46 protein-coding genes and 1 pseudogene (2 of these 47 cut by a window edge) are annotated in these 57,671 nt (G+C 73.1%); 25 read left to right on the top strand and 22 right to left on the bottom strand.

Annotated elements, in window-relative coordinates:
• A protein-coding gene (locus tag OG440_RS00455) for a lactonase family protein (RefSeq protein ID WP_406004807.1) crosses the window boundary here: on the bottom strand, positions 1-504 show its 5' portion. The gene continues 756 nt to the left of window position 1, outside the view; the window shows 504 of its 1,260 coding nt (coding positions 1-504); its start codon is at positions 502-504; the stop codon falls past the left edge of the window.
• A gap of 273 nt (positions 505-777) precedes the next feature.
• On the opposite strand from OG440_RS00455, the gene OG440_RS00450 reads away from it, so the two are divergent.
• On the top strand, positions 778-1,008 hold the full coding sequence (locus tag OG440_RS00450; protein WP_406004806.1) for a DUF6480 family protein: 231 nt from the start codon (positions 778-780) through the stop codon (positions 1,006-1,008).
• Between the two features lie 235 nt (positions 1,009-1,243).
• On the opposite strand, the gene OG440_RS00445 is transcribed toward OG440_RS00450, so the two are convergent.
• From OG440_RS00445 to OG440_RS00435, 3 genes are all read right to left on the bottom strand, one after another.
• Positions 1,244-1,408, bottom strand: a complete 165-nt coding sequence (locus OG440_RS00445) for a hypothetical protein (protein WP_406004805.1) — start codon at positions 1,406-1,408, stop codon at positions 1,244-1,246.
• Positions 1,409-1,421: 13 nt separating this feature from the next.
• On the bottom strand, positions 1,422-2,171 hold the full coding sequence (locus OG440_RS00440; protein WP_331739441.1) for a transposase family protein: 750 nt from the start codon (positions 2,169-2,171) through the stop codon (positions 1,422-1,424).
• A gap of 125 nt (positions 2,172-2,296) precedes the next feature.
• Positions 2,297-2,548 (bottom strand): hypothetical protein, encoded by a 252-nt coding sequence (locus tag OG440_RS00435; protein ID WP_406004804.1) that lies wholly within the window; start codon positions 2,546-2,548, stop codon positions 2,297-2,299.
• A gap of 377 nt (positions 2,549-2,925) precedes the next feature.
• Between OG440_RS00435 and OG440_RS00430 the strand changes: the two genes are divergently transcribed.
• The 4 genes from OG440_RS00430 to OG440_RS00415 all read left to right on the top strand — a co-directional run bounded on the left by OG440_RS00430 (position 2,926) and on the right by OG440_RS00415 (position 6,978).
• Positions 2,926-3,711: a DUF5937 family protein gene (locus OG440_RS00430; RefSeq protein ID WP_406004803.1), complete on the top strand. Its 786-nt coding sequence runs from the start codon at positions 2,926-2,928 to the stop codon at positions 3,709-3,711.
• A gap of 72 nt (positions 3,712-3,783) precedes the next feature.
• On the top strand, positions 3,784-4,449 hold the full coding sequence (locus tag OG440_RS00425; protein ID WP_406004802.1) for a hypothetical protein: 666 nt from the start codon (positions 3,784-3,786) through the stop codon (positions 4,447-4,449).
• Positions 4,450-4,570: 121 nt separating this feature from the next.
• Positions 4,571-6,217 (top strand): serine/threonine-protein kinase, encoded by a 1,647-nt coding sequence (locus OG440_RS00420; RefSeq protein WP_406004801.1) that lies wholly within the window; start codon positions 4,571-4,573, stop codon positions 6,215-6,217.
• Complete coding sequence (locus tag OG440_RS00415; protein WP_406004800.1) at positions 6,214-6,978, top strand: hypothetical protein; 765 nt, start codon at positions 6,214-6,216, stop codon at positions 6,976-6,978. Before OG440_RS00420 ends, OG440_RS00415 begins: the two co-directional genes overlap by 4 nt.
• Positions 6,979-7,699: 721 nt before the next feature.
• On the opposite strand, the gene OG440_RS00410 is transcribed toward OG440_RS00415, so the two are convergent.
• The gene (locus OG440_RS00410; RefSeq protein ID WP_406011206.1) at positions 7,700-10,999 is read right to left on the bottom strand and encodes an RHS repeat-associated core domain-containing protein; all 3,300 of its coding nucleotides are present in this window, start codon (positions 10,997-10,999) and stop codon (positions 7,700-7,702) included.
• Between the two features lie 855 nt (positions 11,000-11,854).
• On the opposite strand from OG440_RS00410, the gene OG440_RS00405 reads away from it, so the two are divergent.
• Positions 11,855-12,838 (top strand): BTAD domain-containing putative transcriptional regulator, encoded by a 984-nt coding sequence (locus tag OG440_RS00405; protein ID WP_406011205.1) that lies wholly within the window; start codon positions 11,855-11,857, stop codon positions 12,836-12,838.
• Between the two features lie 1,588 nt (positions 12,839-14,426).
• Here the strand turns inward: OG440_RS00405 and OG440_RS00400 are convergent.
• A complete protein-coding gene (locus OG440_RS00400; protein WP_406004799.1) occupies positions 14,427-14,681 on the bottom strand; it encodes a hypothetical protein in 255 nt (84 codons plus the stop codon).
• Between the two features lie 2,183 nt (positions 14,682-16,864).
• Here OG440_RS00400 and OG440_RS00395 point away from each other — a divergent pair.
• Positions 16,865-19,120: an FAD/NAD(P)-binding protein gene (locus tag OG440_RS00395; protein ID WP_406004798.1), complete on the top strand. Its 2,256-nt coding sequence runs from the start codon at positions 16,865-16,867 to the stop codon at positions 19,118-19,120.
• Here the strand turns inward: OG440_RS00395 and OG440_RS00390 are convergent.
• Together OG440_RS00390 and OG440_RS00385 are read right to left on the bottom strand one after the other, a co-directional pair.
• The gene (locus tag OG440_RS00390) at positions 19,104-19,634 is read right to left on the bottom strand and encodes an SDR family NAD(P)-dependent oxidoreductase (protein ID WP_406004797.1); all 531 of its coding nucleotides are present in this window, start codon (positions 19,632-19,634) and stop codon (positions 19,104-19,106) included. The genes OG440_RS00395 and OG440_RS00390 overlap by 17 nt on opposite strands.
• A gap of 284 nt (positions 19,635-19,918) precedes the next feature.
• Complete coding sequence (locus OG440_RS00385) at positions 19,919-20,755, bottom strand: NAD-dependent epimerase/dehydratase family protein (protein WP_406004796.1); 837 nt, start codon at positions 20,753-20,755, stop codon at positions 19,919-19,921.
• A gap of 579 nt (positions 20,756-21,334) precedes the next feature.
• Here OG440_RS00385 and OG440_RS00380 point away from each other — a divergent pair.
• A complete protein-coding gene (locus tag OG440_RS00380; RefSeq protein WP_406004795.1) occupies positions 21,335-22,984 on the top strand; it encodes an FAD-dependent oxidoreductase in 1,650 nt (549 codons plus the stop codon).
• Between the two features lie 104 nt (positions 22,985-23,088).
• On the opposite strand, the gene OG440_RS00375 is transcribed toward OG440_RS00380, so the two are convergent.
• Positions 23,089-23,568: a hypothetical protein gene (locus tag OG440_RS00375; protein WP_406004794.1), complete on the bottom strand. Its 480-nt coding sequence runs from the start codon at positions 23,566-23,568 to the stop codon at positions 23,089-23,091.
• Positions 23,569-24,018: 450 nt separating this feature from the next.
• Here OG440_RS00375 and OG440_RS00370 point away from each other — a divergent pair, with 450 nt between their 5' ends.
• The 6 genes from OG440_RS00370 to OG440_RS00345 all read left to right on the top strand — a co-directional run bounded on the left by OG440_RS00370 (position 24,019) and on the right by OG440_RS00345 (position 29,013).
• Positions 24,019-24,252: an acyl-CoA carboxylase subunit epsilon gene (locus OG440_RS00370; RefSeq protein ID WP_406004793.1), complete on the top strand. Its 234-nt coding sequence runs from the start codon at positions 24,019-24,021 to the stop codon at positions 24,250-24,252.
• An 806-nt stretch (positions 24,253-25,058) separates the two neighbouring features.
• On the top strand, positions 25,059-25,895 hold the full coding sequence (locus OG440_RS00365; protein ID WP_406004792.1) for a BTAD domain-containing putative transcriptional regulator: 837 nt from the start codon (positions 25,059-25,061) through the stop codon (positions 25,893-25,895).
• 353 nt (positions 25,896-26,248) lie between these two features.
• Positions 26,249-27,070, top strand: coding sequence for a BTAD domain-containing putative transcriptional regulator (locus OG440_RS00360; protein WP_406004791.1), 822 nt, complete (start codon positions 26,249-26,251; stop codon positions 27,068-27,070).
• Positions 27,071-27,640: 570 nt separating this feature from the next.
• Positions 27,641-27,937: a hypothetical protein gene (locus OG440_RS00355; protein WP_406004790.1), complete on the top strand. Its 297-nt coding sequence runs from the start codon at positions 27,641-27,643 to the stop codon at positions 27,935-27,937.
• A complete protein-coding gene (gene metF, locus OG440_RS00350) occupies positions 27,934-28,857 on the top strand; it encodes a methylenetetrahydrofolate reductase [NAD(P)H] (RefSeq protein ID WP_406004789.1) in 924 nt (307 codons plus the stop codon). Before OG440_RS00355 ends, metF begins: the two co-directional genes overlap by 4 nt.
• A 15-nt stretch (positions 28,858-28,872) precedes the next feature.
• A complete protein-coding gene (locus OG440_RS00345) occupies positions 28,873-29,013 on the top strand; it encodes a hypothetical protein (protein WP_406004788.1) in 141 nt (46 codons plus the stop codon).
• Positions 29,014-29,191: 178 nt separating this feature from the next.
• On the opposite strand, the gene OG440_RS00340 is transcribed toward OG440_RS00345, so the two are convergent.
• Positions 29,192-29,956 carry a sigma factor-like helix-turn-helix DNA-binding protein gene (locus OG440_RS00340; protein WP_406004787.1) on the bottom strand — a complete coding sequence of 255 codons (765 nt, stop codon included), beginning with the start codon at positions 29,954-29,956 and terminating at the stop codon, positions 29,192-29,194.
• A gap of 712 nt (positions 29,957-30,668) precedes the next feature.
• On the opposite strand from OG440_RS00340, the gene OG440_RS00335 reads away from it, so the two are divergent.
• From OG440_RS00335 to OG440_RS00300, 8 genes are all read left to right on the top strand, one after another.
• Complete coding sequence (locus tag OG440_RS00335) at positions 30,669-31,760, top strand: polyprenyl synthetase family protein (RefSeq protein ID WP_406004786.1); 1,092 nt, start codon at positions 30,669-30,671, stop codon at positions 31,758-31,760.
• A 498-nt stretch (positions 31,761-32,258) separates the two neighbouring features.
• The gene (locus OG440_RS00330) at positions 32,259-32,747 is read left to right on the top strand and encodes a PhzA/PhzB family protein (RefSeq protein ID WP_406004785.1); all 489 of its coding nucleotides are present in this window, start codon (positions 32,259-32,261) and stop codon (positions 32,745-32,747) included.
• A 46-nt stretch (positions 32,748-32,793) separates the two neighbouring features.
• Positions 32,794-33,969 (top strand): 3-deoxy-7-phosphoheptulonate synthase, encoded by a 1,176-nt coding sequence (locus OG440_RS00325; protein WP_406004784.1) that lies wholly within the window; start codon positions 32,794-32,796, stop codon positions 33,967-33,969.
• Positions 33,970-34,005: 36 nt separating this feature from the next.
• Positions 34,006-34,629 (top strand): isochorismatase family protein, encoded by a 624-nt coding sequence (locus tag OG440_RS00320; protein WP_406004783.1) that lies wholly within the window; start codon positions 34,006-34,008, stop codon positions 34,627-34,629.
• Positions 34,626-36,545: an anthranilate synthase family protein gene (locus OG440_RS00315; RefSeq protein WP_406004782.1), complete on the top strand. Its 1,920-nt coding sequence runs from the start codon at positions 34,626-34,628 to the stop codon at positions 36,543-36,545. The genes OG440_RS00320 and OG440_RS00315 overlap by 4 nt, the downstream gene beginning before the upstream one ends.
• 107 nt (positions 36,546-36,652) lie before the next feature.
• Positions 36,653-37,492 carry a PhzF family phenazine biosynthesis protein gene (locus OG440_RS00310; RefSeq protein WP_406004781.1) on the top strand — a complete coding sequence of 280 codons (840 nt, stop codon included), beginning with the start codon at positions 36,653-36,655 and terminating at the stop codon, positions 37,490-37,492.
• The gene (gene phzG, locus OG440_RS00305; RefSeq protein ID WP_406004780.1) at positions 37,485-38,237 is read left to right on the top strand and encodes a phenazine biosynthesis FMN-dependent oxidase PhzG; all 753 of its coding nucleotides are present in this window, start codon (positions 37,485-37,487) and stop codon (positions 38,235-38,237) included. The genes OG440_RS00310 and phzG overlap by 8 nt, the downstream gene beginning before the upstream one ends.
• Positions 38,238-38,335: 98 nt before the next feature.
• Positions 38,336-38,815 carry a PhzA/PhzB family protein gene (locus OG440_RS00300; RefSeq protein WP_406004779.1) on the top strand — a complete coding sequence of 160 codons (480 nt, stop codon included), beginning with the start codon at positions 38,336-38,338 and terminating at the stop codon, positions 38,813-38,815.
• A gap of 73 nt (positions 38,816-38,888) precedes the next feature.
• Here the strand turns inward: OG440_RS00300 and OG440_RS00295 are convergent, their stop codons facing one another.
• The 9 genes from OG440_RS00295 to OG440_RS00255 all read right to left on the bottom strand — a co-directional run bounded on the left by OG440_RS00295 (position 38,889) and on the right by OG440_RS00255 (position 47,850).
• The gene (locus OG440_RS00295; RefSeq protein WP_406004778.1) at positions 38,889-39,866 is read right to left on the bottom strand and encodes a 3-oxoacyl-ACP synthase III family protein; all 978 of its coding nucleotides are present in this window, start codon (positions 39,864-39,866) and stop codon (positions 38,889-38,891) included.
• Between the two features lie 116 nt (positions 39,867-39,982).
• Positions 39,983-41,152, bottom strand: a complete 1,170-nt coding sequence (locus tag OG440_RS00290; protein WP_406004777.1) for a hydroxymethylglutaryl-CoA synthase — start codon at positions 41,150-41,152, stop codon at positions 39,983-39,985.
• Positions 41,153-41,155: 3 nt separating this feature from the next.
• Positions 41,156-42,217 (bottom strand): hydroxymethylglutaryl-CoA reductase, encoded by a 1,062-nt coding sequence (locus OG440_RS00285; protein WP_406004776.1) that lies wholly within the window; start codon positions 42,215-42,217, stop codon positions 41,156-41,158.
• A complete protein-coding gene (gene fni, locus OG440_RS00280) occupies positions 42,214-43,344 on the bottom strand; it encodes a type 2 isopentenyl-diphosphate Delta-isomerase (protein ID WP_406004775.1) in 1,131 nt (376 codons plus the stop codon). The genes OG440_RS00285 and fni overlap by 4 nt, the downstream gene beginning before the upstream one ends.
• Positions 43,341-44,456 (bottom strand): phosphomevalonate kinase, encoded by a 1,116-nt coding sequence (locus OG440_RS00275; RefSeq protein WP_406004774.1) that lies wholly within the window; start codon positions 44,454-44,456, stop codon positions 43,341-43,343. The genes fni and OG440_RS00275 overlap by 4 nt, the downstream gene beginning before the upstream one ends.
• Entirely contained in the window at positions 44,453-45,499 is a 1,047-nt protein-coding gene (gene mvaD / locus OG440_RS00270) for a diphosphomevalonate decarboxylase (RefSeq protein ID WP_406004773.1), read from the bottom strand. Before mvaD ends, OG440_RS00275 begins: the two co-directional genes overlap by 4 nt.
• Positions 45,492-46,490, bottom strand: coding sequence for a mevalonate kinase (gene mvk, locus OG440_RS00265; protein ID WP_406011204.1), 999 nt, complete (start codon positions 46,488-46,490; stop codon positions 45,492-45,494). The genes mvaD and mvk overlap by 8 nt, the downstream gene beginning before the upstream one ends.
• A gap of 527 nt (positions 46,491-47,017) precedes the next feature.
• Entirely contained in the window at positions 47,018-47,224 is a 207-nt protein-coding gene (locus OG440_RS00260) for a hypothetical protein (protein WP_406004772.1), read from the bottom strand.
• On the bottom strand, positions 47,221-47,850 hold the full coding sequence (locus tag OG440_RS00255; protein WP_406004771.1) for a hypothetical protein: 630 nt from the start codon (positions 47,848-47,850) through the stop codon (positions 47,221-47,223). The genes OG440_RS00260 and OG440_RS00255 overlap by 4 nt, the downstream gene beginning before the upstream one ends.
• 545 nt (positions 47,851-48,395) lie before the next feature.
• Here OG440_RS00255 and pcaB point away from each other — a divergent pair.
• Complete coding sequence (pcaB, locus tag OG440_RS00250; RefSeq protein ID WP_406004770.1) at positions 48,396-49,841, top strand: 3-carboxy-cis,cis-muconate cycloisomerase; 1,446 nt, start codon at positions 48,396-48,398, stop codon at positions 49,839-49,841.
• Positions 49,842-50,279: 438 nt separating this feature from the next.
• On the opposite strand, the gene OG440_RS00245 is transcribed toward pcaB, so the two are convergent.
• On the bottom strand, positions 50,280-52,055 hold the full coding sequence (locus OG440_RS00245; protein ID WP_406004769.1) for an FAD-dependent monooxygenase: 1,776 nt from the start codon (positions 52,053-52,055) through the stop codon (positions 50,280-50,282).
• Positions 52,056-52,642: 587 nt separating this feature from the next.
• Here OG440_RS00245 and OG440_RS00240 point away from each other — a divergent pair.
• Complete coding sequence (locus tag OG440_RS00240; RefSeq protein WP_406004768.1) at positions 52,643-54,280, top strand: prenyltransferase/squalene oxidase repeat-containing protein; 1,638 nt, start codon at positions 52,643-52,645, stop codon at positions 54,278-54,280.
• Between the two features lie 126 nt (positions 54,281-54,406).
• A complete protein-coding gene (locus tag OG440_RS00235) occupies positions 54,407-55,327 on the top strand; it encodes an aromatic prenyltransferase (protein ID WP_406004767.1) in 921 nt (306 codons plus the stop codon).
• A gap of 85 nt (positions 55,328-55,412) precedes the next feature.
• Here OG440_RS00235 and OG440_RS00230 read toward each other — a convergent pair.
• Positions 55,413-56,233, bottom strand: a pseudogene (locus OG440_RS00230) (histidine phosphatase family protein).
• Between the two features lie 537 nt (positions 56,234-56,770).
• On the bottom strand, positions 56,771-57,671 hold the 3' portion of the coding sequence (locus OG440_RS00225) for an FAD-dependent monooxygenase (protein ID WP_406004766.1). The gene runs 359 nt beyond the window's last position; the window shows 901 of its 1,260 coding nt (coding positions 360-1,260); the start codon falls outside the window, past its right edge; it ends in the stop codon at positions 56,771-56,773.

Below are 57,671 nucleotides of genomic sequence, written 5' to 3'. Positions count from 1 at the left end.
CGCGATGCTCGCGGGGAACTTCCCTCCACTGTGCGTGACATGGGGGTCCATCAGGGTCCGGCCCCGCACCTTGAACGACGTCACGGTGTCGCTTCCCGCGTTGACCGCGAGCAGCGTCCCCGACGCGTCGTCGTAGACGAGGGAACCCTGGGAGGCGAGCGAGTCGGTGGGCGCGTCGACCTGGTCGCCCCCCTTGCCTCCGGTCGGATAGGTCCCGGCCGCCGTCAGCGTGCCGTCGTCGGCACGCTCGAACGCGTGAATGGTGTTGCCGTCCAGTTCGTTGCCCTGCACGAAGACGGCGTGGTCGGCCCCCGTGGCGGAAGGATCCACGCCCTGCGCGTGGAAGGGCCTCGCCGACTGCGGAGGAGGACCCGCCGTCTGGCCCGCCGACGCCATGTTCGCGGCTGTCACCGTCACGGCGGTGACGAGAAGGCCGGCACCCACCAGGGTCAGTACCGTCCTGGGCTTCGCCTTGTGACCGCGAGCCGTGCTGCGCCTGCTCATATCCGCCTCCTTGTGGATCACCGTCCTCGTGAGGACGGTGGCTGTTGTCGCCAGGAGTACGAAGGAGCGGACACCATTTCCCGGGCCGGGTCCCTCATGTCAGCGTCTCGTAAGAATTCGCGGCGAACGGCTCGGCCCGGACCGGTTCCGCCAGCCACGGTCACCGTCCGACCGGCCGCGGGAGGGCAGGAGATGCGACGATGGAACGTGACGGCTCGCATCGACCAGAGCGCGCGGACAATCCCGCTCGACGCTGGTACTGGAGAGATAGCCATGGACAGACAACCGAGAGCACGAACCGGTCAGACCCCGCAGGCCGGGCCCGCTGTACAGCCACTGGTTCCTCCGACGGAGACCCCTCCGGCGGAGGGATCGGTCGCGGAGGCCCACCCTGAGCGACCTGACGGCGGCATGTGGGAGCACCCCCGCGTGTGGCTGACGCTCATCGTCATCGGAGCCGTCATCGTCGCGGGGTACTTCATCGCTCGCATCGTCGGTATGTGATCGTCGGTATGCGGCGGAGGGTGTCGTCGTCCGCGTGGCGGCGTGGGTGGCCGCGTGCGGCGTCAGATATCTGGCGTCTGATCACCACGGCATGACGGGCACCCCGATCACCCGGGGGCACGACGGGACGTCCCGCTGACGGAACGGACGCATGCGACGCACCGCGTCCGAGCGGTGCGTCGCATGCGTGCCCGTGTCGCGGAGGTCGGCCGCCGGGGCCGGAGAACCCCGGTTCCTAGTAGGCCGTACGCCCGCTGCGAGTGCCGCCGCCGTTCGTGGTCACGAAGTAGAACTTGGTGCCGTCCAGCACATCGGTGGCGACCACCTGGTAGCCGGCGTCCTCCGTGACCAGGGTCCAGTGGTCCTGGCAGTAGCCGTGAGCGGCCCAGCACACGGCCACCCACTGAGCGTTTTCAGCGTTGCTTCTCCAGGGTGAGGACGGCCTTGGTGATGACGCTCATGCGGTTGGGGCTGATGCGGGATCTGCGGAAGATCTGCCAGGACTTCAGCCGTGCCATGCCTCGTTCGACAGGTGCCCGGGCCACGGACAGGGCCCGGTTCTCGGTCCGCTCGGTGAGGGTGAGTTCACCGCCTGGCGGGCGGCGCTTGGCGGTGGTGACCCAGTCGCCTGCACCGGTGTAGGCCATGTCGGCGAGGATCGGGACGCCCTGGCGCGCACAGATCCGGAGGATCTTGTGGGTGCGGGCGGCCGTCAGATCGTGGGTCCGGCCCGGCAGTGCCGGCGACAGCCACAGAATCTCACCGGCCGGGTCAGTGACGACCTGCACGTTCACCCCGTGCCGCTTGTGTTTCGAGGAGTAGTCGGCCCTGCCGTCGCCGACGCGGTCGCACTCGGCGAGCGTGCCGTCCAGGAGGACGAAGTCCGGGTCGTGCACGCGCAGCGTCTTCAGCAGGCCGGGGGCCTGCTCGGCGAGCAGACCAGTGACCGCGGTGACATAGGCGTGTGCGGTGCCGACGGATATCCCGAAGGCTCTGGCGATACGGGCGAGGGTGTCATGGCGGCGCAGGTACACGAGTGCGACCAGCGCACGGCGGTGCGGCGGGAGTTTGCACCGCCGGTCACCCTCACGGGTGACGATGAGCATCGTGACCCACTCGACCAAGGCGTGGGGCAGGTCGAGTGCGGCAGGATAGGGAACCAACAGGGCTCCTGTGCTGCTGAGTTGAGACGTCGAACACCTCCCTCAACGGCACGGGAGCCCTGTCCGTTGCGCACCCCGACCTCGCACCGCCCCCGTCACCCGATCAGTGGCCACACTGAAAACGCTCACTGGCTGCCGCCGGAGTCGATCCGCAGGTTGATGTCGTTGCAGCGCGAACTCGTCGTGTACGTACCGCTGTAGCCGTTCGCCGGCAGACTGATCGCGACCGACCCGCCGTAACAGGTGACCGCTGCCTGGTCGGCCCCGTCGGTGGCGGCCGACGCGGTGGCCGGCACCAGGAACGAGAGGAACAGCACGCTCGCGGCCAGGATGCCCAGCCGGCGCGGGCGGAGCCCTCTCTCGCTTATGCGACCCATCATGTGTCCTTTCGGTTTGCGATATCGGACTTGATTTCCCGTCGCGGAGTTCCATTCTTTACAGAACCCGCCTCGGTGTTGTCTTTGTGTCTGGCTTGCAGGCATGTTCCCAACGCCCGGCGCGAACTGTCATGCTCATTCGATTCCAGTGAAGAGGCGCAGGTGTATCTAGGGGGAGACAGCGGATGCTCCGCTTCTATTTCACCGCCGAGGACTTGGCGCGCACACGGGTGGCGGCGACGCCTCACCCGTTGTGGGAGATCGCGGCCAGCCTGCACAGATTCCAGACCCGCAGCGGCAGAGGAAACTACTTGGATTGGTACGGCAGAACGTGCGTAAACCTCCAGGAAACGGGGCTCGCACATCCGGTGAGAACGATGTTGCTGCCGCTGTTCCCGCGCGCCCGCTATTTCGCCGACTTTCTCACGCCGTTCGAAGGCGTCGACGGACTCGAGCCCGCGCTGGAGGCCATACTCGCGACACCCGACGGGCAGGTGAACCATGAAATGGTCAGGGCGGCTCGGGCGAGCCGGGTGCCGTCCTGGACGTTACGCGTCGCCGACAAATCGCTGCGCCGCGACCTCGTGAACCTGCTGCGCGCCTATCACCGGACCGTCATCACTCCGCACGAGGAGAACATCCAGGAGACCTTCCAGGCGGAACGTGCCCGTCATGCCCGGACCCTGCTGGCCGAGGGGACCGCCGGGCTGCTGGCCGACCTCTCGCCGACGGTCCGCTGGCGGCACCCGGTGCTGGAGGTGCCGGACTACCCCGCCGAGAGCGATGTGCAGCTGGGCGGCCGCGGGCTGCTGCTCATCCCGTCCTACTTCTGCTGGAAGTCACCCATAGCCCTGGCGGACCCCGGGCTGCCGCCGGTGCTCGTCTACCCCGTCCACCGGGTACTGACGGCCGCCACGGCCCAGGACGAGGCCGCGCTGCACGTCCTCCTCGGCCGCACCCGCGCGGTCATCCTGCGCGCGGCTGCCACCGGGGTCACGACGAGCGAGGCGGCCCGCCGGGCCGGGGTCTCCACCGGAACCGCCACGCACCACACCAGGGCCCTGCGGGACTCCGGACTCATCACCACCCACCGGCGTGCCAACAACGTCCTGCACACCCTCACCACACTGGGCGCGGCCCTTCTGGGCGCCGAGCGGAGATGATGTCCCGCTCACCGAACTCGTAGGGTGGATCTGCTCGGTAGGAGAAGAGTCTTCACGCAGACGGGGTAACTCATGGGCAGAGCACGCACATTCCTCATATCGGCCGCCGCCGTAGCGGCGCTGATCACCGTGTCGGGATGTTCGGAGGACGAGCCGGCTGCCGAGGCCTCCCCGTCCGAGCTCGCCCACTACACGGCTGCTCCCGGCCCGGACACTCCGGCGCAGAGCCCGACGGCCACGCCCGAGTGCGTGAAGACCGCAGGCATGAGCGTCGCGCAGCTGACGGACTATCTGAAGAATCTGCGCAGCGCCGGCGGCGAATACCGGTCCAGCGGTCTGACCCTGGACTCCTCCGGCCTGAACTTCACTCCGGAAGCGATCCAGAGGCCGTGCACGGCGGTCACGGTGAAGCTCGCCCACTACTGGGTCGATGTCGAGCAGACGAGGGAAGCGACTGCCGTCAACGCGGCCCGCTACGAATACCAGTACACGCTGTTCGAGGCCTCGACCCGTAAGGCGGGCCCGCAGGACGGCAGGGTCCCCGACACCGCCCCGCCGGGGGGCAACGGCTGCCAGGGCACGGTTTCGGTGGTGTACCTCGGCAAGGACATCCCGCTGAGCTCCCTGCCCAACGACCTGGAGCTGACCGGTACGACAGCCCCCGTCCCGGTCGAGGTGGACGGAGACGGGGTGCTGTCCGCGATCTACGTCTCGCCCGTCGACGTGGAGTCCTGTTGACCGGGTGAAGCCGACCGCAACCGCGGTGGCCGAAATCGTGTCTCTCAACGCATGGCCCGGTCGCCCGGGAGCCGGGTGAGGCTGCGGGGGCACGGCGGCAGGGCAGGCTTGGGGGAGTGGAATGAACACGTGGGCAGTGCCCGGATACACCGAGTCACGCGAGCTCGGGTCGGGGGCCAGCGGCCGGGTCGTCCTGGGCGTGCACGAGGAGACCGGCGTTCCGGTCGCGGTGAAGTACCTCAGCGAGTCACTGCGCACCAGGCCAGGCTTCCTGCGGGACTTCCGGGCGGAGGCAAGGCTGCTCGGCGGGCTCCGGAGCCCGTATGTCACCGGGCTGTACGAGTACGTGGAGAGCCCGGACGGCGCCGCCATCGTGATGGAGCTGGTGGACGGCGTCTCGTTGCGGACCCTGCTGAGCAGCCAGGGTCCGCTCGGCCCCGAGGCCGCGCTCGTCATCCTCAAGGGGTCGTTGCTGGGACTGGCCGACGCGCACGGCATCGGCGTCGTCCACCGCGACTACAAGCCCGAGAACGTCCTGGTGGTGCCCGACGGCTCGTCCAAACTCGTCGACTTCGGGATCGCGGTGGACGCGGGCACCAGCGCCGGGGTGGCCGGCACCCCGTCCTACATGGCCCCGGAGCAGTGGACCGGCGCGCCCGCGTCCCCCGCCGCCGACGTGTACGCCGTCACGGCCACCTTCTTCGAGTGCCTGACGGGCCACAAGCCGTACGGGGGCCAGAACCTCGCCGAACTCGCCCTCCAGCACATCGACGCGCCCGTCCCCGCCGAGGAGGCACCGGCGGCGGTACGTGAGCTGGTGCGCCGAGGTCTGGCCAAGGACCCGGAGGAACGGCCCGCACAGGCCGAGGAGTTCGTCACGGAACTGGAGGCGGCCGCCGGCGCCGCCTACGGGCCGGACTGGGAGGAACGCGGTCGCGGCCGACTCGCCGCGCTGGTGGCACTGCTGCCGCTGCTCCTGCCCTCGTACCGCGGGGCTCCCCGGACGGCCACGGACACCGCACGCACGGTACTGCGTCCGGAGCCGGGCCTCGGCAGGGTGCGGTCGTGGCTGCCGGGCCGGGCCGGAATGCTGGTCTCGGGTGCCGCAGTGCTGATCGGCGTCCTCCTGACCTACGGAGTCCAGCACGGCCCGGGGTCGGACCCGCAGCAGGCGGCCCAGGCCCTGGCCACCACCAGTGCGCAGCCCGGCGCGGACCCCGCGTCGCCCACCGCGGCGACCGCCTCGGCCCCGGCCTCCTCATCGCCGACGCCCTCCGCGTCGGCCGACCCGCCGCCCCCGGATCCGGCGGTCACCGGCAGCGGTGACGCCTCGGCCTCCGCCACCGCGGCTCCCGCGCCCTCCACGGAGACGACCACACCCGGCGGGGCGACCGGCACGCCGACGCCGACGACCGTGTCCTCGCCGACACCCGCCGCCCTTACCACCGTCAAGGACGTCACGGTGTCGGCCTTCGCCCAGACGGGTTCCGCGACCGCCACGGCGACCATCGCCATCACCACGGACGGCACCGGGCCGTTCTCCCTCACCGTCTCGTGGTTCACGGGCGACTCCCCGCGCCGGCTCGACACCGCGGACGGAGGGTCCCAGACCTTCGAGCGCAGCGGTGCCACCCGGTACACGGTCACCGTCGACCACACCTTCCAGGGTGCCGGCTGCTACTGGGCGGTCCAGGCCGCGACCAGCCCGGCCGCCGACGGTGGCGGCGCCTCGCAGCAGCTTCTGACCAGGCAGTGTGACGTCCGATGACCGGACAGAACGACCGCGGTCCCCTGTCCGCGGAAGACGGCGAGCCCACCCAGGTGCTCTCGTCCGCCGACGAGGGCACAGCCACCGTCCACCTCGGCCCGGCCGCTCCCGAGGGCGGTATCCCGACATGCCGAGCGGCCTGCGCCGAGGACGAGTACAGCGCCACCGTGCTGGCCAGCCACTGGATCCAGAGACCCGTACCGGACGAGACCCTGGTGGCGGAAACCTCCACGACGATCAGGTCGGCGTCGCCGGATCGCGTCGAAGGCACCGTGCTGCGTTTCGGCCCGGGTGTGACCGGCGCCCCCGCCGTCTCGGACCGCACCCGCCGGACGTCCCCAGTCCTGCCGCCGCCTCCCGCAGCGTCTCGTCGGCGACCGCGCAGACACGCGCTGCCCGCGCTGGTGGTGCTCTGCGTCCTGGCGTTCCTCGCGTGGCAGCGATCCGGCCCGGCCCTCGCGGTGAGCACGGTCGCGGTCACGGCCCGGCCGGCCGTCCTGGGATGCGACGGCACCGCGGACCTCGTCGGCCTCGTCGCCACGAACGGCCGTCCCGGCACCCTGTCCTACCGCTGGATCCGAAGCGACGGCACCGCCTCGGGCATCCTGCGGGAAGAGCTGGTCAGTGGTCAGAGACACGCACGGCTTCACCTGCTGTGGACCTTCCAGGGCGAGGGCCACCGCTCGGCGCGGGCCGAACTGCGCATTCTCTCGCCGGACCAGCGACCGGTCACCGCCACTCTCACGTACGACTGCACCTGACGGGGTGGGCAAGGTGAGCGAGAGGTGTCCCCGCCCGCGCCGGTACTGACACCGGCCCCCGGGCGAACGATCCCGCTCGAAGCCCCAACCCCTGCCGCACGACGGTGAAAAGGCGCCGATCGCCTTCTCATCTTGATGAGAAAGGGCGAGGGCGAAGCAGATGGCGATGAAGCAGATGGCGATGAAGCAGATGACGATGAAGCAGATAACCCAACCCGCTGCCGGTAGGTAGTTGTGACGTCCGGAAGCCCGAGTCAATACTCCATTGCCCATCATCCCTTTACTTCCAAGAAGTCGACTTCATCCAGAATCACTGGCACGGGACGAGGGAGGCCCATTCAGCGGTGACGCGAGTTGTTTGCCCGCTCTATCGTTTCTTCCTGCGGTAGTAGAGACAGATCAACAACACGGCTATGAGAGTACCCAGAACCTCCAGCAGGAAGATGCTGGCGCCGGGCCACACATATCGAGCAGCCACCTGCGAGGCGAGCGGATCCATGCTTTAGCCCGCCTTTCGTTTTGCTGCAACCGTTGCACCTGCGGCGATCCCTACGCCGACTACCACAGGAACCGTGCCTCGCGTCCGACCAGCGGCTAAATCTACGAGACCTATGAAGAAAAGAAGTGCTGCACACACAAATGCAATAAGAACGAAAATTTTCTTCACTCTTGACTCCTATAAGGCGGGCCCCCTCCCAGGGGCCCGCCTCTGGAAAATAATTTACATGTTCTTGTACACGGTTTGCGTAGCAGTACCTGCTATGGCGCCGACTACGGCGCATTTGGGAATGGCGGCGAGGCTGACGCCGGCCGTGGCTTCGCTTCCTGCGACCGCTACGGCTCCACACAGCGCGGTGACACCTATGCCTGTGAGCATGCCGACTTTGTCAGCGAATGCAGCCGACTCGTCTCCAGACAGAGTGTCTCCCACCAGTCCTACCCAGTCGGCGGCATCGAAAATACCGCCCAGTCCGAGCAGTCCGCTGGGGTCGATGCGGTTGACGGGGTCGCCCTCGGCGTACAGGTACGGGTTCTCTTCCTGGCCGGAGGGGTCTGGCTGGGTGAAGCGGCCGATGTTGGCGTCGTAGTAGCGGGCCTTGAGGTGGTAGAGGCCGGTGGGGTCCTGGTAGTTGCCGGCGAAGCGGTAGGGCTGGGGGACCGGTTCGGTGGACTGGGCCAGGATGCGTACGCCGCGGGGGCTGTAGGCGTAGGCGTCGACCTTGGTGCCGCCCTCGTCCGCCAGTGCGACGATGCTGCCGATCGCGTCGGTGAGGTAGTAGTACGCCTTGCCTCCGGTCGTCATGGAGTTCAAGGTGCCCCCGGGTTCCCGGTTGAATCCCATGTCCACGCCCGCGGTGGTCTTGGCGGACAGGCCGAGGGGCCCGTTGTGGAAGAACGTGTCGCCGAGCTTGATCCGCTCGCTCTGGTCGGTGGAACCGTACTGGCCCGCGTACGCCTTGGAGTTGACGGTGATCGACGTCATCTGCGAGTGGTCCGACCACTTCTCGCCGGTGCGGATGTAGTCGTCCGTGGAGGCGGCCGCGGTCTCGTTGCCGATCGCGTCGTAGGACCAAGTCCCGGTCGTCGACGACTTGTTCGTCAGCTGCTGGGCGTCGTTGTAGGTGTAGGTGGTGCCGCGCGGGCAGCCCGGGTCGGTGCCCTGGCTGGTGAGGTTGCCGGCCAGGTCGTAGCAGTACTGCCAGGAGTCGGCGATGCTGCCGTTCTTCTCCTCCTTGGCGTGGGCGAAGCGGCCCGCGCCGTCGTAGCTGTACGTCCGCTTCAAACCGGAGACGGCGTCGGTGCTGGTGCGGATCTTGCTGCCGTCGGTGGCGGCGTCGGTGCCGTAGCCGTAGGTGTAGGCGAGGTTGACCAGGGTGCCCTGCGGTGAGGTGGCTCTGATGGACTCGGGCCGGCTGGACTTGTCCGGCTTGACCTCCTGCACCGTGCCACCGGGGTAGGTGGTCGTGGTGCGGAAGTCGTTGTTGTTGTAGCCGTACGTGGTGATGCGGCCCTGGGGGTCCTTCAGTTCCTTGAGCTTGTTGACGTCGTTCCAGGTGTAGTCGGTCGTGCCGGCGGGGTCCTTGTAGTAGTCGACGTTGCCGGCCGGGGTGTAGGCGAGCAGGGTCTGCGAGCCGTCCTGCAGGGTGCGGATCGTCTCGCGCTGCAACGGGTCGAACTTGTAGGTGATGGTGCCGGTGCCGTCGCTGCGCTGGGTGAGGTTGCCGTCGCCGTCGTACCAGTAGCTGACGGTGTCGTTGGTGGAGGACACCGTCTTGATCCGGTCACGGTTGTCGTAGACATAGACCGTTTTGATGCCGCGGGCGTCCGTCACCGTCTCGGTGCGGCCCAGCGCGTCGTAGGTGAAGGTGGTCTTCCCCAGCGGCGCGGGCGGGGTGACGGTGTCCAGGTTGCCCTTGGCGTCGTAGTGGAAGTCGGTGGTGACCGTCTTCGTCGACGTCATCTTCGTCTTCTCGGTGCAGCGCTGGCCCTCGAAGCCGCCGCAGGTGGGGGAGGAGGGGTTGTAGGTGTAGGAGATGCTGCCGCCACCGGTCCCGGTCTGCGCCACCGACATCGTGTTGCCGGCCGTGTCGTACTTGAACTCCGTCTTCTCCCCGTCGGGATTGGTGGAGTCGGACGGCACGTCACCGGCACCGGCGATGGTCTGCCAGTGGTTGACCGTCGCCCCGCCGGTGGCCAGGGTGGCCGTCTCGAGGTTGTTCCGGGTGTTGAACCCGTACTCGGTGACGTTGCCCGGGGTGGTGCCCGAGCCCATCGCGTCCGTGGCGGAGTCGATGTTGTGGTTCGCGTCGAACTTCGTGGACCGCTTGTGCGTCAGGGCGTCGGTCACCTCGGTGACCTGGCCGTCGACGTCGTGCTTGTACGTCGTCGCGTGCGACTCGGGGTCGGTCACCGTGGTGGTGCCCGCGGCCGTCGGCGAGGTGGTGTCGTAGCTGTAGGTCCAGGTCGGGCCGGTGTGGCCGGAGCCGCCCAGCTCGGTGGCGCGCAGCATCGAGGTGACGCGGTTGGCGTCGTCGTAGGTGAAGACGGTGACGCGCCCCTCGGCGGTGGTGATCTTGTCGACGCGGCCCGAGCCGTCGTAGCGGAAGGTGACCGTCTTGCCCTCGGTGTCGGCGGTGGTGGCGAGGTTGCCCGCCGGGTCGAGGTTGAAGACGGCGGTGCGGCCGGTGTGGTCCTTGGCCTGCCACTGCGAGGCATCGGTCTTGAGCAGGTCGATCCAGCGCCCGGAGCGGGTCTCGGTGATCTTGAAGCCCTTGTGCTCGCTGCCCTCGTCGTGCTGGGTGACGGTGATGGTGACCTTGTTGCGGTCGGTGACCTTCGTCAGGGTTCCATTGGCGTCGTAGGTGTCCTTGGAATGGGACTTCCAGTTGGACAGGGCGTAGGTGCCGTCGCTGTTCTTCTTCAGCTCCTGCGAGTACCCCTTGGGCGTCGTGAACGTGCCGTCGGTGTTCTTCTTGAACCGGAGCGTCGCACCGCTGGCGTCGTAGAAGACGGCCTCGGTGCTCGAGGAGAGCGACAGATAGCGCTCGTACTGCTGCCACCACCGCTGGGAGACCTTGCCCCAGGGGGCGTCGAAGGAGTTGTAGGTCCGCGCCAGCATCAGCTTCTGGCCCGCGCCCGCGACCTCGAAGTCGGTCGCGGCAAGCATCAGGTTGCCGGTCGAGTAGTCGATCCGCGCGGTGAGCGCGTCCGTGATGGCGAACTCACTGACGCGGTGCCAGGGAACATCCCCCTGACCTTCCGGCACCAGGCTCAAAGCGCCGGTATCCCGCGCCGCGGAACGGGAGCCCTTCTGCGCAGGCGCGGCGGGCTTGGTGGCATGCTCCTTCTGCGCCGCGCGCCAGGCCTTGAGCTCCTCCGAAGGAGTCTCCTCCGCCTTCGAGGGGACCGGCTCGTTGGAACCGACCTTCACATCCGGCATGGTGAAACGGGGCGCGTCCTTGCCCCAGGCGGAGACCGGGTTCGGGTCGTCCGCCGCGGTTGCGGCAGCGGCCGGCAGCATCGACAGCGCGAGCGCGCCGGACACCACAACGGACGCTACCGATATGCGGGTTGCTCTCTTACGGGCACGCCGAACGGGCGCGCCGAAGGCACGTGAGTGCACGACTTCCCCCCACGGGAAAATGAGTCCCGGCAACCCCGATAGTCACCAGGAACACGCAACCTGTCACAGGAACCGCATGAAGGTTCGAGTCGTACCCGGAATTTTTTGACGCATGCGGTCCGGAATCAGCCCCGCCGGTTTCCTCAGGGAATCTCAGCAAAAGCCGAAATTCCACACCGTGGCGCCTCGCACCGACTGGTGTAGACGCGTGTGGCGATTCTCTGAAGCGTCTGAAACCTGTCGTACTTCCCGGCCGGACTTGCTTGCCTTCCTGGCGCGAGCAGTAGTCCATCCCGAGGTCGCCGCCGGTGCCGAGGAGGCGACGAAGCAGGGTGAGGAGCTGAACCGGCGCCTCTACTCGTGCGGGGGCTTTCGATGCCCTTGATCAGCGAGAACAGAACTTGATCACTGACGGGCACGGCACCCCGCTCGCGGTCCTGTTGGCCGGTGATAACCGCAACGACGGCACCCGGGGTGGGGGTGGGTTGTTTTTTGGCCGTGTGTTTTCGGTCTTTGGGTGGGTGTTTGTTTTGGCTGTTCTGTGGGGGGTGGGGGGTGGGGGTTGGTGTGGGGTTGGGGGTTTGTCCTGGCGGGGGTGGGGTGGGGTGGGGGGGTGGGGGCGGGCCGGGATTGACAGACCGACTGTGCTGTTTTTTTATCGGGGGGTTCGAGTGACAAACAGAGCACCGGGCGCCTGGGTGGTGGTAGTTGCCCGGGAGTTGCGGTCTGTGGCCTGGACTCATGGGGGAGTTTGTGGACATCGAAGTGCTGGGTGCGTTGTCGGTGTGGGTGGGTGGGGTGTCGGTGGTGCCGACGGCTCCGAAGCCGCGGCAGGTGTTGGCGTTGTTGGCGTTGAATGCCGGTCAGACGGTGCCGGTGGCGGCGTTGGTGGAGGAGTTGTGGGGGGTGGTGCCGCCGCGGAGTGCGCGTACGACGTTGCAGACGTATGTGCTGCAGTTGCGTGAGTTGATCGGGGCGGCGTTGGCGCGGGGCGGGCAGGAGCGGTACACGGCCGGTACGGCCGGTACGGCCGGTACGGCCGGTACGGCCGGCACGGCCGGTACGGCCGGTACGGCCGGTACGGCCGGTATGGCTGGTACGGCGAAGGATGTTCTGGTGACGGTTCCGGGGGGTTACCGGTTGGTGGTGGGGTCGGGGAGGGTGGATTTCCGGGAGTTCGGGCGGCGTGCGGGTGCGGGGTATCGGGCGGTGGACGCGGAGGATTTCGCGGGTGCGGCGCGGTTGCTGGCGGATGCGTTGTCGTTGTGGAAGGGGTCGGCGCTGGCGGATGTGCAGGCGGGTGCGCGTATCGAGATGGAGGTGCGGCGGCTGGAGGAGGCCCGGTTGTGCGCGCTGGACCAGCGGATCGAGGCGGATCTGCGGCTGGGGCGCCATCGTGAGTTGCTGCCGGAGCTGACGGTGATGGTCAACCGGTACCGGATGCATGAGAGTGTGCACGGTCAGTTCATGCTGGCGTTGCACCGCTCGGGGCGGCGCAGTGAGGCGCTGGAGGTGTACCGCAGGCTGCGGACGACGCTGGTGTCGGAGCTGGGTTTGGAGCCGTCGGCGGCGCTGAGCCGTCTTCAGCGTTCGATCCTGATGGCCCGCGCCGAAACACCCCTGCCCACGGCAGCGGCGCCGGCGGCAGCGGGCGCGGGCGCGGGCGCGGGCGCGGGCGCGGGGGTGGCGGGTGTATCCGTCGCGGGTGAGCGCCGGCTGGTCGCCCGCACCCACTGACCCGCCACCCGCCGCCCGCCACCCGCCCGCCGGCCGCCGCCCACTGACCCGCCGCCCGCCCGCCGCCCGCCGGCCGCTGACCCGCCACCCGCCGCCCGCTGACCCGCCGGCCGCTGACCCGCCACCCGCCGCCCGCTGACCCGCCGGCCGTTGGTCCGCCACCTGCCACCTGCCACCTGCCACCTGCCACCCGCCGCCCCGCCGCCCCGCCGCCCCGCCGCCCCGCCGCCCCGCCGCCCGCCGGCCGTTGGCCCGCCGCCCGCTGCCCCGCCGCCCACTGACCCACTGACCCACTGACCCACTGACCCGCCGCCCGCCACCCGCCGCCCGCTGGCCGCCCGCCCGCTGACCCGCCGCCCACCCGCCCGCCCGTCCGCCACCCGCCCGCCACCCGCCCGCCGGCCGCCCGCCCGCCGGCCGCCCGCCCGCCGGCCGCCGCCCGTCGGCCGCCGCCCACTGACCCGCCGCCCGCCACCCGCCCGCCGGCCGGCCGTCGGCCGGCGGCCGTTGGGATCGTGTCCGCGATGTCCCGCCTGGCTCGCGACGCCCGGCACGCGCTCCCCCAGGGGGGTAGCCCAGACCCGCGTTGTCGGGATCACTCGCGGACACCCGGTACGTGGGCGGCCCTGCGCCTTGCGGTCACACGCACCGGACGCCGCGGGCCCTGGCCTCGGGTGGCCGGCGCTGTTTTGCGGACACGCCGTGGTGCCGCGGGCCCTGGCCTCGGGGCGGTCGGCGCTGTTTTGCGGACAGGCCGTGGTGCCGTGAGCGTGGAGGTTCACCGGGGTGGTGGCTTCGGTTTGTTTGCTGAAGGCGGGGGAGTGAGGCGAGCGTGGTGGGTTGGACGGCGTCGGCTGTGGCCGGGCCGTGTAGCAGCACGGCGCCGGTTGCGGCCGGGCCGCGTAGCAGTTCGAGTCAGGTTGTGGGGCTGAGTTTGTCCGGTGGTGGGAGCCGCTGCTGTGATGTGGTCCAGCCGCAAGTCCCGGCCGGCCTGTCGGGTGCGGCACCAGGCGATGAGGTAGCGCTGGCCGTCGGTGTCGAGCGGTGGGGGGCGGTTGTGCCGCGCGGTCGCTTTCGCGTCCTGCCGCGTCGTGATGGGGCAGCCGTAGCACCGTGTGGGTGGTGAGGGTTTGTTCCACTGCGGCGCGGGCCGGGGTGGGGGCCGGCGGGGACAGTGTGACGGTCCGTGGGGCGGGTTTCTGCGCCGCCGCGGTGGCGGGGCCGGTCTTCGAGGCGGTGATCTTCTGGGCTGGCGTGCGGGCCGCGCCGGTGTACGGGGTGCAGGCGGCGGCGGGGGCGGCGGGGGCGGCCGGCGCCGGGGCTTCATCGGCGGTGAAGGTGGATGGGGACAGGGCCGTCTCCGGGTCGATCGAGCAGCCCCCGCTCCGCCCGGGTGGGGTGTGTACCGGGGCGGCGCCATCCTGGCGGTCCGGACCGGGCGGGGGCGCCGGTCTGCATCGGCACCTGGGGGTCGCGCTGCACCGTGCGCGTGCCGACCTCGAATCGCCCGGCCGGCGCCGCGACCGTCAGCCATCGTGGCGCCGGCCGGGCGCAACGTCGGCCAGCGCGTACAGCCGGGCCGTGCGGTTCACGCCGGCGACGCTGCCGTCGCGCGGTGAACGGGGAAGTCCCGCTCGCGCCGCTGTTCGCGCTCGGTGACGGTCGGCGCGGACAGCGTGAAGCCATGCACGGCCCCGGCGGCGACACCGAGCTGAACGGGCGCGTCTGCCGCCTGCCACCGCCCGGCCAGGAACAGGGCGTCGTCCCTCAGCGACACCGCGTGGTCCAGGATCTTGTGCTCCCAGCGGCCCTCGGCGGAAGGCGCGGGCGAAGGCTGCGGCACCGTCGGTGACGTCGATGGACCAGCCGTCGCGGAAGTCCACCGCCTACGGCACCTGGCGGATCCTCGCTCCCCACGACGATCCGGGCCGGCGGGAGACCGGCGAGGCCGGCGAACAGCGGTGAGACCTCACGATCACGGCGCTGCTCCGCCCCTGCCCGGTGTGAACGGCTCATAGGCGTGCCGCGACGAGTCGGTGTTGCTCAAACGAGTCGGTGTTGTTCAGCAGCCGCTTGGAGGCGAACGGTCGCCGGCTCGCCGTCATCGACAGGTCGTAGGGGCCGAAGAGATAGGTGGGCCGTCCGGAACGCGCCGGTTTTGCGGTGCCGGTCGCGCAGGCGCAGCTGCGTCACGGCCCCGAGGTGGGCGCCGGCCGATTCACCGCCGCTCAGCAGCCGTTCGGTGCCGAACCCGGCTGCGGCGTGCGGCACACGGTGCCGCTTCGCGGCACCCCGTGAATACCCTCGGGTGACCTGCGTCACTTCGGGGGGCTCTTGGCGTGGGGTCGCCGCCCGTGTCACTATTCCCGGGCGCTGCCCCTGCCCGAAAGCCGCTCGCGTGCGGCCGGCCGGGTACCGCGTCCGCCGCCTTCTCGCCGGCGAGACCCACTCCAGCACCCCACAGTGCCGCGTTTCCCAATGTTTTCCGCCGCGCCCGCATACCGCCCGGCGGGCACCCGGCCGGCAGACCGGCAGCCGACCTGCGGCGCCGGCCACGACGGGGCGCAACCGGGCCGTGTGGTCGCGGACTTCACGCACACCACCACAACGACGCCCCGCTCCGCCCCGGCACCCGCCCCCGGCCCGCACACCGGCCCGGCACTGTCCGGAGCGTCAACTCCTGTGCCCGGCACCCGCGTTCACCGCGCTTCCGCGCTGCGCACCCCTGCCAAACCCACCGCCCGGAACCCGGACCCCCGGACCCCCGGACCGGACCGGACCCGGACCCCCGGACCCCGGACCGGACCCGGACTCCAGATCCCCGGACCCGGACCGGACCCGGACCCGGACCGGACCCGGACCGGACCCGGACCCGGACCGGACCCGGACCGGACCCGGACCCGGACCGGACCCGGACCGGACCCGGACCCGGACCGGACCCGGACCCGGACCGGACCCGGACCCGGACCGGACCGGACCCGGACCCGGACCGGACCCGGACCCGGACCGGACCGGACCCGGACCCCAGACCCCCGGACCCCGGGCCGGACCCGGACTTCAGATCCCCGGACCCCGGACCGGACCCGGACCCGGACCTCCGGAACTGGACCCGGGCCCCGGACCCGGGCCCCGGACTCCCGGATCTGGACCCCAGGCCCCTGACCCCGGACGGTTGTGGCGCGCAGCCGCCGACCTGCCGCGGCCCGGGCGAGGGCGGCTGGCTGGCGAGGACGGGGCATCCTTCGCGCGGTAGGGCCTGCCCGGATACGAACCGCCGCCGGACCAGTACGAGTTGCACGATCCTGCAGCCCCAAGGCCCCAAGGCCCCAAGGCCCCAAGGCCCCAAGGCCCCAAGGCCCCACGCCCCCAAGGCCCCACGCCCCCAAGGCCCCAAGGCCCCAAGGCCCCAAGGCCCCAAGGCCCCAAGGCCCCAAGGCCCCAAGGCCCCACGCCCCCAAGGCCCCACGCCCCCAAGGCGCCGTGGCCCCGCGGCCTCACGTCTCCGCAGCCCCACGTCTCCGCAGCCCCACGTCTCCGCAGCCCCACGGCCCCGTGGCCTCTCGGCCCCGCAGCCCCATGGCCCCACGGCCTCGCGTCTCCGCAGCTCTGCGCTCCTACGGCCTCGCGGCCCATAGGCCCGCGTCCTCGCGGCCCCACGGTTCCGCGTCCTCGCGGCCTCACGGTTCCGCGGTCTCGCGGCCTCACGGTTCCGCGGTCTCGCGGCCTCACGGTTCCGCGGTCTTGCGGCCTCACGGTCTTGCGGCCTCACGGTCTTGCGGCCTCACGGTCTTGCGGCGTCGCGGTCTCGCGGCCTCGCGGCCCCACGGTTCCGCGTCCTCGCGGCCTCACGATCCCGCAGACCTGCGCCCCCGCAGACCTGCGCCCCCGCAGACCTGCGCCCCCGCGGGCCCGCGGCGTCACGGCCTCACGGCGTCACGGTCTCGCGGTCTTGCGGCGTCACGGCCGCGTGGGTCTGTGGGCTGGCATGCCTCGCTCTGTTGCTCGACCCCGGCAGAAACAGGAAACATGACAACGAGACATCGTTCTGTGTGCGTGATCGGCGCGGGCCCGCGCGGACTGTCGGTTCTCGAGCGGCTGTGCGCCAACGTCCGCTCGCAGCCCGAGGGCAGCACCGTCCATATCCATGTCGTCGACCCCTACCCGCCCGGCGCAGGGAAGGTGTGGCGTACCGACCAGTCCCGTCACCTGCTCATGAATACCGTGGCCGGACAGATATCGGTGTTCACCGACGCCAGCGTGGACCTGCGCGGTCCCCTGGAACCCGGACCGAGCCTGCATCAGTGGGCCCTCGCTCTCCTCGCGGGCGAGTACGGCGACGGTCACCCGGCCGCGACTCTCGCCGAAGCACGCCGGCTGGGCCCCGACACCTACCCCACCCGCGCCTTCTACGGCCACTACCTGCGCTGGGCCTACCGGCGCGTCACCGACGGCGCCCCCGCCGCGGTGACCGTCACCTTCCACCCCCACCTCGCCGTCGCCCTCGACGACGACCCCCACCACCCCACCCCCACCGCCACCCACGGCGCGGCCTCAACCCCCGCCCCCATCCAAGGTGCGGCCTCAACTCCCGCCCCCGGTGCGGCCTCAGGCCTCGCCTCTGCCTCTGGCGCAGGCTCAGATTCCGCCTCCGCGCGCGGTGTGGTGTCTGGTTCGGGTGCCGGCCCGGGCCCGGGGGTGGGCGCGGGGGTGGGGGTTTTGCAGCGGGTGACGCTTGCCGGCGGGGGTGTGCTGGCCGGGCTGGACGCGGTGATCCTGTGTCAGGGACACCTCCCGGTCCGTGGCGAGACCGCCGGAGGTGATGCCACCGCCCGGGCGGCCCGCCGGGGCGCGCCGCGCCATATCGCGCCGGCCAATCCCGCCGACGTCGATCTGGACGTCCTCGCCCCGGGCAGGCCGGTTCTGCTGCGCGGTCTGGGCCTGAACTTCTTCGACTACCTCGCCCAGCTCACCGCCGGCCGCGGCGGCACCTTCTCCCGGGCCGGCAACCGCCTCGTCTACCACCCCTGCGGCCGTGAACCGCGCATCCACGCCGCGTCCCGGCGCGGCGTGCCCTACCAGGCCCGCGGCGAGAACGAGAAAGGCCCCCACGGCCGCCACACCCCGCTGCTGCTCACCGCCGAGCGCGTCACCGGGCTGCGCCGCACCCACGAAAGCAGCGGTCTGGACTTCAAGGAGCAGCTGTGGCCGCTGATCTCCCGCGAGGTCGAGGCCGTCTACTACCGCACCCTGCTCAGCTCCCGCGGCTACGCCCTGCGGGCCCGCCGCTTCCAGGACGACTACCTCGCCGCCCCAGACCGGCCCCAGCACACCGACGCCGTCATCGCCGCCTACGGCATCGGTGAGAAGGACCGCTGGGACTGGGAACTGATCGCCCGCCCCTACCGTGACCGGGAGTTCACCGGCCCCCACGACTTCACCGGCTGGCTCCTGGACCACCTGCGCGAGGACGTCGCCGAAGCCCGCTGCGGCAATGTCAGCGGTCCCCGCAAGGCGGCCCTGGACGTCCTGCGCGACCTGCGCAACGAGATCCGCCTGGCCGTCGACCACGGCGGCCTGCACGGCGACTCCCACCGCACCGACCTGGACCACTGGTACACCCCCCTCAACGCCTACCTGTCCATCGGCCCGCCGGCCCGGCGCGTCGAGGAGATGATCGCGCTGATCGAGGCCGGCGTCCTGCACGTCGTCGGACCGGCCGTCCAGGTCGACGCCACCCCCACCGGATACACCGTCAGCTCACCTCTGGTACCCGGCTCGGCCGTCACCGTGGACGCCCTCGTCGAGGCCCGCCTGCCCGAGATCACCCTCACCCGCACCGCCGACCCGCTCCTGCGCCACCTGCTGGAAACCGGCCAGTGCACCACCTACCGCATCCCCACCCGCCCCACGGGCAGCCACGACACCGACGCACTGGCCGTCACCCCCCGCCCCTTCCACCTGATCGACGCCCTGGGCCGGCCGCACCCGCGCCGGTTCGCCTTCGGGGTGCCCACCGAATCGGTGCACTGGGTGACCGCCGCGGGCATCCGCCCCGGCGTCAACTCCGTCACCCTCACCGACTCCGACGCCATCGCCCGCGCCGCACTGCACACCACCACCCCCACCACCGCCACCGTCCCCGACCCAGACCCAGAGACCGGCGCCACCGTCCCGGGGCAGAGCACCGCCGCCGTCCCGGGGCAGAGCACCGGCGCCGCCGGCCCGGGCACACCCGGCGGCCCGGCCCCCACCCCGCGACAAGGACTCACGCCCGCCCACTGACCCACCCCACCACGCCCCCGCACACGGGCCTGCACACGCACACGGGCACGGGCCTGCACACGCACACGGGCACGGGCCTGCACACGCACACGGGCACGGGCCTGCACACGCACACGGGTACGAGTCCGTGCCCGTGCCGCAGGCACAGGTCCGGGCGGCTACGGACACGCAGGGGGAGGGGGCGCCGGTGGGGGACTGCGCTTGGCCCGCCCTGCTGCGGACCCTGGTCGGTGACGTCCGGGACGACCGCGTGCGCGTCGCGGCCGGCGGCACGCACCGCCGCAGCCGATTCCCCGCCGCGCCGCAGGTCTCTGGCGCCGATCAGGACCGCCCTGCCCAGCGCAGCGAGTTGCTCGGCAACCCCACGACCGGTCCCCTTGTCCGCCCCGGTGATCAGGGCGACCTTCTGATGTGCCGTCCGCTCGCCCGTGACCGGCTCCCTGTTGTCGAGGCGGGTTCTTCTCAGAACCTGTCCTCGCAACCTGAGACGAGACAGCCCAGCCGTCTCTGACATGCGGACACCGTCACCCCCTGCTACGAAGTACCCGGCCCCCGCCTGTTGCCCGGCGTGGAAAATGCCGACGAAGGCGGCGTTCGCGATGCCGGCGAAGTGTGACGGCAACGCCCCGCCGGTGGGTGTTCCGGCGGGGCGGCCGCCGGCAGGGTGTCGTTTTCGTCGGTGAGGCGCCGGTGGTGAGGGCGATCTCTGAGACGATCTCTGACAATCCCCACTCCTCCTCGCCGCTCCTCACGCAAAAGGTGCTGCGAAGTGCGCGTGCTGTGCGATGGCTCTGTGCGTCAGGGCCGAAGGTGCTTGAGGGTGAATTCGGGCTGTGCGTAAGGGCCGGCCTGGGGTGCGGTCGGATCGGCTGGGAGATCTGCCCCAAGAATGTGCGCGGCGTGGAGTTCGGCGTCGTCGACGGGGACGTAGGCCAGTTCCGCCGGGTCGGGGAGTTCCCAGAAGCGGCGGGTGTTGGCGGAGACGGCGTACGTCGTGGCGAAGCGGGTGGAGCGCGGTGCGGCCAGCGCGGCCCGGATGTAGCCGACGGCGTCGCGCGGGCTCAGCCAGGTCGCCAGATGCCGGGGTTCGGCAGGCACCTGCTCGAAACTGCCGATGCGCAGGCAGATCACGGACAGACCGAACTTGTCGGCATACAGCCGCCCGAGGGCCTCCACGGCCACTTTACTCACCCCGTAGAGGCCGTCAGGACGTACCGGATGGTGTGAACCGGTGAGATGTCCGGCGGGGTAGAAGCCCGTCACACGGTTGCTGCTCGCCATCACCACCCGCTCGATTCCCGTGCGCCGCGCCGCTTCCAGGACGTGGTGTGTGCCGAGCACGTTGGCTTCGAGCAGGTCCGGAAGAGGAGCCTCGTCCGGCACGCCACCCAGGTGAAGCACACGGTCGGCTCCCACGAGGGCCGATTCCACGGCGGCGGCGTCCCGCAGATCCACGGTGTGCACCTCCTCGTTCCCGGCCTCCGGGTGGAGCGGCACGCGGTCGAGCAAGATCAAGCGTGCCGCCTCGCGCCGCAGCGCCTTCCGCACCACAGAACCGATATTGCCCGCCGCCCCTGTTACCGCCACGGTTCCCAGACTCACTGCGCCTCCCCGTCGTTTCGACAACCCTCGCATCCTCGCGCCCGCTGTTCCGCTCATCAGGGCGGTGGGGAAATGAGTGAGCGGGACTGTCTTCCTGACGTCTCGTCACGGGCATGGACCCCGCCGAGGCTGTCGGCAACAACCCGCGGAAGACCGCGGAAGACCAGGCAGTTGGTGTGGATCGGCGATCACGGCCAGGCCGGTGACAGCCACCGTCCCTCCGCCCCCCTCCCGCCGTCCGCGTGTCGCCGGCGCGAGGCCGCGTCGTCCTCGACGCCGACGCGAACCCGCGGCCCCTCTCCCCACCCCACGCCCGGCCGCCGTCTGCCGTTGCGGCGTATCCGCGTCGGCCGGCCCCCGCCCGCCCGCTCCATCAGGGGTGCCGCCCGTCCGGATCCGGCCGGGCGTGCCGCTCCCGTGCCGCCCGTCCGCTCCCGTGCCGCCCGTCCGGTTCCGGCCGGGCGTGCCGCTCTCGTGCCGGCGGGCCGCCCCGGTGCGGGAGGGGGGCGGCGCCGGCGTGCTGCGGGGGCCCGCGAGGGCCGGAACGCGCCCTGCCCGTGGACGGCCGCACCCCGCATGATGCACACACAACCCATAAGGGGGGCGGCCGAGTTGAGTCCACACGCGCACCTCGACGCAAGCGGTCACGGCCATGCCGTCGTGATCGGGTCCGGCCTCGCCGGGCTCACCGCGGCACGGGCCCTGGCCAACTTCATGGACCGGGTCACCGTCATCGAACGCGACTGGCTGCCCCGCGGGCCCGGGCGGCGCCGGGGCCTGCCCCAGGCCCGCCACACCCACAGCCTCACCACCACCGCCCAGCAGGGCCTGGAGCAGCTCTTCCCCGGCATCGTCGGCGACCTCACCCGCGCCGGAGCGGTCCGCGTGCGCATCCCCCAGGACATGCTGGTGTACGGCCCCGGCGGCTGGCTGCCCCGCTTCGACTCGGGCCTGTCGATACTCAGCGCCGGCCGCGACCTGACCGACTCGGTCCTACGCGACCGGCTGCGCGCCGACCCCAAGATCGCCTTCCTGCCCGGACACGAGGCCGTCGCCCTGGCCCAGGGCCGCGACGACACCGTCACCGGCGTGTGGGCACGCACCCGGGACCGGCAGGCACCCGGCGGCTGGACAAAGCGGCGCCTGATGGCCGCCGACTTCGTCGTGGACGCCTCCGGACACCCCTCGCACGCCCTGCGCTGGCTGGCCGAACTCGGCTACCCGCCGCCCCCGCACACCCTCGCCGCCGCCCCCGCCTCCTACGCCACCGCCGTGTTCACGCCGCCCGTCGGCCACGTCGCCGACTGGAAGAGCCTGCTGATCATGGCCTCGCCCGGCAACCCCCGCCAAGGCAGCCTCGACCCCCTCGAAGGCGGCCGCTGGACGGTCTCGCTCCGCTGCGCCGACGCCGGCGCGCCGCCCGCCGACCACGCAAGCCTGCTGCACGCCGCGGCCGCCCTGCCCCACCCCCTGCTGCACGACCTCATCGAGGCCGCCACACCCCTCGGCCCGGTCTACGGCTGCGCCCGCACCGGCAACCGCTGGCACCACTACGAGAAACTGCGCCGCTGGCCCGACCAGTTCCTCGTCGTCGGCGACGCCCTCGCCGACCTCACCGCGGCCCGCGGCCACGGCATGACACTCGCCGTGCAGTGCGCCCTCGTCCTGGACCACCTGCTCACCGCCCACGGAACCGCCGTGGGCCTGGGCCACCGGCTGCGCCGGGCCCTCGCCCACCGCATCGCCCCGGCCTGGCAGGCCGGCACCCGCGGCCCGCACCCCACCCAGCCCGGCCCCGCCCGCCCGCCCGGCCTGCGCGCCCGGACCGGCACACGGTACGCGGCCCGGATCGCGGCCGCCGCGACCACCGACCCCCACGCGGCGACACTCCTGCTCCAGCAGCACCAAAACACCACCCCGCCCGCCGCCTGGCACCCCGGCGCCCTGCGCGCCGCCCTACGCACCCCGCGCGAACCCGCCTCGGCCCCGCCCAGCCTCACCCACGGCCCCCGCACGCGACAACGCCGCCCCACCACACCCAACCCACCCGCCACCACACCCGACCCACCGAACCCACCCGCCGCCGCACCCGACCCACCGAACCCACCGGCCGCCGCACCCGACCCACCGAACACACCCGCCACCGCACCCGACCCACCGGCCGCTGCACCGCAGGCACCCGCCGCCGCCCCCGACCCTCCGGCGACCGCTCCTCTCACCGCCGGCCAGGCCGCGGCGCCCACCGCCCGGCGCCGGCGGTGAACACCCCACGCCCGCCCACCCGTTCAGCCGCCCGACCGCCCGACCGCCCGACCGCCCGACTGCCTCGCACCCGGCGTCTGTCCGGCGTCTGTACGGCCCGGCGGTCATTCGATCCCGAGGGGGCCGATGCCCAGATCCTCACGCATACGGCGGCGCATCTCGGCCATGGCCGTGCGGCGCTGCCGGATGAACGCCCTGTCCTCGGCGGAGCCGACCGCGACCCCGCCGGCATAGGCGTCACGCATCCGGCGCAGGCTGTGGAACGCCTCGTTGCCGGCCGCGACGACGAGCGGCGGGCCCACCAGCCAGAGCTGCTCGCCGGCGGTGTGCAGTCCGGTTCCGCGGAAGGCTTCGCGCACCGCCGCATCACGCGCCGACCCCGACAGGTGATCCCCCAGGGCGACGGCCCGTATCTCTTCCCCCGCGTCCTTGAGGGCGCAGGCGTACGCGGTATACACGGCGCGCCGCACTTCCAGGGCGTGTCGCGCCTCCTCGCGCCGCCACCTGCTGCGATCGGCGATGAGGGTGGCAGCGATGCCGATGGCGGCACCTGTCAGCGTGGAGAGCAGAGGCATCCAGTCCATGCGCCGCATGCTGTCCCACCTCCCGCCGCGCCACCAGCGTCCCTCACGTTGCGCCCGCCGTGGTGTTCACGGACCTCTTGCCGAGTGCCACGCCAACAGGGCGCACCGGTGACCGCCGGACGCCCGGCCCACGACGGGCACGGCCGATGATCGTCGTCCTGCCTGTGCCCTGTCGGTGTCCTGTCTGTGCGTGGACACCGCTCGCCTACGGACACAACGCCGCCCGGCAGCACGCTCGTTGATGATCGCCATGCTCGCCCTGTTGTCCCCTGCGCCGGCGGCAGACACACCTCCACGACGGCGGCGCCCCGCGCAAGGTGACACCGGCGCGGACGCCCCCCGCCCCGCCCCGCCCTGCCCCGTTCCGGTCCGGTGGCCGTGCGTCGAGAGGCCCCCGAGCCTTTCTCGAGCCGGATGGCGGACGCTGAAGGGGAGGCCCGGGAGGCGTGGATGAGCGGTACCGAGGATGCGGCCGGCCTGTTCAGGATCGAGCGGGGGCACGCGAGCGCGGAGGAACTCGCCGCGGTGACCGTCACCCTGGTCGCCCTGGCCGCCGAACGCAGGGGCGAACACCCCTCGGACGGCAAGGAACACGACGGCGCGCACCCCGCGCGCCGCGAGCGCGGGCGCTGGGAACGCTGGGAGGCGACCCGCTCCTACCGGTCCCCGCGCAGCTGGAGATAGCGGGGGAGGACCCGCCCGCCCCCCTCTTCCCCTCACCCGCCCGCCCCCTCTTCCCCTCACCTCGAAGGGGCACTTGCCGAAGCGGTTCCGGCGACCGGGCGCCGCGGTGCCGCGGTGCCGTAGAGCATCCACCTGCGCGGCGCGCCCGGCAGCCGCGGCGACGCCCGCCGGCTGCCCGCCCGGCTGTCCGCGCAGAACGTCCGCGCCGATGTCCGCACACAACGTCCCCGCCCCGGAGGGGGCTGCTCCTGCCGACGGCCACGCGCTCGGGTGTTCTCGCAAAAGCCCGGCCGCCGGGCGCAGGCCGCCGGGCGCCGGGCGCAGCCCCGCCCGCTCACCCGCCCGCCTGCTCCGCGCCGGGCCCCGGACCCGGAGGGCTCGGCCCCTGCCCCCTCGCAGCCCCGTCTCACACAGCCCCGTCTCACAGCCCCGTCTCGCGGCTCCGCCGCCTCTCCCCGGCGCCCCCTTTTTTTGCCGCGGCCCGCGCGCCCGCGCCGGCCGCTCTCCCCGCATAGCCGACCACACGGTTTCTTTATCCTCGCTGTTCGGTGGCGGTTTTCCGCTCACCGGACCCCGGGATGTTGCGTGATAAACCTTCCCGGTCCGCCGCGAGCGCACAGGAAAATGCATTTTTGCTGCTCATAAGATTGCGTGTATTAATCAATCAGCGATGGGTACAGGTGTGTGCTTTAATAGCAACAGACCGGTCGCCCTGTTTTTTTGAGGTGTTCGTTTCCCGGGGGTGCCCGTCTGTCGATGCTCGCAAGAAATCCGGAGCACTTGGGCACGAGACTGGGGGAGATCACGTGAACATCCGGCTGATGGGCACCTTCGAGATCACACTGAACGGTGCCGCCGTGATGCCCACCGCACCGAAACCGAGGCAGCTGCTCGCCCTGCTCGCGCTCCACGCCGGGCGGGTGGTGTCCGTCGCGTCACTGACCGAGGAACTGTGGGGCGACCGCCCGCCGCGCACCGCCCGCACCATCCTCCAGACGTACGTACTCCAGCTGCGCGAACTCATCACCGCGGCCCTGGGCAGGGGGCAGGAGGGCGACGCGGCGGGCAGGACCGCCAAGGACGTCCTGGTCACCGCGCCCGGCGGCTATCTGCTCGACAACGCCGGCGCCACCCTCGACGTACAGGAGCTGGAGCGCCTGACCGGCGTCGGCTACCGGGCGATGCACGACGGCGACTTCCAGGGCGCGGCCCGCCACCTGGGCGAGGCGCTGGCCCTGTGGACCGGGCCCGCCTTCGCCGACGTGCAGGCCGGCCCGCAGCTCGAGATGGAGGCCAGGCGCCTGGAGGAGATGCGGCTGTGCGCCCTCGACCAGCGCATCGAGGCGGAACTGCGGCTGGGCCGCCACCGCGACCTGCTCGTCGAACTCACCGTCCTGGTCAACCGCTACCCCACCCACGAGAACCTGCACGGGCAGTACATGCTGGCCCTGCACCGCTCCGGGCGGCGCGGCGAGGCCCTGGAGGCCTACCGGCGCATCCGGGCCACCCTCGTGCGCGAACTGGGACTCGAACCGTCCGCCGGACTGCGCCGCGTACAGCAGATGATCCTCATGGCCGGCCCCGAGACCGGGCCCGCCCGCGCCGCGAACGGCCGCCGCACCCGCCTCGTGCGCAGCAGCTGAACCCGGCGTCCCGCCCCGGCGCGGCGATATGCGGCACCCCCGCATATCGCCGCGTCTCCTTTTGTTCCCGGAATGTTTTCCCGCGCACCGCGTATCGGCGGGACGCGAGCGCTGATCCAGCGCGGGTGAAGCCGTTCTCGAGCCGGGACGAAAAGATTCCGCATCCCCCGCCGGACACCTGCGGATCCACCCCCGCTTTTACTTCACCGCCGCTCTTCTCCACTCATGTCCGCCTCCCCGCTGAGCCCCGCTCGAATACCACTAAAGGAACCTGCACCTCCGCATAAGCGTGGCTAGCGTGCCACTGCCCTGACGATTTCCGCCAACGGGGGCGGCGATGATCGGAGGAAGTCATGGAGATCCAGGTTCTGGGGCCGCTGAGCGCCACAGTGGACGGGCAGACGATCGTCCCGACCGCGGGAAAACCCCGGCAGGTGTTCGCGCTCCTCGCGCTGTACCCCGGCCGCGTCACGCCGGTCTCGACGCTGATGGAAGAGGTGTGGAGGACCGAGCTGCCGCAGAGCGCGATGACCACCCTGCAGACCTACATCATGCAGCTGCGCCGCCGCATCGGCGCCGCGCTGGGCCCCGCCGCGCCGGGCGCGGAGAAGGACGTCCTGGCCACCGGACACGGCGGATACCTGCTCCAGGTCCCCCCGCAGTCCGTGGACGTCAACGTCTACGAGCGGCTCGTCGCCGAAGGACAGCAGGCGTTCGACCGGGGCGAGGACGAACGCGCCGCCCGCTGCTTCCGGCAGGCACTGGCCCTGTGGCGGGGGCCCGCCCTGGTGGACGTGCGACTCGGACCGGTCCTGCAGATAGAGGCCATGCGGCTGCAGGAGTCCCGCCTGGTGACCGTCGAACGGCGCATCGACGCCGATCTGCGGCTCGGCCGGCACACCGAACTCCTCGCCGAACTCACCGACCTGATCGCCCGTCACCCCCACCACGAGGGACTGCACGCACAGGCGATGCTCACCCTGTACCGCTCCGGGCGGCAGGCCTGCGCCCTGGACGTCTACCGCAGGGTGCGCACCCGCCTGGTCGAGGAACTCGGGGTGGAACCCTCGCCCCAACTGCAGCGCATGCACCAGGCGATGCTCGCCGTCGACCCGGCGCTCGACGTGGCGGCAGGCCCCCGCCGCGGCTCCACCTTCGACCGCTACGCCGCCTAGACCCGGCCCGGACCCACCCCAGGCACCGTCTCCGGCCGCACCGGAACGGCCCGGCCCGGCCCGGGACGCCCGCCCGCCGCCGCCGTACGCGGCCGGCGGACGGCGCGTACCGCGTACGGCGGACGGCCGACGGCCCACGCGGCGGCCGACGGCCCACGCGGCGGCCGACGGCCCACGGCGGCGGCGTACGGCCCACGGCGGCGGCGGGCGGCGGGCGGCGGGTGCGGCACCGGCGGGAACCGGGCCGGCGGCGCAACGCACCCCATCCGGCACCCCGCGCGGGCCCGCGGCCTCCTCCGGGCGCTCCAGGACGCGGCCCCCGGCTCCCCGGTCTCCCGTCGCCCCCGAGCCCCCGGTCTCCCGTCGCCCCCAGGCTTCCCGGTCTTCGTCGCGCCCCCGGGCCCCTGGCCTCCGGCGCCCCGGCCCCTGGCCTCCAGGCCCTGGACCCCCGCCGCTCCCGCTTCCGGCCTTCTCGGCCTCGGTCCTTCCGTGCCCGTTCCGGTGCGCTTCGAGCGCGGCTCGTTCGGCGCCGTGCAGGGTGGGGGCGCCCGAGCGACCGAAGGAGTTCCTGTGCGCATCGCGGTGACCGGCTCCACCACCACCGGCCCTTTACCGGTCCTGCCCCGGCGGTACGCCCGGCGCCTGCCGCCCGGCACGCCCGGCCACGTCCCGCCCGCCCTGCTCCCGCCTGCCCTGCTCCCGCCTGCCCTGCTCCCGCCTGCCCTGCTCCCGCCTGCCCTGCTCGCGCCCGGCCTGTTCCCGACCGGCCGGGACGGCTGCCGTGCCCCCGCGGTGGCGGCTGTGGCCGCTCGCCCCGCTCGTGCTGCTCGCGGTGGGGCCGGCGGCGGTGCCGGAGGCCGGCTGTGACGGCGCTGCGTGAGGCTCTCGCCCGGGAGGCCCCCACCTTCTCCTTCGAGTTCTTCCCGCCGAAGACGGACGCCGGGATGCGCAACCTGTGGCAGACGATCCGCCAGGTCGAGCGGCTGGCACCGGACTTCGTCTCGGTCACCTACGGCGCGGGCGGCTCCTCCAGGGAACGCACCGTCGAGGTGACCAAACGGATCGTGGCCGACACGACGCTGCGTCCCGTCGCCCATCTCACCGCGGTCGGCCACTCGGTGGCGCAGCTGCGCCGCATCATCGGCCAGTACGCCGACGCCGGCGTGCGCGACGTCCTCGTCCTGCGCGGCGACCCGCCCGGCGACCCGAACGCGCCGTGGAGCGCGCATCCCGACGGTTTCACCCACGCCCACGAACTGGTCCGCCTGGTGAGGGAGCTGGGCGATTTCAGCATCGGGGTCGCGGCGTTCCCCGAGCGTCATCCGCGCTCGCCGGACTGGGACAGCGACATCAGGCACTTCGTCGCCAAGTGCCGGGCCGGCGCCGACTACGCCATCACCCAGATGTTCTTCGACGCCGAGGACTATCTGCGGCTGCGTGACCGGGTGGCCGCCGCCGGCTGCGACATCCCGATCATCCCGGAGATCATGCCGGCCACCGACGCCCGCCAGATCGGCCGCTTCGCCGAACTCAGCGGCGCCGCCTTCCCCGAGGAACTGGCCCACCGCCTGCACGCCGCCCGCCACGACCCCGCCCAGGGACACCGCATCGGCGTCGAGTACGCCACCGCCATGGCCTGCCGCCTCCTCGGCGAAGGCGCCCCCGGACTGCACTACATCACCCTCAACCGGTCGGCGGCCGCGCCCGAGATCCACCGCGCCGTACGGGACGCGCAACGCCCCCGGCCCGCCCTCGCACCGCACCGCTACACGTCACCGACCCGCTGACAGGGGGAGGACCAGGTGGACGACATCACACAGGAAAACGGCAGACCCGCCCCGAAGCCGACGGACTTCGTCGCGGCCGCCGTCCCGCCGCTGCGCCTCGCCGGCGTCGACGAGGACGACCTCGCCGAGCCCCACGTCGTACGCGGCATCGACTGACACCACCACGGCCCCCACCACCGTGGCCACGGCCCCCACCACCACGGCCACGGCCCCCACCACCACGGCCACGGTCACCGTCCCTTGCGCCTCGCCGCTCCGGGCCGCTCCGGGCCGTCCCGCGGGATGCCGGGGGAGAGGGTGGCGGGATGCCGGGGGAGGGGGCGGCGGGCGAGGGTCAGTAGAGATGGAAGGGGCCGCCGTGCGGGAGGGCGCAGGTCCGGGCCGCCGGATCGCCGTGTGCGGCCGCGCCGGGATGGACGACCAGGTGCAGGCGGTGGATCTGCCCGTCGCGGACGTCGGGGGCCAGGGCATGCAGGATCGCGCCGCCGCGGTCCCGCAGGACCCAGCCGGGCCGGCCGGCGACCTGGCACCGCCCCACCGTGACGCCGACCCGCACCAGCGGCGGGACAATCGCCGCGATCAGCGCGGCGACGTTTCCGGCACCCGACACGCACGTGGGCCAGGGCAGCGGTTCGCGCCCGCCGTCACTGAGCACCGCCACGCCCGCGAGGAGCTGGCGGCACGCCGGCACCGAACAGCCCAGGGCCGCCGCGATCTGCGTGTCGCCGCACCCGAACGCCTCGCGCAGCACGAACGCGGCGCGCTCGAGCGGGGACAGCCGCTCCAGCACCATCAGGGCCGCCAGCGACAGCGCGTCCGCCAGGTCCGCCGGCCGGTCGGCCCCTGCCGGCCCGGTGGCGAGGAGCGGCCCCACACTCTGCCCGCGCGCGAGGCGCGCCGCGTGCAGGGCCCGCAGCGCGATCCGGGCGACCTCGCCCGCCAGATGCCCCTCGGCCGGCGCCGGCCGGGCCGGCGCGGCCATCCACCGCAGCCGGCAGGCCTGTACCGCGTACCGGGCGGCCCGCGTGTCGCCCACGATCCGGTAGGCGATCGCGAACAGCAGGGGCCGCAGCTTGGCGAACTCCTCGGCTCTGCTCACACCGGCTCCTCGGCAGGGGACAGCGAACGGCCGTCACCGGACCCCTCGCCGGCCGGGCGCCCGGCCGGCGAGGGGGATGACGGCGAGCGGCAGCGCCCCGGGGGGCGGCGCCGGCCCACGGCGCATCCTAGGAGCGGCCGGTACCCGACTTCCCGGCCCGCGGCGCGGCTTCGAGTGCCTCTACAGCGCCCCTGCAGCACCGGCGGGCGGCGCGGCCGGCGGGCCGGGGGACTCGACCGGACCTCGAGTCCCCTCGCCGATACTCGGACCCGTACCCGAAGGCCCCTGCACGGCCACCGGCCCTGGCGCAGGCACGGGCACGGACCTGCCGGCCCGGCGGTGGCGGCGTCCCTGCGGTGGCGCTGCCGCCCCTCGCCGGGCCCGGCGAAAGACCGGGAGACTCCCGGCGGACACCCCCCCCCGCGGGGGACGGGCGGGCCGGTCTCCCGCGAACGGCTGGTCCCGCGAACGGCAGGTGCCCTTCGCGGCGCCGGTCCGGCGCCGGCCGGTGAAACGCAGTACAGGCTCCCGTCCCACGGCGGACGGCCGTCCGGACCGCCCGTCAGGGCCGACCGCTCGGGCCGACCGCTCGGGCCGACCGTCCGGGCCGCTCGTTCGGGCCGAACGCCTGGGGCCGAGGGGGCGGATGCCGCTATGCCGCTAGCCGTTATGCCGCTGTCCGACGTCGATGACGACCAGGGAAGTTGACCTCATGACCAGCATCCGCACCCGTACCCGCATCAGTCCCGGGCAGGCCGTCGAGGAGGCGCTGCGCCGCTTCTTCGCCGAGCGCCGCACCGAGGCCGAGGGGATCGGCGCTGCCTGCGCCGACGTGGTCGACGACCTGGAGAACTACGTGCTGCGCGGCGGCAAACGCGTGCGGCCCACCTTCGCCTGGCTGGGCTGGCTCGGCGCCGGCGGCGACGAGGACAGTGCCGTCATGGAAGGGGTGGTGCGCGTCGGTGCCGCACTGGAGCTGTTCCATGCCTCGGCCCTGATCCATGACGATGTCGTCGACGCGTCTCCGACGCGTCGGGGGGCGCCGGCCGCGCATGTGCTGTTCGCCGACCGTCACCGTGAACGGGGCTGGAACGGCGAGCCCGAGCTGTTCGGCACCGGCACCGCGATCCTGGCCGGCGACCTCGCCCAGGGCTGGGCCGACGACCTCGTACGCCGCTGCGGCCTGCCCGCCGCGGCCCACGCCCGCATCACCCCCGTCTGGTCCGCACTGCGCACCGAAGTCCTGTGCGGACAACTCCTCGACATCACCGCCGAAGCCGCCGGCGCCGAAGACCTCGACACCCCCCGACGCGTCAACCGGTACAAGACCGCCTCCTACACCGTCGAGCGGCCCCTGCACCTCGGCGCCGCGATCGCCGGCGCCGACGACAACCTCATCACCGCCTACCGCGCCTTCGGACGCGACATCGGCATCGCCTTCCAACTGCGCGACGACCTCCTCGGCGTCTTCGGCACCCCCGAGGAAACCGGCAAACCCTCCGGCGGCGACCTCGTCCAGGGCAAACGCACCGTCCTGCTCGCCGCCGCCCTCACCCACGCCGACACACACGACCCCCACACCGCCACCCTCCTGCGCGCCGGCATCGGCCACCCCCTCGACGACGACGAACTCACCACCCTGCGCACCCTCATCACCAGCACCGGAGCCGTCGACCACGTCGAAGCCGACATCACCCGCCGCACCCGACGCGCCCTGGCCACCCTGCACGCCAGCACCGCCACCGACCACGCCAAACAACAACTCACCACCATGGCCGTCCACGCCACCCAACGAACCTCATGAACCATGCGGTGCGCCCAACTCCCGCCACACGCACGGCAGTTGGGGTGATGCAGGTCACCTCGGGGGCTGCTGGCCCGCGGGTTTGCCGCGTGTCACTATGGGGGCACGTGTCCCCTGCCCGAAACACGCGTCAGGCTGTGTGTGCGGCAGCGGGCCGACGCCGGGTCCGCCGGCCCGTAGGGGCCGGCCCGCGTCGCCGCCCGCGGGCATCGGCCCCCTCTTCCCTTGCGTCCTGTGTCCTGCGCCATCGCCATCGCCGTCACCGGTGAACCGGCGCGCGCGGCGGCCACGGTGAACCGGCCACCCGCACCCCACGCCCCGCATCCCGCACCCCACGCCCCGCATCCCGTACCCCACGCCCCGTACCCCGCGTCCCGCATTCCGGTCCCGGGTGCCGCCTCCCGTGTCCTGCGGCTTTCGCACCGTCGCGCCCGCGCCCGAGAGGGCCGGGCGAGCCCGCCGTTCCTCCCGTTTCCCGAGAACACCCAGGGGGTCATCGTGTCCGCATCCGTTGAAATTGGCGCATCCGCCGACGACGGGGAACAGCGCCGCGCCAACCGCGCCGTCGTCGAGCAGTACATGAACACCCGCGGCCCGGACCGGCTGCGCCGCCACGAACTGTTCACCGAGGACGGCGTCGGCGGCCTGTGGACCACCGACACCGGCTCCCCGGTCGCCACCCACGGCCGCGACCGGCTCGGCGAGCACGCCGTCTGGTCGCTGAAGTGCTTCCCGGACTGGGAGTGGTACAACGTGCGGATCTTCGCAACGGACGACCCCGACCACTTCTGGGTGGAGTGCGACGGCCGCGGAAAGATCCGCTTCGGGGACTATCCGGAGGGCTACTACGAAAACCACTTCCTGCACTCCTTCGAGTTCGAGAACGGGAAGATCAAACTCCAGCGCGAGTTCATGAATCCGTTCCAGCAGCTGCGGGCCCTGGGCATCGCGGTCCCCGAGATCAAACGCACGGGAATCCCCACCTGACCCGTCGCCGGACACGAGCGACGCCACCGCTGGATCGGAGTACGGCATGAAGGACGTCATCCGCGACATCCGGGTCCGCGGGGCACGGCAACAGCCCGACTGGAGCGATCTTCGCCAGCTGCGGCGGGTGGGCGAGACCCTCGCCGCGCGCCCCGCCCTCGTGCACAGCGACGACGTGGCCACCCTGCGGACCCTGCTGGGCACCGTGGCCGACGGCCGCGCCCTGGTGGTGCAGGCCGGGGACTGCGCCGAGCACCCCGGCCAATGCCGCGCCCACGACGTCGCCCGCAAGACGGCGGTGCTCGACCTGCTCGCCGGGACCCTCGGCCTGATCACCGGCAAGCCCGTCCTGCGCGCCGGACGTATCGCGGGACAGTTCGCCAAGCCCCGCTCCCGGCCCACCGAAATCGTCGGCGGCCTCGAACTGCCCGTCTTCCGCGGACACATGGTCAACGGCCCCGAACCCGACGCCGACAGCCGCCGGGCCGACCCGCTGCGCCTGCTGACCGCCTACATGGCCGCCGACGACGTCATCGGCCACCTGGGCTGGCGCGAACGCGCCGCCGGCCGCGACGTGGTGAACCCCCCGGTGTGGACCAGCCACGAGGCGCTGCTGCTGGACTACGAGGTGCCCATGCTGCGCACCGACGAACAGGGACGGCTGTATCTGGGCTCGGCCCACTGGCCGTGGATCGGCGAACGCACCCGCCACGTCGACGGCGCCCACGTCGCCCTGCTCGCCCAGGTGGCCAACCCGGTGGCGTGCAAGGTCGGACCCACCATGGAACCCGACGAGCTGCTGGCCCTGTGCGAACGCCTCGACCCGTGGCGCGACCCGGGCAAACTCACCCTCATCGCGCGGATGGGAGCCGACGCCGTCGCCGGCCGCCTGCCGCGCCTGGTCGAGGCCCTGCGCACCGCGGGCCACCCGGCGATCTGGCTCACCGACCCCCTGCACGGCAACACCGTCACCGCGCCGAGCGGCCACAAGAGCCGCCTCGTGCACAGCGCCGCGCTGGAGGTCGCCCGCTTCGTGCGCGCCGTCACCGACGCCGGCGGCGTCCCCGGCGGCCTGCACCTGGAGACCACACCCGACGACGTCACCGAGTGCGCCGACACCGAGGCCGACCTCGCCCGGGTCGGCGAGCGCTACACCTCCCTGTGCGACCCCCGCCTCACCCCGCGGCAGGCCATGTCCGTGATCTCGTCCTGGAGCGCCTGAGCGCCCCCGCATCGAGCAGGAACAGGAACCGAAGCCATGACCGGCATCCCCGCCATCTCCGCCTACCCGCTTCCCGCCGAGGGCGACCTGCCGCCGGCCGCCGTGTCCTGGACGGCCGACGCCGACCGCTCGGTCCTCCTCGTCCACGACATGCAGCGCTACTTCCTCGAGCCGCTCGCCGACACCCTGCGCCACGACCTGGTCCGCAACACCGCCCAGCTGCGCGAACGCTGCGCCCGCGCCGGCGTCCCCGTCGCCTACACCGCCCAGCCCGGCGGCATGGACGACCGCCGGCGCGGCCTGCTCAAGGACTTCTGGGGCCCCGGCATGCGCACCTCGCCCCAGGACCGCACCATCGTCGACGCCCTCGCACCGGCCGCCCACGACTGGCTGCTCACCAAATGGCGCTACAGCGCCTTCTTCCGCACCGACCTGCTCGAACGGATGCGGGCCGCGGGCCGCGACCAGCTCGTCCTGTGCGGCGTCTACGCCCACATCGGCGTCCTGGCCACCGCCGTCGACGCCTTCAGCCACGACATCCAGCCCTTCCTCGTCGCGGACGCCACCGCCGACTTCTCCCGCGCCTACCACTGCTCGGCCCTCACCTACGCCGCCGAGCGCTGCGCCCGCGTCGTCACGGCCAAGGAGGTCCTCGCATGACGCACACCCCGCCCCCCGGCGCCGGCGACCTCCTCGCACAGGCACTGAACGGCCCCGTGCACCAGCCCTACGCGCTGCTGCACCGGCCCTCCACGCCCGGCCCGCCCGGCGTGGAGGTGCTGACCGGCCAGGTCAGCCTGCCCGCCACCCTGGCCGGCATCGAACTGCCCGCCGGCCCCGCCCACCCCGGCGGCGCCCACCACGAGATGCTCGTCGTCGTGCCCTACCGGCAGCTGCGCGAACGGGGCTTCGCCTGCACCGACGACGCCACCGCGCTGGTGGCGATGACCGTCACCGGCCAGCAGCGGCTGCCGCTGCACGAGGCCCTGGCCCGCATCCCCGACGTGCCCACCCCGCTGACCGGCGCCGGCTTCGACGTCGACGACACGGCCTACGAGGACGTGGTGCGCCGCATCGTCAAGGAGATGATCGGCACCGGGGAGGGCGCGAACTTCGTCATCAGGCGCACCTTCGTCGCCGACATCACCGACTACGGGCCGCGCAGCGCCCCCGCCCTGTTCCGCCGGCTCGTGCAGAGCGAGTCCGGCGCCCACTGGACGTTCCTCATCCACACCGGCACCCGCACCCTGGTCGGCGCCTCACCCGAGCGGCACGTCAGCTACCAGGACGGCACGGCGGTCATGAACCCCATCAGCGGCACCTACCGCTACCCCGCCCGCGGCCCCGCCCTCGCCGGCGTCCTGGAGTTCCTCGACGACCGCAAGGAGACCGACGAGCTGTACATGGTCCTCGACGAGGAACTCAAGATGATGGCCCGCATCTGCCCCGACGGCGGCCGCGTCGTGGGCCCCTACCTGAAGGAAATGGCCAAGGTCGCCCACACCGAGTACTTCATCGAGGGACGCACCGACCGCGACGTACGCGACATCCTGCGCGAGACGATGTTCGCGCCCACGGTCACCGGCAGCCCGCTGGAAAGCGCCTGCCGCATCATCAGCCGGTACGAACACGGCGGACGCGGCTACTACAGCGGGGCGGCGGCACTGATCGGACGCGACGGCGACGGCGCGCGCGTCATGGACTCCGCGATCCTCATCCGCACCGCCGACATCAGCACGCGAGGACACCTGGGCATCGGCGTCGGCGCCACCATCGTGCGCCACTCCGACCCGGCGTCCGAGGCCGCGGAGACCCGCGCCAAGGCCGCCGCACTCGTGTCCGCCCTCGACGGCGGACAGCAGACACCGCGCTTCGCCGGCCACCCCGCCGTACGCCGCGCCCTCGAACAGCGCAACACCTCCCTCGCCGGCTTCTGGCTCGCCGACAGCGCACAACGCACCGCGCCCCGCCCCGAACTGGCCGGGCGCAGCGTCCTCGTCGTGGACGCCGAGGACACCTTCACCTCCCTGCTCGAGCAGCAACTGCGCGCCCTGGACCTGCAAGTGAGCGTGCGCCGCTTCGACGAACCGTATGCCTTCGACGAGCACGACCTGGTGGTGATGGGACCCGGGCCGGGCGACCCGCAGGAACGCGCTCACCCCCGCATGCGCCACCTGCACCAGGCACTCGACACCCTGCTGCGCACCCGGCGCCCCTTCCTCGCGGTGTGCCTGAGCCACCAGATCCTCGGCCTGCGCCTGGGCCTGCCGCTGCGCCGCAGACCCGAACCCAACCAGGGCGTGCAACAGCAGATCGACCTGTTCGGCGCCCCCGAACGCGTCGGCTTCTACAACACGTTCGCGCTCGTCGCCGGCGACGACGTCCTCACCGCCGACGGCGTGGGCGAGGTCCGCGTCGGCAGGGACCCCGCCACGGGGGAGGTGCACGCCCTGAGCGGCCCGCATTTCGCCTCCGTGCAGTTCCACCCGGAGTCCGTGCTGACCCGGCACGGGCCGCGCATCGTGGGCGACCGCCTGGCCGCGCTGCTCGCACCGGCCCCCGCCGGCCGCCCCTGACCCCCCCCGCCACCGGCCCTCACGGCGGCCCGCCGGGCCGCCCCCGGCCCGGCCGCTGCGCCCGTGCGGCGCGCGCCGCGCCTTCACACGAGTGGGAGAGAAAACGGATGCACCCCTACGTCGTCGTCGACGCGTTCGCGCAACGGCCCCTCACCGGCAACCCGGTGGCGGTCTTCTTCGAAGCCGACGACCTGAGCGCCGGGCAGATGCAGGCCATCGCACGGGAGATGAACCTGTCGGAGACCACGTTCGTGCTGCGCCCGCGCAGCGACGGCACCGACGCCCACGTACGGATCTTCACACCGGTCAACGAACTGCCCTTCGCCGGCCACCCCCTGCTCGGCACCGCCCTGGCCCTGGGCGCCCGCACCGGCGCCGGGCGGCTGCGCATCGAGACCGCCATGGGCGTCGTCCCCTTCGAACTGCACCGCGAACACGGCAGGCCCGTCTCGGCCAGCATGCGCCAGCCCATCCCCGTGTGGGAGCCCTTCGAACGCACCGGCGAACTCCTCGACGCACTCGGCGTCGACGCCTCGACGCTCCCGGTGGAGATCTACCGCAACGGCCCGCGCCACGTCCTGGTCGGCCTCGCCGACGTCGAGGCGCTGTCGAAGCTGGACCCCGACCACCGCGCCCTGGCCCGCTTCCCCGACATGGCGACCAACTGCTTCGCCGGACAGGGCACCCGCTGGCGCAACCGCATGTTCTCCCCGGCGTACGGGGTCGTCGAGGACGCCGCCACCGGCTCCGCCGCGGGCCCCCTGGCCATCCATCTCGCCCGGCACGGCCTGATCGGGCACGGGCAGCGCATCGAGATCACCCAGGGCGTCGAGATCGGCCGCCCCTCCGTCATGAGCGCCCGCGCGCAGGGCGAGGGCGAGAGCGTCACCCGCGTCGAGGTCGCGGGCCCCGGCGTGCTCACCATCGAAGGAGTCCTCCATGTCTGACCCCACCCCCACCCCCACCGCCACCTCCACCGCCACCGCGTCCGCGTCAGCCGCCGGGTCGGGGTTCGGGTCCGGTCCGGTCCGCGGCGCCGCGGTGACCGGCGCCGGCCGTTCCGAGACCCTGACCGCCACCGTCGACGTGGCCTTCCCCGAGTTCCGCACGCCGCCGGCCGAACCGATGGGCCTGCTGGCGGCCTGGCTCCAGGACGCCGAAACCCACCAGGTGCGCGAACCGCGCGCCCTGGCCCTGGCCACCGCCGACGCGCAAGGCCGCACCTCCTCGCGGATCGTGGCCCTCACCGCCGCGGGGGAGGACGGCATCGTGTTCATCACCCACGCCGACAGCCGCAAGGGCCGCGACCTCGCCGAGAACCCCTGGGCCTCCGGCGTCCTGTACTGGCGCGAGAGCAGCCGGCAGATCACGCTGGAGGGCCCGGTCACCCGGCTGTCCGACGCCGAGGCGCAGACCCTGTGGCAGGCGCGGCCCGTCTTCACCCACGCCATGACGACCGCCTCGCGCCAGAGCCGCCCGCTGGAGGACCTCGACCACGTCGCCCGGCTGCGGGCCCGCGCCCAGCACCTGGGCGAGCCGCAGCGGCCCCTGCCGCGGCCCGCCCGGTTCGCGGGCTACCGCCTGCAGCCGGCCGGCGTGGAGTTCTGGGCCAACGGCACCGACCGCCTGCACGAACGGCTGCGCTACGAGCGCACCGGCGCGACCTGGCGCCACAGCCGGCTCCAGCCCTGACCACGCGGCCCGCACCGCCGCGACCACCGTCCCCGCGCACCCCTTCGGGAGAGACCATCACCACGCCCCGCACCCCCCGGACCGCCACCGGCACACCGGTGTTCACCGACCACCACGACCTGCGCGCACGCAACCGGCAGGCCGTGGACCAGTATCTGCGCACCGGCGCCGAAGCCCGGCTGAGCCGCTACACCCTCTACACCGAGGACGGCACCGCCGCCCTCTTCTACACCGACATCGGCCGGCCCATCGTCGTCACGGGCCGCGAGAACCTCAAACGGCACGGCGAACTGTCGCTGCGGGTGCTGCCCGACTGGCAGTGGTACGCCCTGAACGTCTACGAGACCCAGGACCCGTGCGTCATCTGGGCCGAGTGCGAGGGCGAGGGCACCATCCGCTTCCCCGGCTATCCCCAGGGCCGCTACCGCAACCACTTCGTGCACGGCTTCACCCTGCGCGACGGGCAGATCGCCGCCAGCCGCGAATACACCAACCCCATCGAGCACATGAAGTCCCTCGGCATCCCCACCCCGCACATCCGCCGGGACTGGATCCCCTCCTCCTCTTCCTCCTCCTGACACCCGCCGCGGCCCGCCGGCCGGCCCCCCTTTTTCTTTCGGCGGGGGCGGCCGGCGGGCCGCGCCGGTGTGCTCACCACTCGATCAGGGCGAAGCCGGCGGCCATGCCGCCGCCGAAACCGGCCAGCAAGATCAGCTCGCCCGGCTGGAAGGCGCCCGCGCGGGCGGCCTGGTCCACGGTGATGGGGACGGAGGCGGCGCCGGTGTTGCCGTAGCGGTGCAGGGTGCGGTGCATGGTGGCGTGGGGCAGGGCCAGTTCGGTGAAGAGCGCGTCGAGCATGACGCCGTTGGCCTGGTGCGGGACGAAGTGGCCGATGTCGTCGGGGGCGACGCCCGCCTCGTGCAGGAACTGCTTGACCAGGCGCGGCAGATGGTCCGCGACGAAGCGGCGCACCGCGCGGCCGTCCATGGTGAAGTACTGCCGGCCGGCCCGCAGACCCTCCTGGTCCAGGGGCAGCCGGCTGCCGCCGCCGGGCACCTCGATCAGCTGGGAGAACTCGCCGAAGGTGTGCAGGTCCAGGTGGCGGATGCGCGGACCGCTCGCGGCCGGCCCCAAGACCATCGCGCCGGCGCCGTCCCCGAACAGCACGACCGTCCTGCGGTCGGCGCGGTCCAGGATGCGGGAGTAGACGTCGGCGCCGATGACGAGGGCGTGGCCGCCGCGCCGGGCGAGGATGCCCTCGACGGCGGTGAGGGCGAACACCTCGCCGGAGCAGACGGCGTTGACGTCGAAGGCGGCCGCTCCGCTCGCCGCGAGGTGGTGCTGGACGTAGGCGGCGGTGGGCGGCTGGGGCCGGTCCGGGGTGGACGTGGCGACCACGATCACCGACAGCTCGCCCGCGGTGATGCCGGCCGACTGAAGCGCGGCGCGTCCCGCGGCCGCGGCCAGGTCGGAGGTGGCCTGGCCGTCGGCGGCCCAGCGGCGCTCGCGGATCTGCGTCTTGGCGGTGATCCAGGCGTCGTCGACCCCGGCCGCCGCACCGGCCTCGTCGTTGCAGACAACGCGATCCGGCAGACAGGCGCCCGTACCGAGGATCCTGACGTCGGTCATGCGGCTGCCCTCCCCTCGTAGTGGGTCGTCATGGAACCTCATGGGTGAGATGGGACTGGCGGTGCCCGCGCCCGCCGCCCGCCCGGGACGGACGGGCGGCGGCCGCGGACGGCCCGCTAGCGGGTTTCGTAGGCGCGCTTGTGGCCGCTGATCCCGGCCAGCCGGTAGGGGCCGGTGCTCTGCGCGGGGGTGGCGTGGTCGCCGCCGTCGGCGGGCAGCGCCCGCTCGTGCAGCTCCCGGTAGCCGGCGTAGTCGAGCGGGGTGCGCCGCTCGATGGCGGCACGGTGCTCCTTGGTGCGCAGGTGGTCGCGGTAGCCGGCGACGACGCTCCCGGCGAAGAACTCCGCGACGCTGCCCGAGCCGTAGCTGAGGAAGGCGACGGGCCGGCCCTCCAGGTCGTCGGCCTGGTCCAGCAGGGCGGCCAGGCCCAGGTAGAGCGAGGCGGTGTAGCTGTTGCCGATCACCCGGTTGTAGGCGGTGGTCAGCTCCAGGTCGCGGGCGACCCTGGCCGGGTCGGTGTCGTGGCCGGTGGTGTTCAGCAGGTGACGGTGGGCCTTGTAGGCCATCTTCGTGAACGGCTGGTGGTAGCAGAACGCGGCGAACTCCTCCAGCGCGCGGCCGCCCTGCTCGCTGTAGTCCTTCCAGGTGCCCTCGACGGCCTGGAGGTAGGCGTTGACGGACTCCTGGCCGTCGACGAGGGCGGCGTCACGGTAGTTGGGCCGCCAGAAGTCCATCACGTCGGCGGTGAACACCCCCGACGGGTCCTCGATACGCACCAGGGCCGGGTCCACCCCCACCAGCATGGCCACCGCCGCCGCGCCCTGGGTGGCCTCGCCGGGACTGTCCAGCTCGTACTTGGAGACGTCGCTGGCGATCACGAGGACCTGCTGGGCGGGGTCGCGGCGCACCAGGCCGACGGCGAACTGGAGGGCGGCCGTGGCCCCGTAGCAGGCCTGCTTGAGCTCGACGACGCGGGTGGCCGAGGGCAGTCCGAGCAGCGAGTGCACATACACGCCGGCCGCTTTGGCCTGGTCGATCGACGACTCCGTCGCGAAGATCACGGTGCGGATCCGGCTCGCGCCGTGCCGGGCGACGACCGGGGCGGCGGCCGCCGCGCCCAGCGTCACGATGTCCTCGTCGGCGGCGGGCACGCTCATCGACTCCTGGCCGATGCCCAGGTGGTACTTGCCGATGTCGGTGCCGTTGTGCGCGGCGAGCTGTGTGTGGGCGAGAACGAACTCGCCCGTCGAGAACGACAGGTCGTGGATTCCTATGGAGAGGGACATGCCCTAGACACCAACCTTTGCGGTCTTGTTGTCGCGTTCCAGCTGGACGTGCGCGCGCATCAGCTCGCCGGGGTTGGTCTGGGCCGCCAGCAGCGAGAGTTCGCCGCACAGCACCGTCGCCGCCGCGATGACGGCCAGACGGCGCGCGTTGTCCCCGGTGGTGCGCTCGGCCCGGCAGCCGAGCCGGGTCAGGTTCGTCTCCACGAAGGCGAGGCCCTTGCCGTTGCCGACGGTGCCCACGATCAGGTTGGGCAGGGTGCAGGCGAAGTACAGGTCGCCGTCGCGGTCCTCGGCCATGACCACGCCCTGGGATCCCTCGACGATGTTCGCGGCGTCCTGGCCGGTGGCCAGGTAGAAGCCCAGGAGCATGTTCGCGAAGTGCGCGTTGGCCGAGCGGATCCCGCCGGCGAGGAGGGTGCCCAGGAGGTTCTTGCGCAGGTTGAGCTCGGCTATCTTCGCGGCCGTGGTGTGCAGCACGTCCTCGACCACCGCACGCGGCACGAGCAGTTCGGTGACGACGTTCTTGCCGCGGCCCAGGATCCCGTTGACCGCGGTGGCCTTCTTGTCGGTGCAGTAGTTCCCCGAGATCGACCCGTAGGAGATGCCGGGAACGGTCTCCAGCAGATGCCCCAGGAGCGCGTCGGAGGCGAGGGTGGCCATGTTGTGGCCGGAGGCGTCGCCGGTGGAGAACTCGAAACGCAGGAACAGCAGGTTGGCGTTGATCTCGTGGCGGATGCCGATCAGCTCGGCGAACCTGCTGCACCCGCGCACCACGGCGCGCAGTTCGTCGACGCGCGCCTCGATGGTCAGCGCGGCCGTGTACGCGGTCTGCGCGTCGGTGGCCTCCACGAGGACCGAGCGGGTCATCCGCTCGTCGACGAGGGTGGCGACGATGCCCTGCTCGGCGAGCATGGACACCTTCGCGCCGCGGCCCACCGAGGGCCACAGCGGCGACTCGTAGGTGGCCAGCGGCACCTGGGTCTCGGTGGTGGCGACGTTGCCCGAGATGCGCACGGGCCCCACCCACTGCATCGGTACGCCGGCGATCGCGTGTGTGTCGGTCATCGTGTGCTTCCCGTCATCTCGTGGAGGGCGTCGATGGAGGCGGTGGTGGCGGAGGCGGTGGTGGTCGCGGTGGTGGCGGAGCGCCGGGCGAGGCGGGCGGTGTCGATGCCCCGGTCGGCGCAGAAGTCACGCAGGGAGCCCTGGATCAGCACGTCGCAGCGGCCCAGGTCGGCCGGGGTGCGCGCGCCGAGCATGGTCTGCAGCGCCGCCAGCTGGTCCAGCCACGCCGTGATCTGCGTGACGAGCGCGGCCACGCCGCCGTCCAGGAGGGTGCGCAGGAACCCGCCCGACACACCGACGGCGCGGGCGCCGAGCGCGAGGCCGCGGGCGACGTCGAGGGGATGGCGCACCCCGCCGGAGGCGAGCACGGGCAGGCCGGCGCCGGCACTGTCCAGCAGGCAGGCGGCGGTGGACTGGCCCCAGCCGTGCAGGTAGGCGTAGTCGGCCAGCTCCCGGCGCCCGTTCTCGATGCGCGCGAAGTCGGTGCCGCCGCGCCCGGCGACATCGGCCGCGCTCACCCCCAGCTCCTTCAGCAGCAGGACGCTCTGCCGGCTCAGGCCGTTGCCGACCTCCTTGACGATCACGGGGACGCCGACGCCGGCCGCGATCGTCTCGATCTGCCCGGCCCACGCCGAGAACGAGCGGTCGCCCTCGGGCATGGGGGTTTCCTGCGCGGTGTTGACGTGGATCTGAAGGGCGTCGGCCTCCAGCAGGTCGACGGCGCGCCGGGCGCCGTCGAGCGAGGTCGTGGCGTTGATGTTGGCCATGACGAACCCGTCGGGGTTGTGCGTGCGCAGCACCCGGAAGGTGTCGGCGCAGGAAGAATCCTTGAGGTAGGCGTTCATGGAACCCGACGCGATGGCCACGCCGCTCTCGCGGGCGGCGGCGGCCAGATCCCGGTTGATGGCACCGGTTTTGGCGCTGCCGCCGGTCATGGCGTTGATGTAGAGCGGGGCCTGCCACCGGATGCCGCCGAAGGACGTGGCCGCCGAGACGTCCGGCCGGTCGATGCCCGCCAGGGCGTGGTGGACGAACGCCACCTCGTCGAACTGGTTGAGGCCACTGTGCGCACGGTGCTGCTCCATGGCCAGGCGGACATGGTCGTCCTTGCGTTGAGCGCTGCTCATTCCTCGTTCCTTTCCGGGGGGCGGGCGACGGACAGGGGCTGTACGCCCGCCGCGGCCCACCGCTGCCGTACCTGCGCGATGTCGTGCTCGGCCGCGGCGTCCAGCAGCGCGATGCCGCAGTCGCCGCCGCCCGCCCCCGACGGCTTGGCCGCACCGCCGACGGCCTCGGCCGCCGCGCACAGCGCCGTCAGCTCGGGGGTGAAGATGCCCAGGCGGGCCTCGCCGTCCAGGCGGGCCAACTCCTCGCGGGCGCACCGGATCTGGTGCAGCAGCTCCCCCTCGTCACCGCGTTCGAGCGCGTCGGTCGCGGCGTCGACGAAGCCGGTGCTGGTCCTGACGAACGCCTGGTGCGAGGCGCTGCCCCGCCAGGTGCGCCGGTGCAGGCCGGCGACGAGCGAGGCGGTGGACGCAGGCCGCCCGGTCCAGCCGACCTCCAGGCGCAGGGCGCGCGGCGGCGGCAGCGCACGCACCGCGAACCCCGGCCACGGCGCGCGCAGCGCGTGGCCGACGCCTTCGCGCCGCGCCAGATCGAGCACGAAGTCACGGTCGGGGGCCCGGTAGGCGACCCAGCCGCCCCAGGTGCTGGCGGCGAGGTCACCGCCGGAGGCACGCGGGTCGATCCGGGCGGTGGCGAGCAGCGCCAGCCGAAACCGGCTCGCCGCCTCCAGCTCCAGGCCGTGGTGGGCGGCCAGGGCCGCCACGCTCGCCACGGTCACCGCGCCGCTGGAACCCAGACCGAACTTCGTGCCCTTCTCGTGCAGTTCGCTGCGAACCGAGACACTCACCCGCGGTGCGGGCCGGCCCTGTTCGGCCAGCAGGCCGGCCACGGTCTCGATCGCCGACACCACGTGGGCCGCCGCGCGGCGCACCCGCGGCTCGTCCTGCCCGGGGCACACCTCGAGCCGGTCGCCCTGCCACCGCCAGCGCATCGGCCCCGCGGCGAGGTCGGAGGCGATCACGACCCCGGGCCCGTCCGCGGCCGCGACGGTGACCGTGACCGACCGGCCCACCGCCGTCACGATCGCCGGGACACCGGGCTCCACCACCGCGTACTCGCCCGCGACGAACAGCTTGCCCGGAGCGCGCCGTACGGCCGTGCGCCCGCCGCTCATCGCCCGTCCGCGTGCAGCAGACGCACACCCGGCCCCGGCCGGGCGATGTGCACCGCGCCGCCCGGGGCGGCGCCGCGCACGGTGGCGGCCACCCGCTCCGCGTCCGCGCGCCGGCACAGCACCTTGACGTTCGGCCCGGCGTCCATGGTCGCGTAGGCCGCCACCCCCTCGCGGCGCAGCTGGAGCACACCGTCCAGCACCGTCAGCGTGGCCGGCGCCAGGTAGCGCACCGCGGGGCGCGCCGCCAGCATCGTGGCGTGCATGCCGAGCGCGTTGCGCTCCGCGATCTCGCCGACCGTGTCGAGGTCGGCGCGCAGCAGCGCGGCCCGCATGGCGAGGAGGTCGTCCTTGCTGGAGGCCGCCCACGGACCGTACAGCGGCGAGGTGGCGACGGTACGGCGCATGGCCTCGCGGCTGGAGAGCGCCTTGGGCCCGGCGTCGACCACGGCGATGACCAGCGCGGGATCGAGCTGCCCGGCGGCCACCGGCTCGGCGTAGGAGCCGAGATCCGCGCCGGCGCCGGCGCCGGGGCCCGCGTGCCAGACGGCGAAGCCGGCGAAGACCGACCGCGACGCCGAGCCCGATCCGCGCCGGGCCAGCCTCGACAGGGCGGTGGCGTCCGGGCGCAGCCCGTAGGCGGCCGCCGCGGCCGCCGCCAGGGCGGCGAACCCGCTGGCGGAGGACGCCAGGCCGGCCCCGGTGGGGACGGTGTTCTCGGAGTCGACGACCGCCCGCACGGACAGCCCCGCCCGGTCACGGACCAGGTCGAGGAAGGCGACGATGCGGCGCAGCGCCTCTCCCGTCGCGGGCACGCCGCCCAGCCTCACCTCGTCGCGCCGCGCCGTGGCGTCGAGTCGGACCCGCGTGGTCGTGGGGAAGATGTCCAGGGTCATCGACAGGCTGTCGGTGCGCGGCAGGACGAGTTCCTCGTCGCGCTTGCCCCAGTACTTGACCAGCGCGATGTTCGGATGCGCGACGGCGGCGGCCTCCGCCGCGCCCTCGCGCCGGGACGGCCGCACCCGGAGGGTGTGCTGCTCAGACATGGTCGGCGAGCCTCCTCAGCGGGACGACCCACGTCTGCGCGGCGCCGGCCTCGTGCAGTCGCACGGTCACGTTCCTGGTGTGCTCGGGCCGGGTCAGCGCGATCATGCAGCCGCCCAGCCCGCCGCCGGTGATCTTCGCCCCGAGGCTGCCCGCGTCCAGCGCGGCCTCGACCATGGTGTCGATCAGGTCGGTGCTGAGCCCGGCGGTGCGCAGCAGCTGGTGATAGCCGCTCAGCTGCGCGCCGACGTCGCCCGCCCGGCCCTCGGCGAGGGCCGCGACGGCCGCCTCGACGAGCTCGTCCGCGCGGCGCAGGAAACGCTCCTTGGTGCCCTCGCGCCGAAACCCCTCGCGCAGCAGCTCGACCGCCTCCCTGGTGCTGCCCGAGGTGCCGCTGTCGGCGACGACGAGCAACGTGTCGCAGCCGACCTCCAGTTCGCCGGCCCGCCCGGCCTGGAAACGCAGCGGCGCCGTCGCGCCGACGGCGCAGGCGTCGATGCCGCTGGCCCGGCCGTGCGCCATGTTCTCGGCCGTCTGCACCAGGTCGAACGTGGCGGCCTCGCTCAGTTCACGGTCGAAGAGATTGGCCAGGGCCAGCACGATCGCCCGCGAGGTGGCGGCACTGGAGCCGAGCCCGCGGCCGGGCGGGACGGCGCCGTCGACGATCACGTCCAGACGCGGACCGTCGGGCACGCCCATCTGCGCCCGGAACGCGGCGGCCAGCTGCCGCAGCCCGTCGGAGGCCTGCGTCACCATCGCCCGCGACACCGAACCGGTCATGGCGAAGGACAAGTCGCCCTGCGCGCCGGCGTCCGCGCCGTCCGCGGTGTCGGCGGACCATCCCGCGCTCGCCGTGGCCGACAGCTGCGGGATCGGCACGGCGAGCGCCGCGGTTCCGTACACGACCGCGTGCTCCCCCAGCAAAATGGCCTTGGCGTGAGCGCGACCGATGCCGACGGAGCGAGCCCGGTGGTGTGCCGAAACCCCCGCCACAGAGGTCGGTAGAGTCAACGCACTCAGCTCCCCTTCTCGTTACCTGCAGTGAGATCGAACTATCCGTTTTCCGCCGGTTGTTCCTCGGCGCCCGTCACCGCACCGCAGCGCAGGGCGGCGCGGTACTGCGAAGGGGGCGGCGCGCAATCCCGGCCGGCCGGGACAGGGGGACGCCGGCGCGCCGGCCGCCGCCGCGGCGGCGGCCGGAGGGGAAGCCCCGCTCTCGGGCGGCGCCGGGCACGCGGGCACAGCCGCGCCGTGCACCGGCGGTTCGCACTGAGGGGGGACGAGCGGGGACGCGGCACCCGCCTGCCTGACCCGAAGAAGTTTTCGGGCAGGGAAAATGTGCATCGATAGTGACACGGGGGTGCCCTCACGCCAAGGACACCTCGAAGTGACCTGGCTCACTCGACACAGGGGTGGGGTGTCCATGCAACAGCCTCTCGCCCGCCGCGCGTTCGGCCCGCGGGCATGGTCGCCCGGCACCAGGACGCGCGGGCACACGCGCCCGGCGCCGCCGGTGCCGGTCAGCGGGGGAGCCCTGAAGGACGCGGAGAACGCCGCAGGGCGATCTGCGTGAGCTCGTCGATGTCGAACGCCGAGCGGCAGTTCGGCGCGCCGTAGCGGGTGATCTTCCCGCGGCTCACCCACTTGCGGATGGTCGCCTCGGACACCCCGACGGCCAGCGCCGCCACATTCGTGGGCACGAGCCGGTGACGTGGCGGCTTCGTCATGCGCCGGCCCCCGCCCGCCGCTGCTCCAGCAGATGCCGCAGAGCCAGCCACTCGCCCATGTCCCACCCATGGCCCAGGGAGCACTCCAGACGCCCGGCGCGCACCCGCTCCCCGCCGTTCAGCGAGGTGCTGATCGTCCCGGCACAGTGCTCCACCACACACGTGCGGATCGCCGTACGCAGCTCACCGGCCCCCGGGTCGATCGTGCCGCGCAACTCGGCGGCCAGACCCTCCACCTCGTCCGCGAACTCGGCGGCACACGGCTGCGCCACGAGCCAGGGCAGATGCCCGGCCAAAAACCGGGCCAACTGGACGACGGAGCGGCCCGGAACGGCGACCCGGTGATGCGCGGCGACATACTCCGACCAGGACTGCAAGGCGTTCAGCAGGCGGTAACGGGCGTCGAGCACCGAGAAGTTCAGATGATCCCGGGCACGACTGCCCGACACTTTCGTGGGGTTGCTGCGCCGGGGCGTCGGCGACGCGTGGTGCAGGCACTCCTGGTGAAGAGCGGGAAGCGCGCGCAGGTCGCGCTCGGCCTGAGCGACGCAGCCGGCACACAGGACGCAGCCGTCGGCCGCGCGGCATTCGCGGGCATGGACTCGGGGGCACGGCTGTGCCGTCATCGACATCCTCCTTCGTGAGGTGACTCGGCCCGTACCGCCGCACGGCTCGAGACAGTGGCTGTGAACAGTTCGAGTCAGGAATCCCCTGACGAAGGGTTCGGATCCGGCCTGCCGGCCGGCGGCCCCGTCTGTTCGGCGAAGGCGGCCGCCCTGGGGGCCTTTCGCACCCGTCGAACGTAGCGACGGGTGCTGGAGAGCCGATACAGCCGCGTTCGCGCCGTGCCGGGGCCCCGCGCGCGCACAGCCCTTCGAGCCGCGTTCCACCCGGATCCGAGCGCCTGGCGCGAACATGGCGCGGGAAGGACACCCCCCCCGGCACGGCACGCACTCCGGGCGCCGGGCGCGCAGCCGCTCTCCGCGGGCCCGCCCTCCCGCTGCATCACCCGGCATCCCACCCGGCGCCGGCCCGCTCACCGCGAGGACCGCGACGCCATGGCGGCGGCCGTCCCGGCCGGGCCCGGACCGCGCCCTGCGCCGGGCGAACCGGACACCGTTGCCACCCACCACGCGGCCGGCGGCCCGGCCCCGAGCCCGAAGGCAGGCGCATGACCTCCTTGCCCGCATCCCCGCCGGCGGCGGCCACCGCCGCCCATCTCGACGCCGGGCTGCTGTCACCGGTCCGTGCGGGCACCCCCGTCGAGGCCGCCGTGGGCGACCACGCCTGGCTCCAGGCGATGCTCGACGCGGAGGCGGCCCTGGCCCGCGCCCAGGCCCGCTGCGGCACCGTGCCCGCGTTCGCCGCCGACGCCATCACCGCCGCCGCCCGCGCCGACCTGCTCGACGTGCGCGAACTGGCGCTGGCCGCGCGGGAGACCGCGAACCCGGTCGTGGGCCTGGTCACGGCGCTGACCGCGGTCGTCGCACGGCAGTCGGCGCAGGCCGCCGAATACGTGCACCGCGGCTCGACCAGCCAGGACGTCCTGGACACCGGCGCGATGCTGGTGGCCGCGCGGGCGCTGCGCCTGATCGTCGCGGACCTGCGGACCGTGGCCGCCGCGCTGGCCGGCCTCGCGGCCGCGCACCGCGACACCGTGATGGCGGGCCGCACCCTCGCCCTGCACGCGGTGCCCACCACCTTCGGCCTCAAGGCGGCCGGCTGGCGCCAGCTCGTCCTGGACTGCGTCGACCGTCTCGAACGGGTCGCCCACGGCGGACTTCCGGTGGCGCTCGGCGGCGCGGCCGGCACCCTCGCCGGCTACCTCCAGTACGCGGGGCCGGACACCGACCCCGCCGCCCTGCTCGACGACCTGGGCGCCGCCTTCGCCGCCGAGACGGGCCTGGCCGCACCCCGGCTGCCCTGGCACGCCCTGCGCACCCCCGTCGCCGACCTGGGCGCCGCACTCGCCCACACGGCCGGCGCCCTCGGCAAGATCGCCGCGGACGTGCTGGTCCTCACCCGCACCGAGGTCGGCGAAGTCGCCGAGCCCGCGGCCGCCGGACGCGGCGCCTCCTCGGCCATGCCGCACAAACGCAACCCCGTACTCGCCACCCTGATCCGCTCCGCGGCCCTCCAGGTGCCCGCGCTGAGCACCGTGCTGACGCAGTGCCTGCCCGCCGAGGACGAACGCTCGGCAGGGGTGTGGCACGCCGAGTGGCAGCCCCTGCGCGAAGCCCTGCGGCTCACCGGCGGCGCCGCCCACACGGCCGTGGAACTCACCCGGGGACTCACCGTCCACCCCGAGCGGATGCGCGCCAACCTCCAGGCCACCGGCGGACAGCTCGTCTCCGAACGCGTCTCGGCCGTCCTGGCCCCGCGCCTGGGCAGGACGGCCGCCAAGGAACTCCTGACGCAGGCCTCGCTGCTCGCCTCCCGCACCGGCCGGCCGCTGGCCGACGTACTGGCCGAACTCCCGCGCCTGGCCGGCGTGCTGAGCCGCGAGGAGGCGCACGCGCTGCTCGACCCCGCCCACTACACCGGCGCCGCCGGCCCGCTGGTGGACCGGGCCCTCACCGCACCCGGCCCCCCGCCCACCCCCACCGACCACGCCTAGACACCCCACCCCCACCGACCGCGACTGGACACCCCCGCCCGCGCGGACCGCGACTGGACACCCCCGCCCCACCTGACCCGGCCGGGCCCGGCCCGCGCGGCGGGCCGGGGGAGCGGGGGAGCCGGGGGAGCGGGGTGAGCTGCGCCGGCACCGGCAACCGGCAACCGGTAACCGGCAACCGGTAACCGGCCGCCGGACCCCGCACGGGGCGGGCGGCAGGACCGGCATCACCCGGCCCTCCCCCCCGCCCCGTCACACTGCCGCCTCACCCGGCGCCCCACCCGGCGCCGCCCCCACCCGCGCCTCACCCGGTGCCGCCTCCGGCGCGGACGGCGGCACACCACCACCCGCATCCGGGCCGCAGCCGCGAAACACCGCCCGCCCGCCGGGTCCCGCCCGCCACCTGCCGTGGGCTGGGCGGGACTTCCCGGACTCGGCCTAGCGTCCTTCGGCGCTCTTGCCGTGCAGGATCCGGGACATCGCCTGCGCCAGCACGTCCGCCGGGTTCTCGGCCGCGCCCATGGACCGCCACGCCACGTGGTTGTCGGGGCGTACCAGGATGGCGCCGTCGTCCGCGATCTCGCGTACGGCCGCCCAGTCGCCGTCGGGGTCCGTGTAGGGCGCGCCGGCCCCGATCCGGGCCACGGTGAGGGGGACGGAGAACTTCTCGGCGACCTCCCGGGCCGCCGCGTCCCAGGCCGTGTCCGCGGGGCCGGTGATCAGGACGAAAGCACCCTGGGGTCCGGCCAGGTCGTGGGTGGACACGCGCCGCCCGTCGCGTGTCGTCCACGCGTGCGGCAGCCGGTGCCCGGGGCGGGTGGTGGGACGGTAGTCGCCGCCCATGGGCGAGCGGGGCGGCGCCTGGCTCCCGTCGGGCACGAGCGCGCCGTCCTCGTAGGCGAAGCCGATCTCCAGGTCGTGCGCCTGGCACTCGGCGCGGTGGGTGCCGAAGAACTCCGCCGCCCTGGCGCGGGTGACCGCGCCGACGGGGGAGGGGGCGAAGTAGGCGGTGAACGCGGACGCGCGGCGCTGCGGCGGGACGTGCGGGCCCAGGCCGAGCGCGGCCTCGGTCATGACCCGGTGGTGGAACCAGGTGGCCAGGCCCCACTCGACGTTGTGTCTGCCAAGCGCGCGCCGCTCCGTCTCGTAGGTGTCGAGCAGGCTGTCGTCGGCGCGGCCGCCGAGTACCGCGGCCAGTTTCCAGGCGAGGTTGTGCACGTCCTGGATGCCGCCGTTCAGACCGAGCCCGGTGGTGGGCGGCTGGCGGTGGGCGGCGTCGCCGACGATGAGGACGCGGCCGGCCCGGTAGCGGTCGGCGAGGACTCCCTCGACCGTCCAGTGCGACACCTTGTGCACCGTCAGATCGAGGCCGGGCAGGCCCAGGACCGCACGCATCCGGTCGGCGATCGCCGCCTCGTCGGCGCGGTCCACGTCGCCCAGGCTGAAGGTCAGCCCCCACTCCTCGCAGTGCCGGCCCCAGGTCGGCCCCATCTCCAGCAGGGCGCTGTTGAGGTCGGGGCGGTCGGGGTTGACGAACCAGGTGATGAGGGAACCCTCGTGCCACCACTGCGACAGGTCCGCCGAGAAGTAGGCGGTGGTGACGTCGGCCATGTCGAACACGCCCTGCATCCGCACGCCGAGCGCGGGGCCGAGCGTGCGGCCGCCGTCGGCGGCGATGACGTACCGCGCGCGGACCCGGGTGACCTCGCCGCTCTCCCGGTCGCGGATCTCGGCGACGACGTGCTCGCCCTCCTCGGTGAAACGGATCAGTTCGCGGGAGAAGAGCACACGGCCGGGATTGCGCTCCTCGGCCTGCCGGCGCAGGATCGGCTCCAGCCGCAGCTGGGGCAGCTTGACGGGCAGTACGGGGCCGTCCGCCGCGTAGCGCGCGGTCAGCTCCCCGCCGCCGAACGCGTCCATCTCGTGGATCACCCGCGCGTCCAAGGGCCCGTCGCCGGTGAGCGTGGTCTGCCAGCGCACCCGGCCGAACTGCCCGGTGGTCGAGGCGTGTTCGACGACGGCGTCGTAGACGCCGTGCTGGCGGAAGATCTCCATCGTGCGCTGGTTGACGTAATGCGCCTTCGGCAGAAGCGACGTGTCCGCGTGCCGTTCCACGAGCAGGTGCCCCACACCGTGGTCCGAGAGGAAGACGGAGGCGGACAGGCCGCAGCCACCGCCGCCCACGATCAGGACCGGAACCTCGGTCTCCTCCATATTCGGCCTTCCATCAGGTGAGGGCCCCGTGCGGGGCGTCGGACGATCACGAACGACCGCGGCCGGCGGCGGACGGAACGCGACATCGGCTCGGCCGGGAAGCCGTTCGGGCATGCGGCGGTGACCCCGCCGCGACGACATCCGATGCGTGCGGCGCCGCGGCCCCCATCGTCGGCCTGCCTGATTGGCCCGCACTATCTCCCGGCTTGGTGCCGGGTTGGCGCCGCCGCACCAACACCGACGCCCGCCCGCACGGCGCCACCGGCACACGACCCGCCACCCCCCCCGAAGCCCGTACCGCCACCCCCCGAAGCCCGTACCGCCGTATCCGTGAGCCAGCACGCCGTAGTGCCCCGCCCGGCGCGGGGCGACAGCCCTCTCCTCGGCCACCGGCCGCCCTGGTCGCCGCGCGCTCCTTCGTGGCCGGCTGGCGCCCGCACCGCACGGCCGCCCCCGGTTGCCAAGCAGGCGCCAAGTCGCAGAACAGCGCCAGCCAAGTCCCGTCACCGACTCTTGGCCGCAATCCGAAACGCGTCCTGCCGTGGCCCCGGCGGGGGAGCCGCAACGACATGTCAAAGGAGCACGGCATGAGACCACTGAATGCACCGCGTCCGGCCCCGTTGCCGTGGCCGGCCGGCGTCGATCCCGATCACGTGCACCAAGCCGTATCGCGACTGCGGGACCACGTCATCGACAGGGTCGACGCCGACGGCTCGATACGCGGCGAATGCCACAGCCGCGTCCTGGAATCGGCGCTCGCGCTCACCTTGATGGCACGCATCGGCGCGGCCCCGCCCGCCCGGGACCGCGTGCTCGCCTTCCTGCAGGCGCGCCTGGACTCCCCGCAGGAATTCGACCGTGTCCTGGCCACGCTCGCCGTCTCCACCGCGGTCCACCGGGCCCCCGACGGCGACACCGACCTCATCGCGAAACTGACCGACGCTGTGCTCGGCAGCGCACCGGAGTTCATCTCCGCCCGCCGCCGCAAAATGCTGTACGCCGTGCTGTCGGTCCTCGGATGCCCCCTGCCCTCCGATGTCGCGCCCGCGCCGGACGAGGCGGCGCCCACCGACCCCACGCACTCCTGGAACGTCGTCCAGCAGGCCGCCGTCACGCTGATCCTCGCCAACGCCGCCAAGGTGCACAACCCGGCGACCGCAGCCGCCCTGACCACGCTGACCGCCACGGACCCGGCGACCACGGTGTGGGAGGGCTACGTGCTGATGCACCTGCTGACCCTGCACGCGCTGGCCGGTGTCCCCGGGCAGGAGGCGACCGTGCGCGGCGGACTGGACAGCGTGCTGCGCCACCAGCGCGACGACGGCGGCTTCCCGTTCATCGCGGAGATGCACCACTGGTGCACCGCGACCGCCGGCATCGGCCTCGCCGCCACCGGCGCCCCGCCGGAGCTGCTGCGCCGGATGGCGGCCGCCCTCGTCCACCACCAGGGCGGCGCCCCGCTGCCCTCCCTGTCCCGCGGCGCCGCCCTCACCGGCGGCTGGTCGATGTCCCCCGGCGTGGCGCTGAACGACGTCGACTGCACCTCGTGCGCCCTGGAGTTCATCCAGGAGACCGCCCCGGTCCGCTTCCACGGCGCCGTGCGCAGCGGGGTGGACGCGCTGCTCGCCGTGCAGGGCGAGGACGGCGGCTTCCCCACCTACGTGGCCGGCGCCCGCGGCGAGCCGTGCATGACGGCCGCGGCGGTCAACGCGCTCGCCCCGCACACCGACACCGTGGCCGCACGGCAGCGGGCCCTGGACTTCCTCGCCGAGAACCAGCTGCCCGACGGCGGGTTCGAGCCCGGGTGGAGCCGCAGCCGCCTGCACACGATCTTCCGCGCGCGCCTCGCCGTGGGCACCGCGGACGCGGACGACCGCCGCATGGCCGAAGTGGCCCGCCGCATGGAGCAGTCGGTGCGGGCCACGCAGAACGCCGACGGCGGCTGGGGCATGCAGCCCGGCGACGCCAGCGACGCCATCAGCACCGCCTACGGGCTGATCACACTGTGCGGCGGCGACGAAGCCCGGCCCGTCGGACGCGCCCTGTCCTGGCTGCTCGACCACCAGGACGCGGACGGCGGATACAGCGGGCCGCCGGACATGGTCGGTCCCCGCCCCTTCCCGTACTACGTCTCCGTCCTGACCCAGGCTCCCGTGCTGCTCGCCTTCGGCCACGTCCGCTCCCGGGTCCCGGGCGCGGCGCCGCTTCCCCAGGAAGCGGCGTGAGCGGGCGTCCACGGCACGGCGAGCAGGCCGGGGACGGGACCGAGCGGCCGTGCCGGCCCGGCCGGGACGACCGGCAACTATGTAGGTGCAGCAGCGTCAGGAAGCGCTCGAGGCATGGAGGAAGCAATGTCCAAAGCCACTGAAGTCGACCGTGTGTATGCGGCTGTGGAGAAGGCGGCAGCCCTGGCCGGCACCGTATGCGCGGGTGACAAGGTGCGACCGGTCCTGACCGGGCATCAGGACCTGCTGGACGAGGCCGTGATCGTCTTCTCCATGACCGCCAGCGGCAGTCATTCCGGCGGTCTCGACCTCAGCATGACCGTCCCCGCCGATCACGTCGACCCGTACTCCTTCGCGCTGTCCGAAGGCCTGATCGAGCCCACGGACCACCCCGTCGGCTCCGTCATCTCCGACTTCCAGGAGCGCTTCCCCGTCGGCATGTACGGCATCGACGTCGATGTCGCCGGCGGCTTCAAGAAGGCCTACGCGGCCTTCCCCTCCAACGACGTGCATGACCTGGAGAAGCTCTTCGACCTGCCGTCCATGCCGCGTGCGGCGGCGGAGAACGCCGAGCTGTTCGCCCGCTACGGCCTGGACCGGGTCACGGGAGTCTCCGTCGACTACAAGCGCCACGAGCTGAACCTCTACTGCGACCGCGCCACCACGGCCCCTCTGGAGTCGGACTACATCCAGTCGATGCTGCGGGAGATGGGACTGAAGGAAGCCGGCGAGCAGGGGGTGGAGTTCGCGAAGAAGTCGTTCGCCATCTACCCGACCCTCAACTGGGACTCCTCGAAGATCGTGCGGATCTGCTTCGCCGTGATCACCACCGACCCCGAGACGACCCCCACCAAGTCGGAGCCCGAGCTCGGCCAGATGGCGCAGTACGCCAACACCGCCCCGTACGCCTACGTCGGCGAGCGGCGCGCGCTCGTCTACGGACTCGCCCTGTCGCCGGAGAAGGAGTACTACAAGCTCGGCGCCTACTACCAGATCAGCGACTACCAGCGAAAGCTGGTGAAGGCGTTCGACAACCTCCCGGAGTAGCTTCGCCCGCACCCTTCATGACGGCCCGTCAGCCATCGGTCGGCGGGCCTGCGGCGAGCCCGGATCCCCGCCGCCGGCGGGCCGCTCACGCGGGCCCTTCCGGCTGGGCGAGGCCGGCGAGGTGGGCGGTGCGGCCCCAGTGCGCGAGCCGCAGACGGCGCCCGTCGCCCCGCCAGTGCGTGACGGAGGCGTGGCGCACCGGCGGCAGAGCGTGCGGGACCGGCGCGCCGAGACCGGCCGGCACATGGCGCGGGGCGATGACGATCGCGTCGTGCGCGACGAGCAGCACGCGCCGGCCGGCTCGGAGGTGAAGTCCCGTACGCGCAGGGCGACGTCGGCGAGCGCCTCGCCGCCCGGCGGACGGTACGACCACTCGCCCAGCAGCGCCCGGCGCGCGGCCTCGCCCGGCGCGCGGCCTCGCCCGGCGCGCGGCCTCGCCCGGCGCGCGGCCTCGGCCGGCGCCCGGGCCGCCAGCGCGGCCGGCGGGTGCAGCTCGAAGACGCCCGTCTCACGGTCGCGCAGCCGCTCGTCGACCAGCACCGGCACGTCCGGCGCCGCCGCGGCCATCGCCTGCCAGGTCTGCCGGGCCCGCACGTAGGGGGAGCAGACCACCAGGTCCGGCCCGGCGCCGCGGGTGTGGCCGGCGAGCCAGCCGGCCAGCGTACGAGCCTGGGCCCGCCCCAGCGCGGACAGCGGGACGTCGCTGTCGCGTCCCGTGACCGGCAGAGCGGCCGAGCCGGTCCGCCCGGCCTCGGCGAAGGCGACGCTGGCGGTGCTCTGCCCGTGCCGCACCGCCCACAGCGCTGCCGGCGCGGACGCCGGCAGCAGGGCCTGCCCGGGCCCGTCGGCCCGGCCCGGCACGGCTGTCCCGGACTCGTCCGGCGCATCGCTGCGCGATGCGGACATGTGCGCTCCCGTCGTCGGCACCCACCCCTGATCACGACCCGGCCGCAGCCGTCGCGACGCACCGCCGCCGCAGCGACGGCTTCCGGCGGCGGACGATTCCCTCCGCGGCCCCTCGAGCGGTTCGGCCGCAGGCACCGGCGGCAGGCACCGGCGGCCGGGGGAGACCCGACCCCTTCTCCCCGGCCGGCGCGGCGTGTCGCACGCCGCGCCCACGGCGCACCGGCGCGGCGCCCAGGTCCGCCGCTCACCTGGGCGCCGCGGTCCGGCGCGCCGTCCGCCGCTCCCCTGCGGGCACATCCGCTCGCCGACGAAGCGCGGGGGAGAGGCAAGCGGCCGCCAGGGCCGGCGGGGACCGGCGGGCCGTGAGGCGCCTCCCGCAGGTGCGCGCGCACGCCTCGCCCTGTCCGGAGCGGGCCGGGGTGGCCGTCGCCACCGCGGCCGTGGCCTCGCCGGCAGCACCGGCCCGGCTCCGCCGACAGCGCCCGGCCCGGTCCCCGCAGGCGGGGCGTCACGGGGCCGGGCGCGGGGGCGGTGGCGTCACGGCGTCCCGTGGCGGCCGCCGGCGGCGGCCGGGGTCAGCGACGGCCGGGCGTTGAGCTCGGCCACCTCGCTGTCGGCCATCTTGCGGTAGAACTCCATGATCTGGGCGAGCATGCCGCGGTCCAGCATCGCGGGCCCGGCGGCGCGCTCCATCGCGCGGCCCGCGTGGACCACGTTCGCGGTCGCCTCCAGGCGGGCGCTCTCGTACGCGGCGAGCCCCGCCGGCACGTCGTCGCCCGCCCGCGCCAGTTCGTGGGCGAGGACCCGCGCGTCGAGGATGGCCTGGGAGGCGCCGTTGGCCCCGGCGGGATACATCGGGTGGGCGGCGTCGCCGAGCAGCGTCACCCGGCCGCGGCCCCAGGAGGTCAGCGGTTCGCGGTCGACCATGGGGTATTCGAGGATGTGCTCGCTGCGCTTGAGCAGTTCACGGACATCGAGCATGCCCAGCGACCAGCCCTCGTAGTGGGACAGCGCCTCCTCCAGCCGGCCCGCGCGGTGGTCGTCGACCGTGTTCACGGCACCGTCCTCGGGCAGGGGACCGGGCTCGGCGACCCGCACCAGGCACACCCAGTTGACCCGGTCGCGGCCGATCGGGTACGCGACCAGCGAGGCGGTGCCGTCGCTGGCGACCACCATGGACCGGCCGGTCAGGAAGGGCTCCTCCATCACCGTGACGCCCCGCCACATCCGCTGGCCCGACCAGGACAGCGGCCCCTCCTTCGGGTGGAGCCGGGTGCGCACCGTCGAGTGCAGTCCGTCCGCCCCGATCAGCGCGGCGCCCTCGAACGTCTCGTCGGTGTCCCTGGCCCGGTCCCGCACACGGACGCGGACGCCGTCGGGGTGCTCGGTGAAGTCCAGCAGCCGCAGGCCGGTGCGCACGGCGTCGGGGCCGAGCCGT

Source organism: Streptomyces sp. NBC_00637 (genome assembly GCF_045161545.1).
Taxonomy (GTDB): domain Bacteria; phylum Actinomycetota; class Actinomycetes; order Streptomycetales; family Streptomycetaceae; genus Streptomyces.
Note: the sequence above shows the minus strand (reverse complement) of the source record. Positions and strands in the feature narration are given on the sequence as shown.

What these genes read in the sequence shown, in the direction of transcription:
- OG440_RS00450 (WP_406004806.1), top strand. Translation starts at nt 778, where the DNA reads ATGGACAGACAACCGAGAGCACGAACCGGTCAGACCCCGCAGGCCGGG.
- OG440_RS00435 (WP_406004804.1), bottom strand. Translation starts at nt 2,548, where the DNA reads ATGGGTCGCATAAGCGAGAGAGGGCTCCGCCCGCGCCGGCTGGGCATC.
- OG440_RS00430 (WP_406004803.1), top strand. Translation starts at nt 2,926, where the DNA reads ATGTTGCTGCCGCTGTTCCCGCGCGCCCGCTATTTCGCCGACTTTCTC.
- OG440_RS00425 (WP_406004802.1), top strand. Translation starts at nt 3,784, where the DNA reads ATGGGCAGAGCACGCACATTCCTCATATCGGCCGCCGCCGTAGCGGCG.
- OG440_RS00420 (WP_406004801.1), top strand. Translation starts at nt 4,571, where the DNA reads ATGAACACGTGGGCAGTGCCCGGATACACCGAGTCACGCGAGCTCGGG.
- OG440_RS00415 (WP_406004800.1), top strand. Translation starts at nt 6,214, where the DNA reads ATGACCGGACAGAACGACCGCGGTCCCCTGTCCGCGGAAGACGGCGAG.
- OG440_RS00410 (WP_406011206.1), bottom strand. Translation starts at nt 10,999, where the DNA reads ATGCTGCCGGCCGCTGCCGCAACCGCGGCGGACGACCCGAACCCGGTC.
- OG440_RS00395 (WP_406004798.1), top strand. Translation starts at nt 16,865, where the DNA reads ATGACAACGAGACATCGTTCTGTGTGCGTGATCGGCGCGGGCCCGCGC.
- OG440_RS00390 (WP_406004797.1), bottom strand. Translation starts at nt 19,634, where the DNA reads ATGTCAGAGACGGCTGGGCTGTCTCGTCTCAGGTTGCGAGGACAGGTT.
- OG440_RS00385 (WP_406004796.1), bottom strand. Translation starts at nt 20,755, where the DNA reads ATGCGAGGGTTGTCGAAACGACGGGGAGGCGCAGTGAGTCTGGGAACC.
- OG440_RS00375 (WP_406004794.1), bottom strand. Translation starts at nt 23,568, where the DNA reads ATGGACTGGATGCCTCTGCTCTCCACGCTGACAGGTGCCGCCATCGGC.
- OG440_RS00370 (WP_406004793.1), top strand. Translation starts at nt 24,019, where the DNA reads ATGAGCGGTACCGAGGATGCGGCCGGCCTGTTCAGGATCGAGCGGGGG.
- OG440_RS00360 (WP_406004791.1), top strand. Translation starts at nt 26,249, where the DNA reads ATGGAGATCCAGGTTCTGGGGCCGCTGAGCGCCACAGTGGACGGGCAG.
- OG440_RS00335 (WP_406004786.1), top strand. Translation starts at nt 30,669, where the DNA reads ATGACCAGCATCCGCACCCGTACCCGCATCAGTCCCGGGCAGGCCGTC.
- OG440_RS00325 (WP_406004784.1), top strand. Translation starts at nt 32,794, where the DNA reads ATGAAGGACGTCATCCGCGACATCCGGGTCCGCGGGGCACGGCAACAG.
- OG440_RS00320 (WP_406004783.1), top strand. Translation starts at nt 34,006, where the DNA reads ATGACCGGCATCCCCGCCATCTCCGCCTACCCGCTTCCCGCCGAGGGC.
- OG440_RS00315 (WP_406004782.1), top strand. Translation starts at nt 34,626, where the DNA reads ATGACGCACACCCCGCCCCCCGGCGCCGGCGACCTCCTCGCACAGGCA.
- OG440_RS00310 (WP_406004781.1), top strand. Translation starts at nt 36,653, where the DNA reads ATGCACCCCTACGTCGTCGTCGACGCGTTCGCGCAACGGCCCCTCACC.
- phzG (WP_406004780.1), top strand. Translation starts at nt 37,485, where the DNA reads ATGTCTGACCCCACCCCCACCCCCACCGCCACCTCCACCGCCACCGCG.
- OG440_RS00295 (WP_406004778.1), bottom strand. Translation starts at nt 39,866, where the DNA reads ATGACCGACGTCAGGATCCTCGGTACGGGCGCCTGTCTGCCGGATCGC.
- OG440_RS00290 (WP_406004777.1), bottom strand. Translation starts at nt 41,152, where the DNA reads ATGTCCCTCTCCATAGGAATCCACGACCTGTCGTTCTCGACGGGCGAG.
- OG440_RS00285 (WP_406004776.1), bottom strand. Translation starts at nt 42,217, where the DNA reads ATGACCGACACACACGCGATCGCCGGCGTACCGATGCAGTGGGTGGGG.
- fni (WP_406004775.1), bottom strand. Translation starts at nt 43,344, where the DNA reads ATGAGCAGCGCTCAACGCAAGGACGACCATGTCCGCCTGGCCATGGAG.
- OG440_RS00275 (WP_406004774.1), bottom strand. Translation starts at nt 44,456, where the DNA reads ATGAGCGGCGGGCGCACGGCCGTACGGCGCGCTCCGGGCAAGCTGTTC.
- mvaD (WP_406004773.1), bottom strand. Translation starts at nt 45,499, where the DNA reads ATGTCTGAGCAGCACACCCTCCGGGTGCGGCCGTCCCGGCGCGAGGGC.
- OG440_RS00260 (WP_406004772.1), bottom strand. Translation starts at nt 47,224, where the DNA reads ATGACGAAGCCGCCACGTCACCGGCTCGTGCCCACGAATGTGGCGGCG.
- OG440_RS00255 (WP_406004771.1), bottom strand. Translation starts at nt 47,850, where the DNA reads ATGACGGCACAGCCGTGCCCCCGAGTCCATGCCCGCGAATGCCGCGCG.
- pcaB (WP_406004770.1), top strand. Translation starts at nt 48,396, where the DNA reads ATGACCTCCTTGCCCGCATCCCCGCCGGCGGCGGCCACCGCCGCCCAT.
- OG440_RS00245 (WP_406004769.1), bottom strand. Translation starts at nt 52,055, where the DNA reads ATGGAGGAGACCGAGGTTCCGGTCCTGATCGTGGGCGGCGGTGGCTGC.
- OG440_RS00240 (WP_406004768.1), top strand. Translation starts at nt 52,643, where the DNA reads ATGAGACCACTGAATGCACCGCGTCCGGCCCCGTTGCCGTGGCCGGCC.
- OG440_RS00235 (WP_406004767.1), top strand. Translation starts at nt 54,407, where the DNA reads ATGTCCAAAGCCACTGAAGTCGACCGTGTGTATGCGGCTGTGGAGAAG.